The following is a 57,671-nucleotide window of genomic DNA, read 5'->3' as shown; positions in this document are numbered from 1 at the left end:
TAAATAAGCAGGTTTTCAAATGAAACGGTTAATCTTGTTGTTGCTGTTGGTCAGCCAAAGTGTTTTCGCCAATTGCTGGGATAAAGCAGCACATTATTATCACGTCGATCCGTATTTATTATTTGCCATTGCAAAAGTGGAATCAGGTATGAACCCTCATGCGGTGGGCTGGAACCACGACGGTTCGCGGGATGTTGGTTTGATGCAAATTAATAGTTCGAATTTTAGTGAGCTGCAACGCCAGGGAATTGATGAGTACCGTTTAATGGCCGAGCCTTGTACCTCCATTATGGTTGGCGCATCTATTTTATCGAATATGATTAAAGTGTATGGCTATAACTGGGAAGCGGTAGGTGCGTATAACGCAGGGCTGAAAAAAGAAAATTATGTTAAGAGAATGACCTATGCCCGAAAAGTCTGGAATAAATACCGTGAAATAAAACCACGAGTTTCTGTTGCATATTAATTTTTGTTTTTTGAAGGGCACAATGCGGTGTTCTTCAAAAAATGAAAACCCGACAATCCCAGGTTTATTTATTAATGGATTAATACATAAGCCGGGGTTGTTAACACCATTGTTGCTAACAAACAGGATTATTTGAAATGACCAAAAGGACAATACTGAGTGTTCTCGTAGCGGGCGCGTGTATCGCCCCGTTTATGGCTCAGGCAAGCACGTTGCAGGCAACCAGCAGCGAACCCTACACCCTTAAAGCCAGCGATCTGGTGAATAAGGAAAAAGAACTCACCAGTTTCCCGTTGATGGCATCGGTAAAAGACACCATTGCCACCCTGGACAACAGTCTGGTTGAGCAGATTGAGCCCGGTCGCGCGGCGAACCCGGAAAACGTGAAACGCGTTGAAGGTATCGTCAAAGCCAGCGATTGGGAATACCTGTTTCCGATGCGCGCGCAGTCTTACACTTACAGTAACTTCCTGAAAGCGGTTGGTAAATTCCCGGCGCTTTGTAAGACCTATAACGACGGGCGTGATAGTGATGCGATTTGCCGCAAAGAGCTGGCGACCATGTTCGCTCACTTTGCGCAGGAGACCGGCGGTCACGAGAGCTGGCGTCCGGAAGCCGAATGGCGTCAGGCGCTGGTTTATGTCCGTGAAATGGGCTGGAGCGAAGGGCAGAAGGGCGGCTATAACGGCGAATGTGCGCCGGACATCTGGCAGGGTCAGACCTGGCCGTGTGGTAAAGACAAAGATGGTGATTTCGTTAGCTACTTTGGCCGCGGGGCTAAGCAGTTGTCCTATAACTACAACTATGGCCCGTTCTCGGAAGCCATGTTCGGCACTGTCCGCACATTGCTGGACAAACCGGAACTGGTGGCGGACACCTGGTTGAACCTGGCGAGTGCGATCTTCTTCTTCGCCTACCCGCAGCCGCCAAAACCAAGCATGTTGCAGGTTATCGACGGCACCTGGAAACCGAACGATCACGATAAAGCCAACGGTCTGGTACCGGGCTTTGGTGTGACCACCCAGATTATTAACGGTGGCGTGGAGTGCGGCGGCCCGACGGAAATTGCGCAGTCTGAAAACCGTATCAAATACTACAAAGAGTTTGCGAAGTACCTGAAAGTTCAGGTTCCGGCAAATGAAGTGCTGGGCTGCGCCAACATGAAACAGTTCGACGAAGGTGGCTCTGGCGCCCTGAAGATTTACTGGGAACAGGACTGGGGATGGAGCGCGGATACGCCAAGCGGTCAGACCTACTCTTGCCAACTGGTGGGTTATCAGACGCCATTCAGCGCGTTTAAAGAGGGCGACTACAGCAACTGCGTGAAGAAATTCTTTAATGTAAACATCGTCAATGATGATGGTTCTGCAACGACGCCTGACGATGGGCAGGTAACGCCGACACCAACGCCGACGCCAACACCGCCGGACGATGAGACGCCGGCACCAGCACCGACGCCGGATCCTGATGAAACGCCGGCAGAACCGACGACGGTTAACCATGCGCCAGTTGCGCAGATTGCGGGCCCGATCGGCGCAGTCGAAGCGGGGGCGAAAGTGTCCCTGAGTGCGGAAGGTTCTACCGATGAAGACGGTAATAAACTGACCTATACCTGGCACTCCCAGGATGGCCAGACCATCACCGGCGAAGATAAAGCCGTTGTGACCTTCAACGCGCCGGAAGCGACGACGGCGCAGCAGTATGAAGTTAGCCTGACCGTGAGCGACGGTGAACTGAGCAGCACCACGTCTTATCTGTTGAACGTGAAGGCGAAAACCGCGTCCGGCGGCGGCACCTCCGGTACTTATCCGGCATGGGTGGCGAAGAGCAAGTACAAGGCAGGCGATATCGTGAACAACCACGGTAAACTGTTCCAGTGTAAACCGTTCCCGTACAGCGGCTGGTGTAACAATTCCGCGACGTACTATGAACCGGGTGCAGGTCTGGCATGGGCTGATGCCTGGACTGCGCTGTAAAAGCAAAACGGCAACCGAAAGGTTGCCGTTTTTTTTCGCCTAAGGGTGTCGCGCTAACGCGGCAGCTTACCGTGGTCGCGAAGCCAGACGGCGGTACGTTCGATCCCTTCGTCCAGGGTAATGACGGGCTGGTAACCCAGCTCTTCCTGCGCACGGGAGGTATCCAGCGTAAAGTCGAAGTTCAGCTTCGACACGCCGTAGTGCGTTAATTTGGGCTCTTTCGCTGATTTATTGCCAAAGCGTTCCATGCTGCGGGCGATCATATCCAGCATCGGGTAGGGCACGGAGCGAATGCGGCAATCAATATTTAACTCAGCAATGAGTTTCTGCACGATACTGCGCAATGTGCGGTGTTCACCGTTGGTGATGTTATAAACGCGACCCGACGGCAATGAATCACAGGCTTCCTGACTGGCCAGCCACATGGCATGGATGGCGTTTTCGTAATAGGTCATGTCCACCAGTGCGCTGCCCCCGTGCGGCAACAGGATACTGCCGTAATGGTACATCATGTGCGCCAGACGCGGGATAAACACCTTATCGTGGGGGCCGAACAGGCTTTGCGGGCGCAACACGGTAAACCGGGTTTGCGGGTTGGCTTGCGCTAACAGGCTGATTACCTCTTCGCCAGCGGCTTTACTGCGGGCGAATTCATTCGCGAATCGGTGAGGGCGGAAGTCCTCTTTGATGTCGCGATGGTGGTGGTAATCGAAATACAGGGAGGGGGAAGAGATATGAATAAAGTTGCGCACGCCCCAGGCCACGGCCCATTCACCCAGACGACGGGTGGCGCGAACATTGGCCAGATCGAAGGCTTCCTGGGTTCCCCACGGAGAGGTAAAACTGGAGCAATGCCATAGCGTGTCGATACCTGCGAGCATCACCTTGGCCTGCGAAGAGACCAGTTCGGTCAGATCCGCATGCACGAATTCTGCTCCCATCTTCTCCAGCAGCTTGCCCATCGCTTCATTGCGACCGGTGGCTCTGACGCTGATGCCTTTATTGCGCAAAAACTCAACCGCGTTTCGACCTAAGCCGCTGGTGGCGCCGGTAACCAGTACCTTCATATCAATCCACTGTGTTTAATAAAACGTCGTGCGCATTCTTCCGTGAAATACGTCTGTATGCAATGGGAAACATGAAACAATACAGCATGTTTTTATTACTAATCTGTGATTTGTTCTGCAAGTCTGGCAATTTGTTTCGCCATACCGCGAAAAATAAACAGATGCGCGGGGATCATCAGCAGCCAGTAGAAAAGTCCGGGCATTCCGTGCGGGTGCCACCAGGCACGCACATCGATCTGTCGGTGACTGCCTTTGTCTTCGAGCGTAAAACTCAGGCGACCCAGTCCAGGGGCTTTCATGCCAAACAGTAATGTGAGTTGTTTTTCTGGCTCGACGATGATCACTTTCCAGCTATCTACCGTATCGCCCACCTGTAAAAGCTCGCGTGCGGGTCGACCCTTTGCCAGTTTATGCCCGATCACGCGGTCCATCAGCGCCCGGGTCTGCCACAAAATATTGCCGAAGAAGTAACGCTCTTTCCCGCCGAGACGGTTCACCACCTGCCATAACGCTTTCAGACTGGCGGGGGTCTTGACGGTAAAGCCAGCCTGCTTGGCGAAATAACCGTATTCCGGACGCCAGCGGGCAAACGCCAGGGCGTCGTATCCCCAGTCGCTGGAGTTCACCAGCTTTTCCTCTTCTTTCAGCGTGCTGCGAACGGCGTCGTCAAAGGTGATAAGTTGTTGCGGTATCAGTGCGCGCAGTGCGGTGTCATCGGCCAGCAGATCGTGTTTCAGCCCCTGTATCAAGGCTTTTGCTGTGGTGGGCGGCACCGAGGTAATAACGTTTAAAAACCAGACTGAAATCCAGCGGGTCGGAAAAGGGATGGGTATCAACAGTCGGTGTTTGCCGCTGACGGCCATAAAGTGCTCAAACTGCTCCTGATAGCTCAGTACCTGCGGCCCGGCAGCTTCGAGAATGCGATGTTCGCTGGCAGGATGCTCCAGCAGCGCCACCAGATAGTGCAGTAAGTTTTCCAGCGCAATCGGCGTGGTGCGTGAGCGTACCCAGCGCGGCGGCGTCAGCACCGGCAGGTTATAGACCATGTCGCGCATCACTTCGAAGGCGGCAGAACCGGCTCCGACAATAATACCGGCGCGTAATTCGGTGACCGGTACGCCAGAATCACGCAGGGTGTCTGCCGTGAGCTGCCGTGCGCGCAAATGTTCAGATTGCTCATGCACGGGCGCTTGCAACGAACTGAGAAAAATCAGTTGTTTGACCGGGGTATCTCGCAGCGCATCGCGGACGTTCAGCGCCACCTGACGTTCATGGGCGATAAAGTCGCCTTTTTCACCCATGCCGTGAACCAGATAGTAAACCGTATCGACCTCTGCCAGCAGAGGCGCGAGATTATCCGGCCAGTTCAGATCAACTTTATGGCAACTGACATTCGCCAGTTGCTGTTTTTCCAGTCGTTCAATACGACGTGCCGCCGCCAGCACCTGATGTCCCTGTTGGCTGAGTTCCTGCACCAGATGTTGACCAATATAACCACTGGCGCCCAGCACCAAAATTCGTTGCGGCACGTCTGTCTCCTTAGCGATGTAAAAAAGCGCGCCAGTGGGCGACAACGTCGGCAAGCTGCTCACGCGATACGTCCAGATGGGTGACCAGACGTACAATCGGCGAGGCGTTGATCAGCACGTTTCGTTCGCGCATATAGTCGCCTAATGCGGCGGTATTCTCTTCGCCCACGCGGACAAACAGCATGTTGGTGTCGTGGCGCATCACATCCGCCCCGGCTTCGCGCAACTGCTCTGCCATCCAGGCGGCGTTGTCGTGATCGTCCTGTAAACGTGCGACGTTATTTTTCAGTGCATACAGTCCGGCGGCTGCCAGAATTCCGGCCTGGCGCATACCTCCGCCGGTCATCTTACGCCAGCGAGTTGCACGTTTAATGTAGTCATGGCTGCCGACCAGTAAAGAGCCGACCGGCGTTCCCAGACCTTTCGACAGACAGATGGTGAATGAATCGCAATACTGGGTGATCTCTTTGAGCTCGCAGCCATAAGCGACCAGGGCGTTGAAAATACGCGCGCCGTCAACGTGCAGCGCCAGACCGCGTTCGCGGGTGAACGTCCACGCCTCTTTCAGATACTCGCGTGGCAGCACTTTCCCGTTGTGGGTGTTTTCAAGGCTGAGCAAGCGGGTACGGGCAAAATGGATATCGTCCGCTTTGATCTTCGCCGCCACTTTATCCAGCGGCAGCGTACCGTCAGGGGCAGCATCGATAGGCTGAGGCTGAATACTGCCCAGCACCGCAGCACCACCGGCCTCATACAAATAATTATGCGCCCCCTGACCGGCGATATACTCTTCGCCGCGCTCGCAGTGGCTCAGTAGCGCCACCAGATTGGCCTGGGTGCCGGTGGGTAAAAAGAGCGCCGCTTCTTTGCCGGAAAGCCCGGCGGCGTACTGTTGCAACGCATTAACGGTGGGGTCATCTCCATACACGTCGTCCCCGACCGGGGCGGCCATCATCGCTTCAAGCATGGCGCGACTCGGACGGGTAACGGTATCACTGCGTAAATCGATCATGGCACATTCCTGGTGTTTAAATGGCGATGTGCATTGTTTTACCTGAGCCAGTTGGTTTTTGCCAGTTCGATCACTTCGTCGCCGCGTCCGCTGATGATCGCGCGCAGCATGTACAGGCTAAAACCTTTGGCCTGCTCCAGTTTAATTTGCGGTGGAATGGCCAGCTCTTCTTTCGCGACAACCACGTCGACCAGTACCGGGCCGTCAATGGACATCGCCTTTTGCAGGGCTTCATCGACCTCAGCGGCTTTTTCCACGCGAATACCGGGAATACCGCAGGCTTCGGCGATGCGGGCAAAGTGGGTGTCGTGCAGTTCGGTGCCGTCAGTGAGATAGCCGCCGGCTTTCATTTCCATCGCCACAAATCCCAGCACGCTGTTGTTGAAGACGACAATTTTCACCGGCAGTTTCATCTGCACAACAGAGAGAAAATCGCCCATCAGCATACTGAAACCGCCGTCGCCGCACATCGCCACCACCTGACGCCCCGGTGCAGTCGCCTGTGCGCCGAGCGCCTGCGGCATCGCATTGGCCATTGAACCGTGGTTAAACGATCCGAGCAGGCGGCGTTTGCCGTTCATTTTCAGGTAGCGCGCCGCCCAGACGGTGGGCGTGCCGACATCGCAGGTGAAGATGGCGTCATCGGCGGCGAAATGGCTGATTTGCTGCGCCAGATACTGCGGGTGAATGGCGTTGTCGCTCGGTTTTGCCAGGTCGTCCAGCCCTTTACGCGCGTTGCGATAATGCACCAGCGCCTTATCGAGGAATGTGCGATCGGTTTTTTCCTCCACCAGCGGCAACAGTGCGCCGAGCGTCGATTTGATATCGCCAACCAGCGCCATATCGACCTTACTGTGGGCGCCAATGCTGGCGGGGTTGATATCGACCTGAATAATTTTGGCGTCAGCGGGATAGAAGGCGCGATAGGGGAACTGGGTGCCGAGCAGGATCAGCGTGTCGGCATTCATCATGGTATGAAACCCGGAAGAAAATCCGATAAGCCCCGTCATGCCGACATCGTAGGGGTTGTCGTATTCGACATGCTCTTTCCCGCGCAGGGCGTGAACAATGGGGGCTTTGATTTTGGCGGCAAACTCGACCAACTCAGCATGGGCACCTGCGCAACCGCTGCCGCACATCAGCGCAATATTGCTGGAATAGCGTAACAGTTGCGCCAGTTTTTTGAGCTCTTCGGCGGTGGGCGTGACAACGGGCTGCGGCGCGTGATACCAGTGCGTACTGGCGCCCTCTGGCGCAGGTTTCAGGGCAACGTCGCCCGGCAGCACGACTACCGAAACGCCGCGATTCAGCACTGCCTTACGCATCGCAATCGCCAGAACCTGTGGGATCTGTTCCGGGCTGGAAACCAGCTCGCAATAGTGGCTACATTCACGGAACAACTCTTGCGGGTGGGTCTCCTGGAAATAGCCGCTCCCTATTTCGCTGGAGGGGATATGGGCGGCAATGGCCAGCACGGGAACGTGATTGCGATGACAATCGAACAGACCGTTAATCAGGTGCAGGTTGCCCGGCCCGCAGGAACCTGCACATACCGCCAGTTCGCCCGTCAGTTGCGCCTCTGCACCGGCGGCAAAAGCCGCAACCTCCTCATGGCGGGTCGACATCCATTCAATCGTTCCCATGCGATTAAGGCTGTCACTCAGACCGTTCAGTGAGTCGCCCGTCACACCCCAGATACGTTTCACGCCAGCCTGTTCAAGGGTTTTGGCAATAAAAGTAGCAACGGTTTGTTTCATGGTTTTCCATCTCCTTAAATGTGATACCGGTTACAAGTTTAGTCGAAGATGGCGGTTGTGCTTTTTATTTCCCTTTGTTTTGTATGGATTTAATGCGTTGTGCCGTGCTGCGCGAAGCATAAAAAAACGGCCACCGTTTCCGATGACCGTTTCAGTTGTAGGCTGGATAAGGCGTTTACGCCGCCATCCGGCACGTCTTACGCGAGCACTAAATCGCCCTGTGGATGGCAGGAGCACGCCAGCACATAGCCTTCGGCGATCTCTGCATCGGTCAGCGTCATGGTGCTGGTGACCGTGTAGTTACCATCCACCACTTTGGTTTTGCAGCAACCGCATACACCGGCACGGCAGGCGACGGTAAGCGGTATGTTATTGCTTTCCATCGCTTCCAGCAGCGTGGTGCCGACCGGCGCATAAAACGCTTTCGCGGGCTGAAGCTTCGTGAACTTCAGACCGTCGGTTGCGGCTTCGGCGACGGGGGTGAAGAACTTCTCTTTAAAGAAGCGGGTAACGCCGAGCGCTTTCACTTCCTGCTCAACCAGATCCATATACGGCGCTGGACCACAGGTCATCACGGTACGAGACGTCAGGTCAGGAACACGTTGCAGCAGTTCAGTGGTCAGGCGGCCTGACACAAAACCGTCGGTGGCATCGTTTTCAGCGACCAGCGTCACCGGATACTGACGCCACTCCTGCGCAAAAATGACATCCTGCGGCGAGCGCACATTATAGATAATCTGCACATCGGCCTGCGGGCGATACTTTGCCAACCAACGGCGCATCGACATGATCGGCGTCACGCCGCAGCCGGCCGCCAGCATCAGGAATTTCTCTTCGGCTTTATCTTCGCAGGTAAAGTCGCCCATCGCATCGGAGAGCCAGAGGTAGTCGCCGCGTTTGACATCACGGGTTAACCACTGTGAGCCCGCACCGTCATCAATCCGGCGAACGGTCAGCGTAATGTACTCACTGACGCCCGGCGTGGAAGAGAGAGTGTAAGCACGCAGTGTCTCTGCCGAGTTGCGTACGCTGACCAGCGCATACTGCCCGGCGCGGTACGGATAATAGTCGTGGCACAGCAACGAAATCGTCCAGACATCCGGGGTTTCCTGATGAATGTGATGAACCTGCATCCGCCATGGGCACTGATGGGTTGGCATTGTCATGATGTAACTCCTTACGCGCTCAGCAGTTGCTTCATATCTTCTTCAACGGTGGTGACGGAACGCAGACCAAATTTCTCGTTGAGTACGGCCAGCAGGTCCGGGGTGAAGAAACCTGGCGCTGTAGGGCCGGTGACGATGTTTTTCACACCCAGTGACAGCAGGGTCAGCAGGATAACAATCGCTTTCTGTTCGAACCAGGAAAGCACCAGAGACAGCGGCAGATCGTTCACGCCACAGCCCAGTTTTTCCGCCAGCGTGACCGCCAGAATAATGGCTGAGTAAGCGTCATTACACTGACCTGCATCAACCAGACGCGGCAGACCTTCGATATCGCCGAAGTCCAGTTTGTTGAAACGGTATTTGCCGCAGGCCAGGGTCAGGATCAGGCAGTCATCCGGTACGCTGGTGGCGAAATCGGTGAAGTAGTTACGTTCACCACGCGCGCCGTCGCAACCGCCGACCAGGAAGATGTGACGCAGTTTTTCACGGCTCACCAGATCGATAAGCGTATCCGCAGCGCCCAGCAGCGTCTGACGACCGAAACCCACGGTGATCAGGTGTGGGATCTCGCTGTACGGGAAGCCTGCCATCTGCTGCGCCTGTGCGATGACGGGAGCGAAGTTGTCACCTTCGAGATGGCTAACGCCCGGCCAACCGACGATGCTGCGAGTCCAGATACGGTCATCATACGCGCCAACGGTCGGGTCGATGATGCAGTTAGAGGTCATCACGATTGGGCCTGGGAAGCGGGCGAATTCAACCTGCTGGTTCTGCCAGCCGCTGCCGTAGTTACCGATCAGGTGTTTGAATTTACGCAGTTCCGGGTAACCGTGCGCGGGCAGCATTTCGCCGTGGGTATAGACGTTAACGCCGGTGCCTTCGGTTTGTTCCAGCAGGTTGTAGAGATCTTTCAGGTCGTGACCGGAGATCAGAATACATTTGCCTTCGGTAGCTTTAACGTTGACCTGAGTCGGTGTTGGATGGCCGTATTTAGTGGTTTCACCGGTATCCAGAATGCTCATCACTTTGAAGTTCATCTGACCGATTTCCATTGAGCACTCCAGCAGAGCGTTCATATCGGAAGGCCAGGTGCCCAGCCACGCCATGATTTTGTGGTACTGTGCATAGATATCGTTGTCGTACTGACCGAGTACGTGTGCGTGCTCCATGTATGCCGCAGCGCCTTTCAGGCCGTACAGGCAAAGCAGACGCAGGCCGAGAATGTTCTCGCCAATGGTGGCTTTGTCTTTATTTGGGGTAAATTCAGCGGCCTGACGTTGCAGTGCGCCCAGATCGTCGCTCGCCAGTTGCAGGTCAGCCATTGGATTGTTGACGGTGGCGTTGACGTCGATATTCAGGCACTGTGCTTTCAGTGCTTCACGCATCGCGATGGCTTCGCGGGCGTAGCCGACAATGCGGGGTGAATCGAAGTTAACGTTGGTCAGCGTGGAGAAAAACGCACGCGGCGCAAAGTTATCAATCTCGTGGTCAATGATGCCGTATTCACGGGCTTTAACGGCCCATGCAGACAGACCTTGTAGGGAGGCAATCAGCAGATCCTGAAGATCGGAGGTTTCAGCCGTTTTACCGCACATACCCTGCGCGTAAGAGCAGCCGTTTCCTGCCGGAGTACGGATGGTTTGTTCACATTGCACACAAAACATGGTCACACCTTTTAAAGTTATATTTAATATACATCTTTAAGATTATGCCTGTGCGCGAAGGGATAAAAGGGATTTCTGATACAACTTGCAGGGAGATTGATTTAGCGCAATTTTGGCGGTAGAGCGCTACCGCCAGAGAGGTATCAGGCGGAGAAAAACGCCATCAGTATGGGCACCAGCAGACTCAGTATAAAGCCATGAACAATCGCGGCTGGAACCATCTCCAGACCGCCTGTGCGCTGCAGCACGGGCAGGGTAAAATCCATCGACGTGGCGCCGCACAGCCCTAAAGCGGTAGAGCGGCTACGACGGACTAAGCCGGGGATCAACATGATGGCGATAAGTTCGCGCGCAAGATCGTTAAAGAAGGCGGAACTGCCAATGACCGGGCCGAAGGATTCGGTAAGCAGGATCCCCGAAAGAGAATACCAGCCAAACCCCGATGCCATTGCCAGCGCGGTGTTGAGAGGCAGGTCGAGAATAAACGCATTGATCAGACCGCCCACCAGGGAGCTGGCAACCACCACGACGGCGACAATCATTCCCCGGCGATTCAGCACAATTTGTTTCAGGGTCATGCCGCTGTTACGTAATTGAATCCCTACCAGGAACAATAAAAAGATCAGCGTATATTCGCTGGCTTCGGCCGCGTGTTGTAAAAAGGCCAGCCCGCTGAGTCCGAGCGCAAAACCCAGCACCACGACGCCGCATAATTTAAGCGACTCCAGCGCCATGGCAATACGTGACGGCAGTTTTTCCTGCTGGTGGTTGTGCCGCCAGGGTATTGAGCGTTCCAGCCACAGTAATGCAGCAATATTACACAGCAAAATAACGGTAATACTGACGGCAGAGTAATAAAAAATAGAGAACAGATTACTGGCGAGGTTATCCAGAAACGCCAGACTAATACCCATAAAGAAAAGAATGAGATAAACCATCCAGCTCAGCATCCGATTAATCAGGATTAATGCGGCTTTCTGTCGAAGGGGAACGAGGTAGCCCACCATCAGCGGGAGCAGAATGATTAAGAGTCCTGAAAACATGAACAGCTGGGTCCTTTAATGAGAATCTGTTTAGCGCCAGTGACACTACCCAATTCCGGCTGCGCAGTCAAAGAGCAAAATAAAAGCCGGGTAGCTTACGCTTTACCCGGCTTACATTTATTGCAATTTACGGACCTGTCGGTCAGATACGTTAATTGCTATCTGACACCGCTGCGCGTGCACTATCAGTATCCGTGTCGCGTTTTTCCAGCAGCGTGCGGTAGATAAGACCACCGAGGATGCCGCCAATGATTGGCATCACCCAGAACAGCCACAGTTGTTCCAGCGCCCAACCGCCCTGGAAGAGGGCGACAGCGGTGCTACGTGCCGGGTTAACGGACGTATTGGTCACTGGAATACTGATTAAGTGAATCAGGGTCAGCGCAAGACCAATCGCAATCGGCGCAAAACCTGCCGGCGCGTGTTTATCGGTTGCACCGTGAATCACTAATAAGAAACCGGCGGTCAGGACAATTTCAATGACAATCGCGGAAAGCATTGAATAGCCGCCCGGTGAATGTTCACCGTAGCCGTTTGATGCAAATCCACTGGCGGTCGCATCAAAGCCTGCTTTACCGCTGGCAATAAGATAAAGCACTGCCGCTGCAATAATGCCGCCGACGACCTGAGCGATGATATAACCAATAACGTCTTTCGTCGGGAAACGACCGCCAGCCCATAAACCTAATGTGACTGCCGGGTTAAAATGACCACCCGAAATATGACCAACGGCAAATGCCATGGTTAAAACGGTCAGACCAAATGCCAGCGCAACACCGGCAAATCCAATACCTAATTCAGGAAATGCTGCTGCCAGAACGGCACTCCCGCAACCACCAAAAACAAGCCAGAATGTACCAAAACATTCGGCCGCTAATTTTCTGAACATACCCACCTCAATTTAAAAAATTGGCCATGATTTCTCATACCAACCGTATTTATCGTCGTAAACGGGTGACGATAAAATGCTAGAATCGGTATTTTAAAAATTTTGAAAACGAAAGTCATCCTATACCCGTCAAATAAATCTACGAAATTTGATTTAAGGCAATATGCGGTTGTTTCTTCTGCGTATTTTTCATAAGCCCTCCGTGTCATTCATTTTCACTTGAAGGTGATCTAGTTAAAAGTAATATAATTCATCAATTTAACTATTGTATTATTTATATATTATTGCAATGTGACAGAGCGAAGTATTTTGTGTGACTCGTTCATAATTCAATCAGTTACCTGTTGTGAATGTGCGGACATCACATCAACCGTGAGATTTTACCGTTATACTGCGGATAGCTTAATGGAATAGTGACTCTTTTCTGGAGGAAACATGATTCTCGAACGTGTTGAGATTGTGGGTTTTCGCGGGATCAATCGACTGTCGTTGATGCTGGAGCAAAACAACGTACTGATAGGGGAGAACGCCTGGGGTAAATCCAGTTTACTGGACGCACTGACCCTGTTGCTGTCGCCGGAATCCGATCTTTATCATTTTGTCCGCGAAGATTTCTGGTTTCCTCCCGGCGATATCCATGAGCGGGAACACCATCTGCATATCATTCTTACCTTTCGCGAATCGCAACCGGGTCGCCACCGGGTACGTCGTTACCGCCCACTGGCCGATTGCTGGACACCGTGTCGCGACGACTATCACCGCATTTTTTATCGTCTGGAAGGCGAATGCGGCGAAGACGACAGCGTCATGACGTTGCGCAGTTTCCTTGATGGTGACGGACATCCATTACCTGTTGACGATATTAACGACCAGGCACGGCATCTTATTCGCCTGATGCCGGTACTGCGCCTGCGCGATGCGCGTTTTATGCGCCGGATCCGCAACGGTACGGTGCCCGATATGCCCGATGTGGAAGTGACCGCCAGACAACTGGATTTTCTGGCCCGGGAACTGGCGATGCGTCCCCAGAATCTGACCGATGGTCAGATACGCCAGGGGCTGTCGGCGATGGTGCAATTGCTGGAACATTACTTCTCTGAGCAGGGCACCGGACAAGCGCGCTATCGGTTGATGCGTCGGCGTTCGAATAACGAACAGCGAAGCTGGCGGTATCTGGACATCATCAACCGGATGATCGACAAGCCCGGCGGGCGAACCCACCGGGTGATTCTGCTGGGGCTGTTTTCGACGTTATTACAGGCAAAAGGCACCCTGAGGTTAGATAGAGATGCGCGCCCGCTGTTGCTGGTGGAAGACCCGGAAACGCGGTTGCATCCCATTATGTTGTCGGTCGCCTGGCAGTTATTGAATCTGCTGCCGCTGCAACGTGTGGCCACCACCAATTCTGGCGAGCTGTTGTCGCTCACTCCGGTGGAACATGTTGTTCGCCTGGTGCGTGAATCCTCGCGCGTGGCGGCGTGGCGACTGGGGCCCGGCGGGTTGAGTGCGGAAGATGGACGGCGCATTGCGTTTCATATTCGTTTCAACCGCGCCTCTTCTTTATTTGCGCGCTGTTGGTTGCTGGTCGAGGGGGAGACGGAAACCTGGGTAATCAACGAACTGGCGCGTCAATGCGGGCATCACTTTGATGCTGAAGGGATCAAAGTGATTGAGTTTGCCCAGTCCGGGTTAAAACCGCTGGTGAAATTCGCCCGACGTATGGGGATTGAGTGGCATGTGCTGGTCGACGGCGACGAAGCAGGGAAAAAATATGCCGCTACGGTGCGCGGCTTGCTCGATAACGACAGGGAAGCGGAGCGTGAGCATCTCACCGTATTACCTGCGCTGGATATGGAACATTTTATGTACCGGCAGGGATTTTCAGACGTCTTTCACCGGGTGGCGCAGATCCCGGAAAATATTCCGATGAACATGCGCAAGATTATTTCGAAAGCGATCCATCGCTCATCGAAACCGGATCTCGCCATTGAAGTCACCATGGAAGCAGGGCGGCGCGGCGTTGATGCGGTGCCAACCCTGTTCAGAAAGATGTTCTCGCGTGTGCTCTGGCTGGCGCGTGGCCGGGCCGATTAACGACGGAACAAATCTGACATTTGCGCCTGAATAGCGTCCAGCATCTGATAGCGACGACGGTATTCAGCGCGCTTCTTGCTGGCAATTTCCGACATATCCTTGCGCGTGAGCGAACAGGGAATGTGGTAATACCCTTTCTCATCGCACTCACCCCCGCAGGCCGTCCAAAAAGCATTGTAGTCCGCGTGGATGTTGTCCTCTTTGTCGCGATAGCGCAGGCTGCGGTAAATGTGCGTTTCGTTGCTAACAGCAAGAATTTGCTGGACTTGTAAGCGTTCGGCGAATCGGCACACCGCCTCCATGACCAGACGTTTGGGAAATAATCCATGACACGATTTGGTCGCGCTTTGAATGGCTTCATGGGGGAGTTCGCGCTTGCCGCCCTGTAGCCCGCCAATAAACAGGGTTCGTTTCCCCTGATATTCACACAGCGTGAAGGTGATTTCCGCCAGCGTATCGCCGTCACCGTTACGCACGAGCAGGGTACTGTCACCCTCTTTATCAAGCGAGATCATCATGGTCAGTTCAAGGGTGAAGATCTCCCCATTTTTACCTTCCAGTTGCGCCAGTTGTAGCCCGGATGTATTCATATATGTTCTTAATTCTTCGGGCGTCATAAATGTATGCAGCAGGGCGTAATGATAACGTAATGCTTCCAGTAATTGTTTGCGGTCCAGATTTGCCGCAAGGTAGGGGCGATGAAGGCGAACCGGGAGTCGCGGCTGTCGCGTCAGCAAGACGTTAAGATCCGGCCACTGTGAAAGCTCGGCCATCCATTCACGACTCAAGCGGGGCATCAGCAGGGAGCGCAACATAAATTTCCGCCGGAAACTGCGTTGATGCCAGAATTTCCCCGGGCGCCACAGGCCGCGGGTCAGACTGAAAAATAACCCCAGACTCGTGATGGGGCGAGAAGGAGAAAAAGCATTTTCGGTGAGCTGCGACATATTCAACCATCCAATAAAAAAGGTGTCGCATCGATTTCATCATCAGCAAACTTAACCAAATATCAATAACTCTGTTACTCTCATTGCCTTTCAATACTTGTTTATTATTGGTTGATGTTGGCTCAATCACTCTGGCGCAATAGACGGGGAATTCAGGATTTTTATGAACATCAAGGGAAAACTTAAAAAGCGGTATCTGCTGGCGATAGGGGTCATTATCGTGGGGCTGATTGCTGCCTGGAGAACACTGAATGCGCCGCTGCCTAATTATCAGACGCTGATCGTTCGTCCCGGCGATCTTCAGCAAAGTGTACTTGCCACCGGCAAACTGGATGCGTTGCGTAAAGTCGATGTCGGGGCGCAGGTCAGCGGGCAGTTGAAGACGCTGTCGGTGGCCATTGGCGATAAAGTCAAAAAAGACCAGTTACTCGGCGTTATCGATCCCGAACAGGCGCAAAACCAGATTAGAGAAGTCGAAGCCACGTTGATGGAACTGCACGCCCAGCGACTTCAGGCGCAAGCTGAATGGAAACTGGCGCGCGTGACGCTCTCCCGTCAACAGCAACTGGCAAAAACGCAGGCTGTTTCGCAGCAGGATCTGGACACTGCCGCCACAGAGATGGCCGTTAAGCAGGCGCAAATCGGCACCATAGACGCGCAAATTAAGCGCAATCAGGCGTCTCTGGATACCGCGAAAACCAACCTGGATTACACCCGTATTGTGGCGCCGATGGCAGGGGAAGTGACGCAAATCACCACCCTGCAAGGACAAACCGTGATCGCTGCCCAACAGGCACCGAACATCCTGACGCTGGCGGATATGAGCACAATGCTTGTGAAAGCGCAGGTGTCAGAAGCGGATGTCATTCATTTGAAACCGGGGCAAAAGGCCTGGTTCACTGTGCTTGGCGATCCTCAGACGCGTTACGAAGGCGCGCTGAAAGACGTTCTGCCGACGCCTGAAAAAGTCAACGATGCCATTTTCTACTATGCCCGTTTTGAAGTGCCTAATCCGAATGGCATTTTGCGTCTCGACATGACGGCTCAGGTTCATATTCAGCTCACTGACATTAAAAATGTCCTGACCATTCCACTCTCTGCGCTGGGCGACCCGATTGGAAACAATCGCTATAAAGTCACCCTGCTGCGCAACGGAGAAACCCGTGAACGGGAAGTGTCGATTGGTTCGCGTAATGATACCGATGTGGAGATCGTCAAAGGCCTGGAAGAGGGTGATGAAGTCGTTACCGGTGAGGGCAAACCGGGAGCGGCGCAATGACGGCATTGCTTGAACTGAACGATATTCGCCGTAGCTATCCGTCAGGTGAGGAGCAGGTGGAGGTGCTTAAAGGCATCTCGCTGCACATTCAGGCGGGTGAAATGGTGGCGATTGTCGGCGCTTCAGGTTCGGGTAAATCCACACTGATGAATATTCTGGGGTGCCTGGATAAACCCACCAGCGGCACCTATCGGGTGGCAGGACGGGATGTTTCTACCCTCGACGCAGACGCGCTGGCGCAGTTGCGGCGTGAGCACTTTGGCTTTATTTTCCAGCGTTATCATCTGCTTTCACATTTGACGGCGACGCAAAACGTCGAGGTACCGGCGGTGTATGCCGGCACCGAACGTAAACAGCGACTGGCGCGCGCGCAGGATCTCCTGCAACGGCTGGGGCTGGGCGATCGTCTGGATTACCCGCCATCCCAGCTTTCTGGCGGGCAACAGCAGCGCGTCAGCATTGCCCGTGCGCTGATGAACGGCGGGCAGGTTATCCTGGCAGATGAGCCTACGGGGGCACTGGACAGCCGTTCTGGCGAAGAGGTGATGGCAATCCTGCATCAACTGCGCGATCGCGGTCATACGGTCATTATCGTCACCCACGATCCGCAGGTCGCGGCACAGGCTGAACGGGTGATTGAAATCCGCGATGGCGAGATCGTGCGTAACCCGCCGCCGAAAAAAACGGCCAGCGGAGAGAATAGTGTCGGATCTGCCGTTAAGACCGGCTCCGGCTGGAATCAGTTTATCAGCGGTTTTCGCGAAGCGCTGACCATGGCGTGGCTGGCCATGGCGGCTAATAAAATGCGCACGTTGCTCACGATGCTGGGGATTATCATCGGTATCGCATCGGTGGTGTCGATTGTGGTGGTGGGTGACGCGGCAAAGCAACTGGTGCTGGCGGATATCCGTTCCATCGGAACCAATACTATTGATATCTATCCCGGCAAAGATTTTGGCGATGACGACCCGCAGTATCAGCAGGCGCTGAAATACGACGATTTGACGGCGATCCAAAAACAACCCTGGGTCAGTTCCGCGACGCCTGCGGTTTCGCAGAATCTGCGCTTACGTTACGCAAATATCGATGTGGCGGCCAGCGCCAATGGCGTCAGCGGGGATTATTTTAACGTTTACGGGATGAGTTTCAGCGAAGGAAATACCTTTAATCGTGAACAGCTAAACGGGCGGGCGCAGGTGGTAGTACTGGACAAAAACACCCGACGCCAGCTCTTTCCGAACAAAACTACGGTGGTGGGCGAAGTCATTCTGGTCGGCAATATGCCTGCCACGGTGATTGGCGTAGCGGAAGAGAAACAGTCGATGTTTGGCAGCAGTAAAATCCTCAGAGTCTGGCTGCCGTATAGCACGATGTCAGGGCGGGTGATGGGGCAATCGTGGCTGAATTCGATTACGGTTCGTGTGAAAGAAGGTTTTGACAGTGCGCAGGCGGAACAACAGCTCACCCGTTTGCTGACGTTACGCCACGGTAAAAAGGATTTCTTTGCCTGGAATATGGACGGCGTCCTGAAAACGGCTGAAAAGACCACCCGTACTCTGCAACTGTTTCTGACCCTGGTGGCGGTGATCTCGCTGGTTGTCGGCGGGATAGGCGTCATGAACATTATGCTGGTTTCGGTAACGGAGCGTACGCGGGAGATCGGTATCCGTATGGCGGTAGGCGCACGCGCCAGCGACGTGCTACAGCAGTTCTTAATTGAAGCGGTTTTGGTGTGTCTGGTGGGCGGAGCCTTAGGTATTGGCCTGTCGATGTTGATCGCCTTTACGCTGCAACTGTTTTTACCCGGCTGGGAAATCGGTTTCTCGCCGATAGCCCTGATTACCGCTTTTTTGTGTTCAACATTTACCGGGATTTTATTCGGTTGGTTACCGGCGCGAAACGCCGCCCGACTGGATCCTGTCGATGCGCTCGCCAGAGAATAATGTGTTGTATTCCTTCAAAAATAAAAATGCCAGCCCTGGGGGCTGGCATTTTGACTGCAGGATGTACACAATGAGACAGAAGAGCTATGCGACAGCTTCTGCTTCAATGATAGGCACGATGACACTGGCGTGATTGCCTTTTGGCCCCTGGTGAACATCAAACTGGACTGATTGTCCGGCTTTTAGCGTTCTGTAGCCATCCATCTGGATGGTAGAGTAATGGGCGAAAATATCTTCGCCGCCGCCTTCAGGGCAAATGAAACCAAACCCTTTGGCATTGTTGAACCACTTAACAGTACCCGTTTCCATGCTTCGACATCCTTCGTAAATCTTATATAAGTAAGATGGAATGAACCGGTGGTCGAGCGGAGGCTGTTCAAAACCTCGCCAACTCTCGAGAGTACAATTTAGAGAAATCAGGCGAGCCGTCAAGCATTTGGCGGGGGGGGTAGGGTAAAAATGAATCAAAATTTTGAAGCAGTTAACGCTATTGCCGGGGAATGTGACAGATGTCGCGGATGACAGTGATAGATGATAGTTATCTATTAATTGAGGTAAATTACTTGTGCGCATACGCTCTTGTCAGCGGCAGAGTAACTGCCAGTAACCGTAACTGAAGATGACGACTGACAATGGGTAAGACGAAAGACTGGCTGGACTTTGACCAGCTTGCGGAAGATCAAGTGCGTGACGCGCTAAAACCGCCATCTATGTATAAAGTGATATTAGTCAATGATGATTACACTCCGATGGAGTTTGTTATTGACGTGTTACAAAAATTCTTTTCTTATGATGTAGAACGTGCAACTCAATTGATGCTCGCCGTTCACTACCAGGGTAAGGCCATTTGCGGAGTCTTTACCGCCGAGGTTGCAGAAACCAAAGTGGCGATGGTGAACAGGTATGCGAGGGAGAACGAGCATCCATTGCTGTGTACGCTGGAAAAAGCCTGAATGCAGGCATAAAAATTGGGGGAGGTGCCTATGCTCAATCAAGAACTGGAACTCAGTTTAAACATGGCTTTCGCCAGAGCGCGCGAGCACCGTCATGAGTTTATGACCGTCGAGCACTTGTTACTGGCGTTGCTCAGTAACCCATCAGCCCGCGAAGCGCTGGAAGCGTGTTCCGTGGATCTGGTTGCGCTCCGTCAGGAACTCGAAGCCTTCATTGAACAAACCACACCCGTTCTGCCTGCCAGCGAAGAAGAACGCGACACGCAGCCGACGTTGAGTTTTCAGCGTGTGCTGCAACGCGCCGTCTTCCACGTTCAGTCCTCCGGTCGTAGTGAAGTTACCGGCGCTAACGTACTGGTTGCTATTTTCAGCGAACAGGAATCACAAGCGGCCTATCTGCTGCGTAAGCACGAAGTCAGCCGTCTTGATGTGGTGAACTTTATTTCTCACGGGACGCGTAAAGATGAGCCGAGTCAGTCTTCTGACTCAGGCAACCAACCGAATAACGAAGAGCAGGCTGGCGGGGAGGAACGTATGGAGAATTTTACGACTAACCTTAACCAGCTTGCGCGCGTGGGGGGGATCGATCCGCTGATTGGCCGTGAGAAAGAGCTGGAGCGTGCCATTCAGGTTCTGTGCCGCCGTCGTAAGAATAACCCGCTGCTGGTGGGTGAATCCGGTGTCGGTAAAACGGCGATTGCGGAAGGGCTCGCCTGGCGTATTGTCCAGGGCGATGTGCCGGAAGTGATGGCGGATTGCACCCTCTACTCACTGGATATTGGCTCGCTGCTGGCAGGAACCAAATATCGCGGTGACTTTGAAAAACGCTTTAAAGCGCTGCTGAAACAGCTGGAGCAGGACACCAACAGTATCCTGTTCATCGATGAGATCCACACCATTATTGGCGCCGGAGCGGCATCGGGCGGCCAGGTGGATGCGGCAAATCTGATCAAACCGTTGCTCTCCAGCGGCAAGATCCGCGTGATCGGTTCTACGACCTATCAGGAATTCAGCAATATTTTCGAGAAAGACCGTGCTCTGGCGCGTCGCTTCCAGAAAATCGATATTACTGAGCCGTCGGTGGAAGAAACCGTGCAGATTATTAACGGTCTGAAACCGAAGTACGAAGCGCACCATGATGTTCGCTATACCGCGAAAGCGGTGCGGGCGGCGGTAGAACTGGCGGTGAAATATATCAATGACCGTCATCTGCCGGATAAAGCGATTGACGTGATCGACGAAGCGGGGGCGCGTGCGCGTCTGATGCCGATCAGCAAGCGCAAGAAAACCGTCAACGTGGCGGATATTGAATCCGTGGTAGCGCGAATTGCGCGTATCCCTGAGAAGAGCGTCTCGCAGAGCGATCGCGACACGCTGAGAAATCTCGGCGACCGTCTGAAAATGCTGGTCTTTGGTCAGGATAAAGCCATTGAGGCGCTGACTGAAGCCATCAAGATGAGTCGCGCAGGACTGGGACATGAGCATAAACCTGTCGGTTCCTTCCTGTTCGCAGGGCCAACCGGCGTGGGTAAAACAGAGGTCACGGTACAACTCTCCAAAGCGCTGGGGATTGAACTGCTGCGTTTTGATATGTCCGAGTATATGGAACGTCACACCGTCAGCCGTTTGATCGGTGCGCCTCCGGGATATGTTGGGTTTGATCAGGGCGGTTTACTGACGGATGCGGTCATTAAACACCCGCACGCCGTGTTGCTGCTGGATGAAATCGAGAAGGCGCACCCGGATGTCTTTAACCTGCTGTTGCAGGTGATGGATAACGGTACGCTGACCGATAATAACGGCCGCAAAGCGGATTTCCGCAATGTGGTGCTGGTGATGACCACTAACGCTGGCGTGCGTGAAACTGAACGTAAATCCATTGGCCTCATTCATCAGGATAACAGTACGGATGCGATGGGTGAGATCAAGAAAGTCTTTACGCCGGAATTCCGTAACCGTCTCGACAACATTATTTGGTTCGATCACTTGTCTACCGAGGTGATTCATCAGGTTGTTGATAAGTTTATTGTCGAGTTGCAGGTTCAACTGGATCAGAAAGGCGTCTCCCTGGAAGTTAGCCAGGAAGCGCGTGACTGGCTGGCTGAGAAGGGCTACGACCGGGCAATGGGCGCGCGTCCAATGACTCGCGTGGTGCAGGACAACCTGAAAAAACCGCTGGCTAACGAGTTGCTGTTTGGCTCGCTGGTGGACGGTGGGCAGGTAACTGTTGCCCTCGATAAAGAGAAGAATGAGCTGACGTATGGTTTCCAGAGTGCGCAAAAGCACAAGCCAGAAGCCGCGCATTAATTTCTTATCATCTGATAAACCGGGCCACAGTGAACTGAGCCCGGTTTTTTTTGCCTTTTGTATGTCGGATGGCGGCATACGCCTTATCCGAACTACGATGCGTGCTTATTTTTAGGCCGGATTAGGTGCCTGCATCGCCATACGGGAATAATTGCGGGCAGCGGTGCTGCTGGCATATGCAACATGCGAAAAAAAAAGCCCGTACTTACGTACGAGCTCTTTCTTAAATATGGCGGTGAGGGGGGGATTGACTCGCTTTGCTCGCCCTACGGGCAGCCCACTCACTGTGTTCGTGGTCTGTCCAACTGGCTGCGCCAGTTGTCGAACCCCGGTCGGGGCTTCTCATCCCCCCGGCGTGTGCGACATGCGAAAAAAAAGCCCGTACTTACGTACGAGCTCTTTCTTAAATATGGCGGTGAGGGGGGGATTCGAACCCCCGATACGTTGCCGTATACACACTTTCCAGGCGTGCTCCTTCAGCCACTCGGACACCTCACCATATTGTATTGCTGCCTGACCGCGTGGGGGGGCAACGGGGCGCTACTATAGGGAGTTGCGCTAAAACGGTCAAGCAGTATTTACGCTTTCACTCTCATTTGGTTACGCAATATACATCTTCCTGTCCTAAGCGGTGAATTGGTATGGATCTCCGGGATCAGCGTTGCCATTTTAGCCAGCGCGGCAGCGCGTGCGCGCAGTCCTGGCATTGGCATATCACCTACGGTCTGAAATAGACCGTTCTGGTTATCGATCAACAGCATCACGGAATCATTCACATCGATAACCGGACACAAACCCTTAAAATTAGCAGGACTGGACAGGGTATTCTCCTCAATGTTTTCAGATTTGGCCAAAACGACCAGCGTTAAAATCGCGAACAGCCTCAGCGATTTCTTGCTTTGTGTTCATCACAAAGGGGCCATAACCGACAATCGGTTCATTTAACGGTTCCCCCGCCAGCAACAGAACGGTAGCGTCACTGCTGGCACCGAGATGGAAGGCTTCTTGCTGCTGGCTCAGTACCGCCATCTGCGCTTCATTGACTGGCGTGGCGCCGTTTACCGTAATGCTGCCTTTCAGGACAATCAGCGCGGTGCTCCAGCCTGCGGGCTGAGAAAGCGTGATGTCGCAGCCTTGCTGTAAACGCATATCCCAGACATTCAGCGGCGAGAAGGTGTGTGCCGGGCCTTTTGTTCCCAGAAAGTCGCCAGCGATTACCCGCGCCGTGCCTGCCTCGCCAGGTAACGCCACGGTGGGAATTAAGGCACTGCTGATACTCTGGTAGCCCGCAGCAGTCATTTTGTCTTTGGCGGGCAGATTTACCCACAATTGCACCATCTCCAGCTCTCCCCCGCGTTCAGTAAATGCAGGAGAGTGAAATTCTTCGTGCAGAATGCCCGCGCCTGCCGTCATCCACTGCACGTCGCCTGGGCCGATGATGCCGCCGCGACCGGTTGAATCGCGATGCTCAACTTCACCGCTGTAAACGAGGGTGACCGTTTCGAACCCACGGTGAGGATGCTCACCAACGCCGCGTTTTTCAGTGCCCGGCGCGAAGGTGTGGGGGCCTGCGTAATCCAGCAGCAGGAACGGGCTCAACGCTTGCGCATGGGACTGGTAAGAGAACAGCGAACGAACCGGGAATCCATCGCCAACCCAGTGCGGGCGCGGTGCGGTGTAGACGCCTGTTACGTGTTTCATCTTTATCTCCTCAATGGCGTAGTGGTGTTTCCAATAAGCTTATATTCATGACAATAAGGTGTATAGTGGCTAAAATGGCATAGACTGTTCTAAAATTGGGACAATGAAATTGAAACCGGATCTCAATGATTTTGCGTGGTTTGTTCATGTCGTCGAGGAGGGGGGATTTGCTGCGGCAGGTCGCACGCTCGATGAACCTAAGTCAAAACTCAGTCGACGTATCGCGCAACTTGAGGATCGTCTGGGCGTCAGGCTGATTCAGCGTACGACACGGCAGTTCAATGTGACTGAAGTCGGGCAGACGTTTTATGAGCATTGCAAAGCGATGCTGGTTGAGGCACAGGCGGCGCAAGATGCTATCGCTGCGCTACAGGTGGAGCCGCGCGGCGTGGTGAAGCTGACTTGCCCTGTCACGTTGTTGCACGCGCATATCGGCCCGATGCTGGCAAAATTTTTGGCGCGCTATCCCGATGTTGCACTGCAACTGGAAGCGACCAATCGTCGTGTTGATGTGGTGGGTGAGGGGATTGATATTGCGATTCGCGTCAGGCCGCGTCCTTTTGAGGATAGCGATCTGGTGATGCGCGTCTTATCCGATCGCGGACATCGCCTGTTTGCCAGTCCGGCATTGATCGCCCGGATGGGGCCTCTTTCTTCTCCCGCTGAGCTCAACAACTGGCCGGGTCTGAGTCTCGCCGCCGGAAAACATATACACCGTTGGGAATTATTTGGCGCTGAAGGGGCGAGGGCCGAAGTGCATTTTACGCCGCGTTTGATTACCACCGATATGCTGGCGTTACGTGAGGCGGCTGTCGCGGGCGTTGGCGTTGTACAGTTACCGGTATTGATGGTCAAAGAGCAACTGGCTGCGGGTGAGCTGGTCGCGTTGCTGGATGGCTGGGAGCCGAAAAGGGAAGTCATCCACGCGGTATTTCCTTCTCGACGTGGATTGCTGCCTTCCGTACGTGCATTAGTCGATTTCTTAACGGAAGAATATGCACGGATGGTAGAAGATTAACGCCTGACATTGCGCCCACAAAAAAGGCCGGATAAACCGACCTTTTATTATCTTTACGCCATTCGGGCGTGAAAACAATCAGCGACTACGGAAGACAATGCGGCCTTTGCTCAGGTCGTACGGGGTCAGCTCAACAGTCACTTTGTCGCCCGTCAGGATGCGGATATAGTTTTTACGCATTTTACCGGAGATGTGTGCAGTAACCACGTGACCGTTTTCTAACTCTACGCGGAACATGGTATTAGGTAACGTTTCAAGAACGGTACCCTGCATTTCAATATTGTCTTCTTTGGCCATCTAATCCTCTGGGGTATCACTACCGTAATTTGAACCGGCAAGATAATGCCGAAGTTCTTTTAATAAGTAAAGATTTGCGCGTTTAAAACACAGCAAATCAGGTTTGGCGCATTACTCCGATCACACACGGCGAAGCCGCACTTAAAGCGCAACGTATAAGGGAGCGATGAGATAAACGATGGGCGTTACCTGACGCGAACTGTTCCTTAACGGCGGCGGGGTAATGGGCATAACCTGCTCAGCGGCACAATTATAACACCCCAACAAAAAATGTGCCGAAAACATTCACTCCTCAGGTGAAAATAACGTGCGAGGCACCCAAAAAAGGGCTGGGAGCCGCTGCGGGCGCATTATGCTGAGGTGTTCAAGGTACTCACGGCGGGCTATTTCCACCGCCCCCAGTGACGCGGTATGGGTATTTAACACCTGGCAGTCGATCAGTTTTCCCCCCTGACGGCGAAATTCAGCACAAAAAACAAACAGTGCTGTTTTGGAGGCATTTTCCTGGCGGCTGAACATCGACTCACCGCAAAAAAGGGTGCCTTGCGATACGCCGTACATTCCGCCCACTAATTCATTGTGGCGCCATACTTCAATGGAGTGCGCATGGCCCAATTCATGCAAACGATGATAAGCCTCTACCACATCGCGCGTTATCCATGTTCCTTCCTCGCGATCGTTGGCACAGCCTTCAATGACCTGGTCAAAAGCATAGTTCAGCGTCACCCGATAGGGCGAGTGTTTGTGAAAGCGCTTCATACTACGACTGAGATGAAAATGCTCTGGCCATAAAACAGCGCGAGGATCGGGCGACCACCAGAGAATCGGATCGCCAGGCGAAAACCACGGAAATATGCCCCGCTGGTACGCCATTAATAAGCGGGCGGGGCTAAGATCGCCCCCAAGGGCTAATAACCCATTGGGCTCGCGCAAAGCGCCTTCCGGGGAAGGGAAGGCTATTGAGTGGCGAGAAAGCTGAACCAGGCGCATGACAGCATAACTCCAGTACGCAAGTCGGATCGTTCAATAATAGCTTACAGACGTTGCTTAAACTGGTAATAACGACCCTGCCTGGCTAACAGATCTGCGTGATTACCTTGCTCAATAATTTGCCCGTTGTCCATCACTATTATTTGATCAAAACGCGACAGCCCGCGCAGGCGGTGTGTGACCATTAACAACGTTTTGTTTCGCATAACATCAGCAAGCAATTCAAGCATTTGGCTTTCAGTTGTGGCGTCTAAACCCTCGGTCGGTTCATCCAGCAACATCAGCGGGGCGTCGTGCAATAATGCGCGGGCGATAGCCAGACGGCGAAGTTCACCGCCGGATAACTGACGACCTCCTTCACCTAACCAGCTATTAAGCCCGCCATCGTCGAGTAATTTCTCCAGACCGACACGGCACAGCATTTCTGACAGCGCTTCGTCGCTGGTGCCAGGCGCCGCCAACAGAAGGTTGTCACGCAGCGTGGCGCTGAACAGATGTACGCGCTGCGGTACGACGCTAATGGTGGCGCGTAGCGTCGTTTCGTTAAGCGTTGAAATCGGCTGATTGTTGATGAGGATCTCGCCCTGCTGCGGATCCCACGCTCGGGTCAGTAACTGCAATAGCGTCGATTTGCCGCAGCCCGTACGCCCAAGAATGGCAATATGCTCGCCCGAATTCGCGTGCAATGAGAGGGAGTCCAGTGCTTTTTGCGATTGCTCAGGATAGCTGAACGAAATATCACGCATCGTCAGCGTTACCTGCTCTGGCACCGCTGAATCCGTATCCGGAAATTCCACCTCGGGTTTCTGTTCGGTGAGATCGGTAATACGCAGCGCGGAGGAGATAACCTGACCAAGATGCTGGAACGCGCCTGTCACGGGGGCCAGTGCCTCAAATGCCGCCAGTGCGCAAAAGACGAAGAGTGCAATAAGCGCGCCGGGTTTGTCGTTGCCACCCACGCCGCCGGAGGCCATCCACAGCATTAACATGACCGCCATCGCGCCAATCAACAGCATGACGGCCTGAGACAGCGCGGTCAGCTCAGACTGATGGCGTTGCGCTTCATGCCACTGCAATTCTGTGCTTTCCATCTGCGCCCGGTAGCGATCGCTGGCGCCAAAGATTGTCAATTCCGCTTGTCCTTGCAGCCAGGCGGTGAGCTGCTGGCGATACTGTCCACGCAGGTGGGTCAGGCTGTGTCCGGTACTCTTCCCCGCGCGGTAAAACAGCGGAGGCAGAATGAACAACGTCAGCAGCATAACCCCCCCCAGCGTTATCGCGAGGGTGACATCGAGAAAACTCAGGCCCAGGGTGACGACCATAATCACCACAAAGGCGCCCACGATTGGAGAGATGACGCGCAAATAGAGATGATCGAGCGTATCGACGTCGGCAACCACGCGGTTAAGCAATTCCCCCTGGCGATAACGGGCAAGCCCGGCCGGAGAGAGCGGCAACAGTTTGCTGAAGGTATAAATTCGCAGATGCTGCAGGACGCGAAACGTCGCGTCGTGGCTCACTAACCGTTCAAAATAGCGACCCGCAGTCCGGGTAATCGCTGCACCACGTACGCCTGCGGCAGGCAGCATATAGTTAAAACTGTATATACCGGTAACACCCACGACGGCGGAAGCGGAGAGGAACCAGCCGGAGAGTGTCAACAACCCAATGCTGGCCAGCAGCGTGACGATCGCCAGCACGATCCCGAGCGTTAACATCCATTTATGGCGCTTGTAGAGCGCTAAATAGGGGAGCAAGGCGCGCATTCAGATGTCCTCCTGACGGTGAGCCAATAACGTGGCAAACGGCCCGTTGGCGGTACTGAGTTGGGTATAGTGACCCTGTTCGACAATGTGCCCGTCCTGCATTACCCAAATGGCATCCCAGTCGGCCAGATCTTCGAGTTGGTGGGTGACCATCAAGGTGGTCTGGCGCCGGGATGCGGCGTTCAATGCCTGCATAACGCGCTGTTCGCTGTGCGCGTCCAGGCTGGCTGCTGGCTCATCAAGCAACAGCAGTTTGCACGGGTTCAACAACGCGCGGGCAACCGCTACGCGCTGCGCCTGACCGACGGACAGTCGGCCAGCCTGATCGCCTGTCGGCGTGTCCAGGCCTTGCGGCAGCATCGGCAGAAACTCACTGACCCAGGCGTTGTCGAGCGCGGCTTTGAGCTCTTGCTCAGTAGCATTCGGACGCGCTAACAACACATTTTCCCGTAATGTTGCCGCAGGCAGTTGCGGATTTTGCCCGACCCAGGAAAGCTGCTTACGCCAGGAGTCGGGAGACAAATCGCGCAGTTCGATGTCGTTAACACGCAATGATCCCTGGTAGGAAAGAAAACCGGACAGTGCATTCAGCAGAGAACTTTTCCCTGAACCACTGCGCCCGACCAGCACCGCGCGGTGGCCTGCTGGCAGTGAGAAATTCAACGGGCCGGCGAGTATTTTACCCTCCGGGGAGGTGATAATGAGATCCCTGGCCTCAATCGAGACAGGGTCTTTCGTCGCCAGCTCAATATCGCCACGTTCCGGGTGGGCGAGGGGCGTTTCCATAAACGTTTTCAGGCTGTCAGCGGCACCCACCGCCTGGGCTTTGGCGTGATAAAACGTGCCAAGGTCGCGTAAAGGCTGAAAGAACTCAGGGGCAAGAATCAGCGCCAGGAAACCGGCGGCAAGCGTGACGCTGGTGCCATAGTGCCCGAAGTTAAGTTCGCCAAGATAAGAAAAACCGAAGTAGACGGCGACCAGCGCGATGGAAAGCGAGGTAAAGAATTCCAGGACGCCCGAAGATAAAAAGGCGAGGCGCAAGACCTCCATGGTGCGTTGGCGAAAATCCTGCGAGGCGGCGCGAATGCTTTCGGTTTCTGCTTCCCCACGCCCAAAAATGCGTAATGTTTCCATACCGCGCAGGCGATCGAGAAAATGACCGCTCAGACGTGCAAGCGCCTGGAAATTACGCCGGTTGGCATCTGCGGCCCCCATGCCAACCATCGCCATAAATAACGGAATCAGCGGCGCTGTTCCGAGCAGGATCAGCGCGGCAGCCCAGTTGGTCGGAAAAATGGCAGCGACGATCAGCAATGGCACGCAGACGGCAAGCGCCATTTGTGGAAGATAGCGCGCATAGTAATCGTGCATATCGTCAATCTGTTCAAGTATCAGCGTTGCCCAGCTTCCCGCAGGCTTTCCCTGAATCCACGCCGGCCCTGCCTGTTGCAGACGATCCAACACCTGGCGACGTATTTCGAAGCGAATATGCTGTCCGGCATGAAAACCGACCCGTTCACGCAGCCAGACGACCCAGGCGCGGAGGATAAAAATCAGTGCCAGCACGATAAAAGGGAGGAGGAGGGCTTCACGAGGAATGTTCTCCATAATCATATGCTGCAGAATACGCGCCATGATCCAGGCTTGAGCGACAATCAGTAAGCCGCTGACAAATCCCAACAGACGAGAAATGTTCAGCCAGCGCTGAGAGAGGACGCTTTGCTGTTTTAACCAGCGAGTTAACTCTTTTTGACGGGTTTTATTCATTGCACGCTTAGCAGGTGAGTTATCAGAATTTTAGGCAGGGCAATGTTACAACGGGGCAAAAATAAAGGCGACTTATAGTCGCCTTTTTTACTTTTGTTTATGATTTGTAAACTTATTTACAGGCGTCGGCTAACCCATCGAGATAACGCTCTGCATCCAGCGCCGCCATGCAACCTGTTCCCGCAGACGTAATTGCCTGGCGGTAAATGTGATCCATCACGTCGCCAGCCGCAAAGACGCCTGGAATGCTGGTTTGCGTGGCATTACCATGAATGCCTGACTGCACTTTGATGTAGCCATTTTCCAGCTCTAGCTGACCGTCGAAAATAGCGGTGTTCGGGCTGTGGCCGATGGCAACGAACAGACCCGCAACGTCCAGCGATTCAATGTTGTCGGTGTTATGCGTATCGCGCAGACGCAGGCCAGTAACGCCCATCTGATCGCCAGTCACTTCTTCAAGCGTACGGTGGGTATGCAGCACGATATTGCCGTTTTCGACTTTATCCATCAGACGTTTGATCAGGATTTTTTCTGCACGGAAACTGTCGCGACGGTGAATCAGATGGACTTCAGACGCGATATTCGCCAGGTACAACGCTTCTTCAACGGCCGTGTTGCCGCCGCCAATGACCGCGACTTTTTGATTGCGATAGAAGAAACCGTCACAGGTGGCGCAGGCGGAAACGCCACGTCCCTTGAACGCTTCTTCTGATGGCAAACCGAGATAGCGAGCGGAAGCCCCGGTGGCAATGATCAGCGCATCACAGGTGTATTCGCCATTGTCGCCAGTCAGACGGAACGGACGGTTCTGCAAGTCCACCTTATTGATATGATCGAAAATTATCTCGGTATCAAATTTTGTCGCATGTTCATGCATGCGCTCCATCAACAGCGGCCCCGTCAGGTCGTTTGGATCGCCCGGCCAGTTTTCCACTTCGGTCGTGGTGGTCAGTTGACCGCCTTTTTCCATACCGGTTACCAGTACCGGTTGCAGGTTTGCACGCGCAGCGTAGACCGCAGCGGTATATCCCGCTGGCCCTGAACCAAGAATAAGCAGTTTACTGTGTTTGGTCGTGCCCATGAGATCCCCATAGTTGTTGGCAGGCAATGGGCAGGATTGTAGGGAATTTGGTGACGTAAAAAAAGAGTATAGCGATTTTGTTAACAATTTGTGTAATAGCAGGAACCAATGAGAGGCCACGAAGAGGGCGCGACTATAATGATTTCTACTTAAAATAGGGGCGTTATAAGGTGATAAAATGACGATTAACGAACGCTCCCAATGAATAATTGGCATGTTGTACTAAAAATCGATGTTTTGCTTTGACAATCCCCTGCTGTTTTGCGAAAACATTCATTGAAGAAGAAAACAGTGATATGTGTGTGATGCATAACCATGCATGTAAATACCATGTTTACCGGCTAGCGAAATCTACGCATGGTGTGGACAGACGCCATTCGTGATATCGATAGCGGCCATCAGGCAACGGTCTTCTCACAATAGACCCGGCATTGCGCGCCGTTAATCCCTCTGGGTTTCGGTCTATTGTGATGGGCATAGGCTCTAAACAGTGATGTGCAAAGAGTCAGGCAGGAGTAGGGAAGGAATACAGAGAGACAATAATAATGGTAGATAGCAAGAAGCGCCCTGGCAAAGATCTCGACCGCATCGATCGCAACATTCTTAATGAGTTGCAAAAGGATGGCCGTATTTCGAACGTCGAGCTTTCTAAACGAGTTGGACTTTCACCGACACCCTGCCTTGAGCGTGTTCGTCGGCTGGAAAGACAGGGGTTTATTCAGGGCTATACGGCACTGTTAAACCCGCATTATCTGGATGCATCACTTCTGGTTTTTGTTGAGATTACTCTGAATCGTGGTGCGCCGGATGTGTTTGAGCAATTTAACACCGCAGTACAAAAACTTGAAGAAATTCAAGAGTGTCATTTAGTTTCCGGTGACTTCGACTACCTGTTGAAAACACGCGTGCCGGATATGTCTGCCTATCGTAAGCTGCTGGGGGAAACCCTGCTGCGTCTGCCTGGCGTGAATGACACACGTACCTATGTGGTGATGGAAGAAGTAAAACAGAGCAATCGTCTGGTAATTAAGACGCGCTAACACGGAACAGGTGCAAAATCGACGCAGTTTGATTACACTCCTGTTAATCCATACAGCAACAGTGCCGGGGCAACCCGGTGCTGTTGTCCGTTTTAGCATCGGGCAGGAAAAGCCTGAAACCTGGAGAGCCTTTTTTGAGCCAGGAATACACTGAAGACAAAGAAGTCACATTGACAAAATTAAGCAGCGGGCGCCGACTACTGGAAGCGTTGCTGATCCTTATTGCCCTTTTTGCCGTCTGGTTGATGGCTGCCTTACTGAGCTTTAATCCCTCAGATCCCAGTTGGTCGCAGACGGCATGGCACGAACCTATCCATAATCTGGGCGGTATGCCGGGAGCCTGGCTGGCTGACACCTTGTTCTTCATTTTCGGCGTAATGGCTTACACCATCCCGGTCATTATGGTGGGGGGATGCTGGTTTGCCTGGCGACATCAGGCCAGCGACGAATATATCGATTATTTTGCCGTGTCGTTGCGCGTGATTGGCGTGCTGGCGCTCATTCTGACCTCCTGCGGTCTTGCGGCCATTAATGCTGATGACATCTGGTATTTTGCCTCTGGCGGCGTGATCGGCAGTCTGCTGAGCACGACGCTTCAACCTGTGCTGCACAGCAGTGGGGGAACCATCGCGCTATTGTGCATCTGGGCCGCCGGTCTGACGCTGTTTACGGGGTGGTCATGGGTCAGCATTGCCGAAAAATTAGGCGGCTGGCTGCTCAATCTTCTGACATTCGCCAGCAATCGTACCCGTCGTGATGATACGTGGGTCGATGATGAAGAATATGAAGATGACGACGAGTTTGCCGGTGAACCTGACGGCGTAAAACGAGAGTCCCGACGCGCGCGTATTCTCCGGGGCGCATTGGCTCGACGCAAACGTCTGGCAGAAAAGTTTACCAATCCACGCGGTCGTCATACCGATGCGGCGCTGTTTTCCGGCAAACGCATGGATGATGAAGAGGAAATTGAATACAGCGCGCGTGGCGTACCTGCCGATCCTAACGACGTGCTGTTCTCCGGGCATCGTGCGACTCAGCCTGAGTATGATGAATATGATCCGTTGCTCAATGGTCATTCGGTCACCGAGCCGGTAGCAGCCGCCGCCGTAGCGACAGCCGCTACGCAAGCCTGGGCTGCGCCTGCCGATCCCGCGTTACAAACTCCGTCGATTGCTGGCGCCGAACCTGTGCCTGTTGCACCTGAGATGCAATGGCAACCTGTACCAGGGCCGGAACATACCGACCCCGTTATCGCTCCGGCACCGGAAGGGTATCCGCAACCGTCGCAATATGGTCAACCTCAGGTTCCTGCTCATGAACCCTGGCAGCAACCCGCACCAGTTGAACCTCAGTCGCACTATTATGCGCCCCCGGTTGCGGAACCTGGCTACGAACAGCCTGTAGCGCCGCAACCGCAAACGCCATGGCAGCCACAAGAAGCCGTTGCGGAGCAAAGCTGGCAACCTGAACCGGTTTACCCACAAGAGCCGGTGCATTCCTCTGAGCCTGTTCAGCAACCGGAACCCATTGCCGTAGAGCCAGAGCCAGAGATTGAAGAATCTAAACCTGCGCGCCCACCGCTTTACTATTTTGAAGAAGTGGAAGAGAAGCGCGCGCGTGAGCGTGAGCAACTTGCGGCGTGGTATCAGCCGATTCCTGAACCCGTGAACGAACCTGAGCCGGTGAAGTATTCTTCACCTGTGACGGCGGCTATACCGCCAGTGGAATCCATTGCCGCGGCGGCGCCATTAGCGGCAGGCGTGAAAGATGCGACGTTGGCGGCAGGGGCAGCAGTCGCTGCGGCTGCACCGGTGTTTAGTCTCGCGGGGGATGGTGCGCCGCGTCCGCAGGTTAAAGAAGGTATTGGGCCGCAGTTACCGCGACCAAATCGTGTGCGTGTTCCGACGCGCCGTGAACTGGCATCGTATGGCATCAAATTACCGTCTCAACGAATGGCGGAAGAGAAAGCGCGCGAGGCGGAGCGTCTCGATTCTGATACGCAGTACTCTGAAGATGAAATCGAAGCGATGCAGCAAGATGAACTGGCTCGCCAGTTTGCGCAATCGCAGCAGCATCGTTATGGCGAAGAGTATCAGCACGATGGTTCTCAACCGGAAGACGAAGATACCCGCGCTGAGGCCGAGCTGGCGCGCCAGTTTGCCTCTTCACAGCAACAGCGTTATTCCGGCGAGCAACCGTCAGGCGCGAATCCATTCTCGCTGGATGATTTTGAATTCTCACCGATGAAAACATTGGTGGATGAGGGGCCGCATGAGCCGTTGTTTACGCCAGGTGTGATGCCGGAGTCTGCGCCTGTTCAACAACCGCAATACCAGCAGCCACAGCAGCCTGTTGCGCAGCCGCCGCAGTATCAGCAGCCGCATCAATCTGTTGCGCAGCCGCCGCAGTATCAGCAGCCACAGCAGCCTGTTGCACAACCGCCGCAATATCAGCAGCCACAACAGCCTGTTGCACAGCCGCCGCAATACCAGCAGCCACAGCAGCCTGTTGCACAGCCGCCGCAATATCAGCAGCCACAGCAGCCTGTTGCACAGTCGCCGCAGTATCAGCAGCCGCAGCAGCCTGCTCCGCAGCCAAAGGAAAGCCTGATTCACCCGCTGCTGATGCGTAACGGTGACGGTCGCCCGGCGCTTAAACCGACCACGCCGCTGCCGTCATTAGATCTGCTGACGCCGCCGCCAACGGAAATTGAGCCGGTGGATACCTTCGCGCTTGAGCAAATGGCTCGCCTGGTCGAAGCGCGGCTGGCAGATTTCCGTATTAAAGCAGACGTTGTGAACTACTCACCGGGCCCGGTTATCACCCGCTTCGAGCTGAACCTGGCTCCGGGCGTGAAAGCGGCGCGTATTTCCAACCTGTCGCGCGATTTGGCCCGTTCGCTGTCTACCGTCGCGGTGCGCGTAGTGGAAGTGATTCCAGGTAAACCTTACGTAGGTCTGGAATTGCCGAACAAAAAACGTCAGACCGTTTATCTGCGTGAAGTGCTTGATTGCGCACGCTTTCGTGATAACCCGTCGCCGCTCTCCGTGGTGTTGGGTAAAGACATTGCCGGTGATCCCGTCGTGGCTGACCTGGCGAAAATGCCGCACCTCTTGGTTGCCGGTACTACTGGTTCCGGTAAATCGGTCGGCGTGAACGCCATGATCCTCAGCATGCTCTACAAAGCACAGCCTGAAGACGTTCGCTTTATCATGATCGACCCGAAAATGCTGGAGCTCTCGGTTTATGAAGGTATACCGCATCTGTTAACGGAAGTGGTTACCGACATGAAAGACGCCGCCAACGCCCTGCGCTGGAGCGTCAACGAGATGGAACGCCGCTACAAGCTGATGTCAGCGTTGGGCGTGCGTAACCTGGCGGGCTACAACGAGAAGATTGCCGAGGCGAAACGCATGGGCCGTCCGATTCCAGACCCGTACTGGAAACCGGGCGACAGCATGGATGCCACGCATCCGGTACTGGAAAAACTGCCGTATATCGTTGTGCTGGTAGATGAATTTGCTGACCTGATGATGACCGTCGGCAAAAAAGTGGAAGAGCTGATCGCACGACTGGCGCAGAAAGCGCGTGCGGCGGGTATCCACCTGGTGCTGGCTACGCAGCGTCCGTCGGTTGATGTTATTACCGGCCTGATTAAAGCGAACATACCAACGCGTATTGCGTTTACGGTGTCGAGCAAGATCGACTCTCGTACCATTCTCGACCAGGGCGGTGCGGAATCGCTGCTCGGGATGGGGGATATGCTTTACTCCGCCCCGAACTCCAGCACACCTGTGCGTGTTCACGGCGCGTTCGTTCGCGATGAAGAAGTTCACGCCGTCGTGCAGGACTGGAAAGCGCGTGGTCGTCCACAGTACGTCGACGGCATCACCTCCGATAGCGAAAGCGAAGGCGGCGGTGGCGGCTTAGACGGTGGCGAAGAGCTGGATCCTTTATTCGATCAGGCCGTCAATTTTGTGACCCAAAAACGTAAAGCGTCGATCTCCGGCGTACAGCGCCAGTTCCGCATTGGCTATAACCGTGCGGCGCGCATCATCGAGCAGATGGAGGCGCAGGGGATCGTCAGCGAACAAGGTCATAACGGCAATCGTGAAGTGTTGGCTCCGCCTCCCTTTGATTGATTGCAAAGATCGGTAAATAAATAAGAATTCAGTCTTTTCTTCTTTCCTCATGCTGATTTTTGGCCTGGAATGGATAGCAGAGGGATCTCCCCATCGGGAGTGACGTATTTTGAGGAATAACAATGAAAAAAATCGCAATCACCTGTGCATTACTCTCAAGCTTTGTCGTGAGCAGCGTATGGGCCGATGCCGCCAGCGATCTGAAAAGTCGTCTGGATAAAGTCAGCAGCTTCCACGCCAGTTTCACTCAGAAAGTGACCGACGGTAGCGGTGCAGCGGTTCAGGAAGGCCAGGGGGATTTATGGGTTAAGCGCCCAAATCTGTTTAACTGGCATATGACGCAGCCCGACGAGAGTATTCTGGTGTCTGACGGTAAAACTCTCTGGTTCTTTAACCCCTTTGTCGAGCAGGCAACGGCGACGTGGTTGAAGGATGCGACAGGCAATACGCCGTTTATGCTGATTGCCCGCAACCAGTCCAGCGACTGGCAGCAATACAACATTAAGCAAAACGGTGATGACTTCGTCCTGACGCCGAAAACCAGCAATGGGAACCTGAAGCAGTTCACCATCAATGTCGGTCGTGACGGCACCATTCATCAGTTTAGTGCGGTAGAGCAAGATGGTCAGCGCAGCAAATATCAGCTGAAGTCTCAGCAGAATGGCGCTGTAGAAGCATCGAAATTTACCTTTACCCCTCCGCAAGGCGTAACGGTAGACGACCAACGTAAGTAGAGGCCTGTGAGTGAGCAATCTGTCGCTCGATTTTTCTGATAATACCTTTCAGCCACTGGCCGCACGTATGCGGCCAGAAAATTTAGCGCAGTATATTGGTCAGCAGCATCTGCTGGCTGCGGGTAAGCCATTACCTCGCGCCATTGAGGCGGGTCATCTGCACTCAATGATCCTGTGGGGGCCGCCTGGCACCGGGAAAACCACCCTTGCTGAAGTGATCGCCCGTTATGCCAACGCCGATGTCGAACGTATTTCGGCTGTTACCTCTGGCGTGAAAGAGATCCGCGAAGCCATTGAACGTGCTCGTCAGAACCGAAACGCGGGCCGTCGTACTATCCTGTTTGTCGACGAAGTTCACCGCTTCAATAAAAGCCAGCAGGATGCGTTTCTGCCGCATATTGAAGACGGCACCATCACCTTTATCGGCGCCACGACTGAAAACCCTTCCTTTGAGCTGAACTCCGCGTTGCTGTCGCGAGCGCGCGTCTATTTGTTGAAATCGCTGACCACCGACGACATTGAGCAGGTACTGAGCCAGGCGATGGAAGACAAAGCCCGTGGCTATGGCGGTCAGGATATCGTCCTGCCGGATGAAACACGCCGGGCAATAGCCGAACTGGTTAACGGCGATGCGCGTCGTGCGTTAAATACGCTTGAAATGATGGCCGATATGGCCGAAGTGGATGATTCCGGCAAGCGCACGCTTAAGACGGAACTGTTGACGGAAATCGCCGGGGAACGCAGCGCGCGCTTTGATAACAAAGGCGACCGCTTTTACGACCTCATCTCCGCATTGCATAAGTCCGTTCGCGGCAGTGCCCCGGATGCGGCGCTCTACTGGTACGCCCGGATCATTACCGCCGGTGGCGATCCGCTGTACGTTGCGCGTCGTCTTCTGGCTATTGCGTCTGAAGATGTGGGTAATGCCGATCCACGCGCTATGCAGGTCGCTATCTCCGCCTGGGACTGCTTCACCCGCGTTGGCCCGGCAGAAGGTGAACGTGCGATTGCGCAGGCGATTGTTTACCTGGCCTGCGCGCCAAAAAGCAATGCTGTTTATACCGCGTTCAAAGCCGCGATGGCCGATGCGCGTGAACGCCCGGATTTCGACGTGCCGGTTCACCTGCGTAATGCACCGACCAAACTGATGAAAGAAATGGGTTATGGGCAGGAGTATCGCTATGCCCATGACGAGCCCAACGCGTACGCCGCAGGTGAAGAGTATTTCCCGGCTGAAATGGCACAAACGCGGTATTACCATCCCACTAAACGGGGTCTTGAAGGTAAGATTGGCGAAAAGCTCGCCTGGCTCGCTGAACAGGATCAAAATAGCCGCACAAAACGCTACCGCTAGCGAAGGCGTTGCGGTAATGTTGGCAATGTATCTTTGCAACCGCAGGCTGCGGTTGCATTCCCTTTTTTAATTCGATAAGCACAGGATAAGCATGCTCGATCCCAATCTGCTGCGTACCGAGCCAGACGCAGTCGCAGAAAAACTGGCACGCCGGGGCTTTAAGCTGGATGTAGATAAACTTCGCGCTCTTGAAGAGCGTCGTAAAGTACTGCAGGTCGAAACCGAAAACCTGCAGGCAGAGCGCAACTCGCGATCGAAATCCATTGGCCAGGCGAAAGCGCGCGGGGAAGATATCGAGCCATTACGCCTGGAAGTGAACAAACTCGGTGAGCAGCTTGATGCCGCGAAATCTGAGCTGGATGTGCTGCTGGCGGAAATCCGCGATATCGCGCTGACCATCCCGAACATCCCTCACGATGACGTACCGGTCGGTAAAGACGAAAACGACAACGTTGAAGTCAGCCGCTGGGGCACCCCGCGTGAATTCGATTTCGACGTTCGCGACCACGTTACCCTGGGCGAAATGCACAGCGGTCTCGATTTCGCCGCGGCGGTTAAACTGACCGGCTCTCGCTTTGTGGTGATGAAAGGTCAGATCGCCCGTATGCACCGCGCACTGTCGCAGTTCATGCTGGATCTGCACACCGAACAGCACGGCTACAGCGAAAACTATGTACCGTATCTGGTGAACCACGATACGTTGTACGGTACAGGTCAGTTACCGAAATTTGCCGGTGACCTGTTCCATACCCGTCCGCTGGAAGAAGAATCCGACAGCAGCAACTATGCGCTGATCCCAACCGCAGAAGTGCCGCTGACCAACCTGGTACGCGATGAAATCATCGACGAAGACGACCTGCCGATCAAAATGACCGCGCATACGCCGTGCTTCCGTTCTGAAGCGGGTTCTTATGGTCGCGACACGCGCGGTCTGATCCGTATGCACCAGTTCGACAAAGTTGAAATGGTACAGGTCGTTCGTCCGGAAGATTCGATGGACGCGCTGGAAGAGATGACCGGCCATGCTGAGAAAGTGCTTCAGTTGCTGGGTCTGCCGTATCGCAAAATTGTTCTGTGTACCGGTGACATGGGCTTCGGCGCATGTAAGACCTACGATCTGGAAGTGTGGATCCCGGCTCAGAATACCTATCGCGAGATCTCTTCCTGCTCTAACGTCTGGGATTTCCAGGCTCGCCGTATGCAGGCGCGTTGCCGCAACAAGTCTGACAAAAAGACCCGTCTGGTTCATACACTGAACGGTTCTGGTCTGGCGGTTGGTCGTACGCTGGTGGCGGTAATGGAAAACTATCAGCAGGCAGATGGCCGCATCGCGGTGCCGGAAGTATTACGTCCGTATATGAACGGACTGGAATTTATCGGCTAATACTGCTTTCTTTGAGTTAAAAAAGCGCCTCAGGGCGCTTTTTTTATGCCCGTTTGATACCGAACAATAATCCATACTCCCTTAGGGGTAATACTGGCTTCGTATGAAACTCAGCAGATTTCGCTGAATTTCATCACACTCATTATATATAAATATATATAGCGATAATATCGATATATAAATAACTACACAACGAAGTATTGCCTTTGTTATGTGAGCAGCAGAGTGAGCCATTATGAAAACTAAGATCCCCGATGCCGTACTGGCAACTGAGGTGAGTCGTCGCGGTTTGGTAAAAACGACGGCGATAGGCGGACTGGCAATAGCCAGTAGCGCGTTCACCCTGCCATTTACCCGAATCGCGAATGCCGCTGAAGCAATCAGCCCGGCCCAGTCCAGCGAAAAAGTGGTCTGGAGCGCCTGTACGGTAAACTGTGGTAGCCGCTGTCCACTGCGCATGCATGTGGTGGATGGAGAAATCAAGTACGTTGAAACCGATAATACCGGTGATGATGATTACGAAGGATTGCATCAGGTACGCGCCTGCCTGCGTGGACGCTCTATGCGTCGACGTGTCTACAATCCTGACCGCCTGAAATATCCGATGAAACGTGTAGGTCAGCGCGGAGAAGGCAAATTCGAGCGTATTAGCTGGGATGAAGCCTACGAGATCATCGCGACCAATATGCAACGTTTGATCAAAGACTATGGCAACGAGTCTATCTACCTGAACTACGGCACCGGTACGCTCGGCGGTACGATGACGCGTTCATGGCCGCCAGGCAAAACGCTGGTTGCGCGTCTGATGAACTGCTGCGGTGGGTATCTGAACCATTATGGGGATTATTCTTCTGCGCAAATTGCGGCCGGACTGAATTACACCTACGGCGGCTGGGCGGATGGCAATAGCCCTTCTGATATTGAGAACAGTAAACTGGTCGTACTGTTTGGTAATAACCCTGGCGAAACCCGCATGAGCGGGGGCGGGGTAACGTATTACCTCGAACAGGCACGTCAGAAATCAAATGCACGAATGATAATCGTCGACCCGCGCTACACCGATACCGGGGCAGGGCGAGAGGATGAATGGATCCCGATTCGTCCGGGTACCGATGCGGCGCTGGTTAATGCGCTGGCGTACGTACTGATTACAGAAGACATGGTCGATCAGCCGTTCCTCGACAAATACTGTGTGGGTTACGACGAAAAAACCTTACCTGCCAGCGCGCCGAAAAATGGTCACTACAAGGCGTATATTCTGGGGCAAGGTAAAGACGGTATTGCGAAAACGCCTGAATGGGCCGCGCAAATTACCGGTATTCCGGCTGAACGAATTGTGAAACTGGCCCGTGAAATCGGCAGCGCTAAACCGGCCTATATTTCGCAAGGCTGGGGGCCGCAGCGCCATGCGAATGGTGAAATTGCGACGCGCGCTATTTCCATGCTGGCGATACTGACCGGCAACGTCGGCATTAACGGCGGCAACACCGGGGCACGCGAAGGCTCTTATGACGTTCCGTTTGAACGTATGCCGACGCTGGAGAACCCGGTAGAAACCAGTATTTCGATGTTCATGTGGACGGATGCGATTGAACGCGGCCCGGAAATGACCGCGCTGCGCGACGGTGTGCGTGGTAAAGACAAGCTTGATGTGCCGATCAAAATGATCTGGAACTACGCGGGCAACTGTCTTATCAACCAGCACTCGGAAATCAACCGCACACATGAAATTCTCCAGGATGACAAGAAGTGCGAAATGATTGTCGTCATCGACTGCCATATGACCTCTTCAGCGAAATATGCCGATATTTTGCTGCCTGACTGCACGGCATCTGAACAGATGGACTTTGCGCTGGATGCCTCCTGCGGGAATATGTCGTATGTGATTTTCACCGATGAAGCCATCAAGCCCCGTTTTGAATGTAAGACTATCTATCAGATGACCAGCGAGCTGGCAAAACGTCTGGGGGTAGAGCAGCAGTTTACGGAAGGGCGTACCCAGGAAGGGTGGATGCGCTATTTGTATGAGCAGTCGCGCAAAGCCATGCCAGAGCTTCCGTCATTTGAAGAGTTTCGCAAGCAAGGGATCTTTAAACAGCGCGATCCTGAGGGGCATCACGTGGCGTACAAAGCGTTCCGTGAAGACCCACAGGCCAATCCACTGACGACACCGTCCGGTAAAATCGAGATCTACTCGCAGGCGCTGGCAGAGATTGCGGCGAGCTGGGAATTGCCTGAAGGTGATGTGATCGATCCGCTGCCGATCTATGCGCCGGGTTTTGAAAGCTACAACGATCCGTTGACCAAAGACTATCCGTTGCAGTTGACGGGCTTCCACTACAAGTCTCGCGTGCACTCAACTTACGGCAACGTGGATGTGCTGAAAGCGTCCTGTCGTCAGGAAATGTGGATTAACCCGATGGATGCGCAAAAACGTGGCATCAAGAACGGAGACAAGGTTCGTATCTTCAATGGCCGTGGTGAGCTTCATATCGAAGCCAAAGTCACGCCGCGTATGATGCCTGGCGTTGTCGCGCTGGGGGAAGGAGCCTGGTATGACCCGGATGCGAAACGCGTGGATCAGGGCGGATGCATTAACGTTCTGACAACACAGCGCCCATCGCCTCTTGCGAAGGGAAATCCGTCACATACCAACCTCGTTCAGGTTGAAAAGGTCTAAGGAGTAACCGATGACAACCCAGTATGGATTTTTTATTGATTCCAGCCGTTGCACCGGTTGCAAAACCTGCGAACTGGCCTGCAAAGACTACAAAGATTTAACCCCGGACGTCAGTTTCCGCCGTATTTACGAGTATGCCGGCGGCGACTGGCAGGAAGATAACGGCGTATGGCATCAGAATGTCTTTGCCTATTACCTCTCCATCGCCTGCAACCACTGTGAAGATCCGGCCTGTACCAAGGTCTGCCCAAGCGGTGCGATGCATAAACGTGAAGACGGTTTTGTGGTGGTAGACGAAGATGTCTGCATCGGTTGCCGTTATTGCCATATGGCCTGCCCGTACGGCGCGCCGCAATACAATGCCGCCAAAGGTCATATGACCAAGTGCGATGGTTGTCACGACCGCGTTGCTGACGGTAAAAAACCGATCTGCGTGGAATCCTGCCCGCTGCGTGCGCTGGACTTCGGCCCGATTGAAGAGTTGCGTAAAAAACATGGCGAACTGGCCGCAGTCGCACCGTTACCGGGCGCGCATTTCACGAAGCCCAGTATTGTGATTAAACCTAACGCCAATAGCCGTCCGACCGGTGATACCACCGGTTATCTGGCAAATCCGAAGGAGGTGTAAGATGGGAAGTGGATGGCATGAATGGCCGCTAATGATCTTCACGGTCTTTGGACAATGTGTGGCTGGCGGTTTTATCGTAATGGCATTAGCGCTGATGAAAGGGGATCTGCGTGCTGAATCTCAGCAGCGGGTCATTGCCTGTATGTTTGGCCTGTGGGTGCTGATGGGGATCGGTTTTATTGCCTCTATGCTCCATCTGGGCTCACCGATGCGCGCCTTTAACTCGCTTAATCGTGTGGGATCTTCAGCGCTCAGTAATGAAATTGCCAGCGGCTCTCTCTTCTTTGCCATTGGTGGGATTGGCTGGTTGCTGGCACTGCTCAGGAAACTCTCTCCCGCACTGCGTAATCTGTGGCTGGTTGTGACGATGGTGCTGGGCGTTGTCTTTGTCTGGATGATGGTGCGTGTGTATAACACCATCGACACCATACCGACCTGGTACAGCGTGTGGACTCCGTTAGGCTTCTTCCTGACGCTGTTCATGGGTGGCCCGTTATTGGGTTATCTGCTGCTGCGCCTGGCGGGTGTGGACGGATGGGCAATGCGACTGTTACCGGTGATTTCTGTACTGGCGCTGGTTGTCAGTGCCATGATGTCCGTGATGCAGGGCGCTGAGCTGGCGACTCTCCATAGCTCAATTCAGCAGGCATCTGCGCTGGTGCCGGATTACGGTTCATTAATGGCCTGGCGTATTGTGCTGCTGGCTGTCGCGCTGTGCTGCTGGATCCTGCCGCAACTCAAAGGGTATCAGCCCGCAGTACCGCTGCTGTCAGTCGCGTTTATCCTGCTGTTGGTGGGGGAGTTGATTGGTCGCGGTGTGTTCTACGGCTTACACATGACAGTTGGTATGGCGGTCGCGAGCTAAGCTAAGCATACAGAGTGTCAATCATCTGAGCCGGGGCTTTTGCCCCGGTTTTTCTTTTTTAACGGCCAGGAGTCTGACGAACGAAAAATAGGACATTTTCAATCATGAAATTTTTCGACTGAACGAAACGGGGTGATTTTGTTTTAGATCAATTAAAACAACAACCTGAGATTTGTTGCTTTCTATCCATTCATGTTAAGAATCAGTATTTCAAATCGATAGTCCTGAAACCCCGTCGTGCCGCTAATTTCGCCGATTGACAATGTTTTTTGCGGTGGCATGATGCGCATGAAATTTGAACTTCCTCACGGTTTTTATCCATGTCCACCTATACCCGGCCTGTCATGCTGTTGCTGTGTGGCTTGCTTTTATTGACTCTGGCGATAGCGGTATTAAACACGCTCGTCCCGCTATGGCTCGCCCAGGAAGATCTGCCGACCTGGCAGGTCGGCATTGTCAGTTCGTCCTATTTTACCGGGAACCTGGTAGGGACATTACTCACCGGGTTTTTAATTAAACACCTTGGGTTTAATCGCAGCTATTACATTGCGTCGCTGATTTTTGCCGTCGGTTGTGTCGGGCTGGGCGTGATGGTGGGATTCTGGAGCTGGATGACCTGGCGCTTTATCGCGGGTGTCGGTTGCGCCATGATTTGGGTCGTTGTCGAAAGTGCGCTGATGTGTAGCGGCACGTCGAGAAACCGTGGTCGGTTACTTGCGGCCTATATGATGGTCTATTACGTGGGGACGTTTCTTGGTCAGGTGCTGGTCAGTAAAGTGCCGACGGATCTGATGAACGTGCTGCCCTGGGTAACCGGTATGATTCTGGCGGGGATTCTGCCGCTGCTCTTTACCCGTATTTTGAATCAGCAGTCTGAAGGCCAAAGCACGACGCCGATTGTCTCTATGCTTAAGCTGCGCCAGGCGCGGTTGGGCGTGAATGGCTGCATTATTTCCGGAATTGTGCTGGGTTCACTGTACGGTCTGATGCCGCTGTATCTCAAGCACCAGGGGATCAGTAACGCCAGCATTGGCTTCTGGATGGCGGTATTAGTGAGCGCCGGTATTCTGGGACAATGGCCGATAGGCCGTCTGGCGGACAAATTTGGTCGACTACTGGTTTTACGTGTCCAGGTCTTTGTGGTGATCCTCGGCAGTCTTGCCATGATGATGCAGGCTGCGATGGCACCAGCGTTGTTTATTCTGGGTGCCGCCGGTTTTACGCTTTACCCGGTGGCGATGGCATGGGCATGTGAAAAGGTCGGACAGCACCAGCTTGTCGCGATGAACCAGGCGTTATTGCTGAGCTACACGGTAGGCAGTTTGTTGGGGCCCTCATTTACGGCCATGCTGATGCAAAATTATTCAGATAATTTGCTGTTTATTATGATTGCCAGCGTATCGTTTATTTATCTGCTGATGTTACTGCGCAAGGCTGGCGAGCATCCAACCCCTGTGGCACATGCCTGACGTAAAAAAGCCTGTTAAAAACAGGCTTTTTTTATGCTGTCATATCTAAGAGTTTTACGTATTGTTTACTTCCTGAGAGAAACGATAATTCAGGCAGGTACTTCTTTTAAAAGGCAGTAATCATGTCAACTCGTCGTTTTCTCACTACCGCGTTGGCGGTGATGTTGTCTTTAACATTCGCTTCTGCTCCGGTTCTCGCCGATCCTGGCAATGGTAACGGGAATGGCGGCGGTAAAAGCAACAGCGGCAACCATGGTAATGGAAATTCCGGTAACCATGGAAATAAACAAAATAATGAGAGCAAGTCAAAGGCGGATAAAAAGAACGTCGATGATGATGTCTCTATTCGGATTAATTACGATCGCGCACGGTCACTGGCGCTTAATTACGGTTTAACCGGATATAAAGCGCTGCCACCCGGCATTGCCAAAAACTATGCCCGTGGTAAGCCTCTGCCTCCGGGGATAGCAAAGAAAATGGTGCCTTCTTCAATGCTGGGGCAGTTACCGTCTTATCCGGGTTATGAATGGCGTATTGTCGGTGAGGATCTGGTGTTAATTGCACTGAGCACCGCGATTGTCACCTCGGTGATAAACGGCGTCTTTAAATAAGCATAAAACATGACGTGTCAGGCACTTTTCCTGACTCCTGGCTTGTCTTTCACGCAACCGGTTGTGGTGGAAGGGGAGTGCAGCAAAGCGCATAAGCAGCGTATTTTTTCAGTTGTGCGCGCGGCAAATACGCTGTTGGAAAATTTTATGTCGTTAAGAGCTTACTCCAACGGTGCCAGCGTTTGTGGGACGGTGTACTGTTTCCCGTCATAGCGCAGAGTCCAGTTGGCCTTACTCAGTGTATCTTTCGCAGTGCATTCACCGTTAGCGTCAATAAAGGCTGTGGATGCCACACTTTTTTCGCTGACACGGATATCGGCGTAACCCTTATGGGAAGAGGGGGCGATAGCAAGAGTACGTTTGATATCGTTAAACTCTCCCGCACAGTTTCCGTCCCATTCGCCGCTGTTAGCCGCCAGCGCTACCCCCGCTAATACCCGGCGTAGTTGGTCATTTTCAATGACGTACAACGACAGCGCATCTTCACCTATCGGATTAACGCGTGAGCTGCCGCTACGGGTAATGTGCAGACCAAAGGCGGTTTGGCCGGGAGCCACTTTCCAGCGTGCGGTATCCAGTGCGATACCCGTAATGCGGATTGCATCATCACTCATTCGATCTGGCAGGTGTAATCGTTGTTTAACGTCCAGTGTGTCTGAGTTGAGCACCAGTAGCTCCAGATCGCCATTGTGTTCATCGACGTTTTTCTCCTGGAACATCAGGGGGACAGCGGCAAGCGTCAATTCAGGCTGGGCAGGCCAGACGCGACAAATCGCGCTTTGGGGTGAGTTGCCCGTGATATCGATAACCTGATTATCACGGGTGATTATCGTCCCTTCCGCTGCCGGTTTCGCATCCGGCCACGCGTGCTGCACAATGGCGTTAATATCGCAACGGTTAGCGGCATTCACGCCCAGGCTGGACAGCAGTAAAATCCCTGAAATAAGTAAGCGCATAATTATCTCCTTTAACGGCCTGACAGGTAGAAGCGGGCTGCAACCTGAACGCTGTCGGTGAAATCAACGATCATCGGCAAAGGCCCAGGGCGATTCTTTTTGGCGATTTATGGGAAGGGGGAAACACTCTGTTGCGTGGATATCGCGTTGGCTGTATGGATTGCATTCATTACAGCGCGCAACGGTATTATCGTAGAAGAACGCGACGGTTTCTTGAGTATTATCATCGTTATACAAGCAAAAAAGCTCCGACCCGGGATTAGCCCGGGCCGGAGCTTCATGGCGTGTAAAAAGAAGCGCGAACATTCCATATCGCAAAACGCCATCCATGCTTTGCTTCCTTAGTACATTAATCAATACATCACTTTATGACCATACTGCTCGAGAATGCCTTTTACACGATCCATGGTCTCTTTCTTCGGCGGATGGACGCCATCAAGTTTGTACTCTTCACCCATCGCCACCCATTTGTGTTTGCCCAACTCGTGATACGGCAGCAGTTCAATTTTCTCGACGTTGCCCATATCACGGGTAAACTCGCCCAGGCGATGTGCAGAGTCATCATCATCAGACCAACCCGGTACGACGACGTAGCGGATCCACACGTTAATATTTTTCGTGGACAGGTAGCGGGCAAATTCCAGCGTGCGATGGTTAGAAACGCCCACCAGGTTCTGGTGGATCTCGTCATTCATTTGCTTCAGGTCAAGCATGACGAGGTCAGTCACTTCCAGCAGTTCATCGATCACCGGATCGTAACGACGGACAAAGCCGTTTGTGTCGAGGCAGGTGTGAATGCCTTCTTTTCTACAGGCGCGGAACCAGTCGCGAACGAACTCCGCCTGCAGAATGGCCTCACCGCCGGAAGCGGTAACGCCGCCGCCGGAGGCGTTCATAAAGTGACGATAGGTGACAACTTCTTTCATCAACTCTTCAACAGTCACTTCTTTACCGCCGTGCGTATCCCACGTATCACGGTTATGGCAGTACAGGCAGCGCATCAGGCAGCCCTGGAAAAAGGTAATAAAACGGATACCTGGGCCGTCAACGGTGCCACAGGATTCAAAGGAGTGAATGCGACCAATAACTGACATTGCGGTGTTTCTCCAGATGTGGCCCATCCGGGGCCGTGTGAGTGCACAGTTGTTCACTGTGTCGAGTCTGTTTTGGCAGTCATCCATTAAGTATAGATAGCTGACGAAACAGGCTGCGGGTAGGGGGACTACCTGTTAAAAAGGCCCCACTTACGTGGAGCCTTTATTGTACGCTTTTTCAGTCAGACAGGGAATTACATGGTCTGAGTGAAGGTACGGGTAATAACGTCCTGCTGCTGTTCTTTAGTCAGGGAGTTAAAACGTACTGCGTAGCCAGATACACGGATGGTCAGCTGCGGATATTTTTCCGGATGTTCCATCGCGTCCAGCAGCATTTCACGGTTCATGACGTTCACGTTCAGGTGCTGACCGCCTTCAATGGAAGACTCGTGATGGAAGTAACCATCCATCAGGCCTGCCAGGTTGGTCTTACGAACTTCGTCGTCTTTACCCAGTGCGTTCGGAACGATAGAGAAGGTGTAAGAGATACCATCTTTAGCGTAAGCAAACGGCAGTTTTGCAACGGAGGTCAGAGAGGCAACAGCACCTTTCTGGTCACGGCCGTGCATTGGGTTAGCACCCGGTCCGAACGGCGCGCCAGCACGACGACCATCTGGGGTGTTACCAGTTTTCTTACCATACACAACGTTAGAGGTGATGGTCAGAACAGACTGAGTCGGGATAGCGTTACGGTAAGTATTCAGTTTCTGAATTTTCTTCATGAAACGTTCTACCAGGTCAACCGCCATGTCATCAACGCGAGAGTCGTTGTTACCAAACTGCGGGTATTCGCCTTCGATTTCGAAGTCAACAGCCAGGCCGTCTTCGTCACGAATCGGTTTAACTTTCGCATATTTGATTGCAGACAGGGAGTCAGCAGCAACGGACAGACCAGCGATACCACACGCCATGGTGCGGATAACGTCACGGTCGTGCAACGCCATCAGAGAGGCTTCGTAGCTGTACTTGTCGTGCATGTAGTGGATAACGTTCAGCGCGGTGACATACTGCTTAGCCAGCCAGTCCATGAAGTGATCCATGCGGTCCATGACTTCGTCGAAGTTCAGAACGTCGCCTTTGATCGGTTCAGATTTCGGACCCACCTGGATTTTCAGTTTTTCATCAACGCCGCCGTTGATTGCGTACAGCATGGTTTTCGCCAGGTTTGCACGCGCACCGAAGAACTGCATTTGTTTACCAACAACCATCGGGCTTACGCAGCAAGCGATAGCGTAATCGTCGTTGTTGAAGTCCGGACGCATCAGGTCATCGTTCTCGTACTGCAGAGAAGAGGTGTCGATGGACACTTTAGCGGCGAATTTCTTGAAGTTCAGAGGCAGTTTTTCAGACCACAGAACGGTGATGTTCGGCTCCGGAGAAGGCCCCATGGTGTACAGGGTGTTCAGGAAGCGGAAGCTGTTTTTGGTTACCAGAGTACGGCCGTCAACGCCCATACCACCGATAGATTCAGTTGCCCAAATCGGGTCACCGGAGAACAGTTCATCATATTCAGGAGTACGCAGGAAACGAACCATACGCAGTTTCATGACCAGGTGGTCAATCATTTCCTGAGCGTCTTGCTCTGTGATTTTGCCTGCTTTGATATCACGTTCGATGTAAGCATCCAGGAAGGTGGATACGCGACCGAAGGACATTGCTGCACCGTTCTGAGACTTAACAGCGGCCAGGTAGCCGAAGTAGGTCCACTGGATAGCTTCCTGAGCGTTGGTAGCCGGACCAGAGATATCGCAACCGTATTTAGCTGCCATTTCTTTGATCTGACCCAGCGCGCGGTGCTGTTCAGCGATTTCTTCACGCAGACGGATAGTCGCTTCCAGGTTTACGCCGTTTTCCAGATCGGACTGCAGAGAGACGAACTGAGCGTATTTGTCTTTCATCAGGTAGTCGATACCGTACAGCGCAACGCGACGGTAGTCACCGATGATACGGCCACGGCCATACGCATCTGGCAGACCAGTCAGAACGCCAGACTTACGGCAGTTCAGAATGTCTTTGGTGTAAACATCGAATACGCCCTGGTTATGGGTTTTGCGGTATTCGGTGAAGATTTTTTTCAGCATCGGGTCCAGTTCGCGATCGTACGCTTTGCAGGAACCTTCAACCATTTTGATGCCGCCAAACGGGATAATCGCACGTTTCAGCGGAGCTTCAGTCTGCAGACCAACAATTTTCTCGAGCGCTTTGTTGATGTAACCCGCGTCGTGAGAAGTGATGGTGGATGCAACGGAGGTGTCAAAGTCAACAGGCGCGTGAGTGCGGTTTTCCTGTTTAACGCCTTCCATCACGCTGTCCCACAGAGCTGTGGTCGCATCAGTCGCGCCAGCCAGGAAGGACTCGTCACCCTCATACGGAGTGTAGTTTTTCTGAATGAAGTCACGGACGTTTACTTCATTCTGCCAGTCACCTTTGGTAAAACCTTCCCAGGCTGTGGCTAACTTTTCATTAAGCTCGGACATGTAACACCTACCTTCTTAAGTGGATTTTTTATTTACTGCGTATAACCAACATCAAAGGACTAATGATGATCGTTGCCACGCAGGTAAATGACCCAGTATGTCAACCCGACCAACAAACCGCCGCCGATAATGTTACCGATCGTAACCGGAATCAGGTTATCGGTGATGAAATTCATCACGGTCAGGTGAGTAAAATTCTCCGGAGCGGAACCGACAGCGGCCCAAAATTCCGGTGTTGCGAAGTCGCGGATTACAATACCCAAAGGGATCATAAACATGTTTGCGATACTGTGCTCAAAACCGCTGGCCACAAACATGGCGACCGGTAATACCATGATGAACGCTTTGTCCATCAGGCTGCGACCTGAGTAGCTCATCCACACGGCCAGGCAAACCATCAGGTTAGCAAGAATACCGAGGCAGACAGCTTCAACAAAAGTATGGTGCATTTTATGGTCAGCGGTTTGCAGAACGTTGAGTCCCCATGCGCCATTGGCGGTCATATACTCGCCAGATAGCCACATAAGTAAGACGAACAGCAAGGCGCCGATCAGGTTGCCAACATAAACGTTAAGCCAATTTTTTGCCAGTTGACCCCAGGTGATACGGCCGCTGGCCTTGGCGACGACAATCAGTACCGTTGAAGTAAAGAGGTCTGCGCCGCAGATAACACAAAGAATCAGCCCCAGAGAGAAGCAGATACCCCCCACCAGTTTAGCCATACCGAACGGCATCGTTCCGGTACCGGTTGTGGCGGTAATATAGAAAACAAAGGCGATTGAGATGAATACACCGGCAGTAATCGCCAGATAGAATGTCTTCAGCGGATGTTTCGTTGCTTTATAGACACCTGCTTCTTCGGCCACTTTGGCCATTGCAGCAGGGAGTAAAAGATCAAAAGGGTTGTCAGCTTTCACACTAACTCTCTCTTTATTAAGTCGGCGACGAGATACTAACAAAGCATTATAGATGAGAATTTGATATAGATCATATCTCACCTGGCTTATAGGCCTTCAAGTCGCATGGTTTTTGCACGATTGCGATGTAATTGATTGATTTATAAAATAAAAATAAATTTTAAAAGTTATAATGTGAGTTGAATTTTTTCTCTGAACCTCTGAAAATGCAGTTAATTAAAATGGAGTAATTGACATCTATTGCAACACTTACGCATTATTTTATGTAATATCAACTACCAATATTTAACCTTGTTATTACATTTATTTTTGGTTAGGCAAAAATAAGTAAAACGGGGCACTAAAAGCGCCCCGTAATATAGCTCAACCGAGTGTTCAAGCCTACTTAGCGTAAGCTATTCGGTTTTATTTTGACCACCAGAGGGCTTTTGCACGTTGCAGCTTCTCATAGGCCTTCAACAGAGACTGGTGCGATGGGAACGCCAGTAAGTCGCCGTCAACCGCCTGTAACCCATAAAACGCTGCTTCGCCGCTCAATGCCGCGCTTGCCGCTTCAACGGCTTCTGCGCCATACATGCGAACAAAAGCATTCAGATATTGCAGAGGTTCACGATCCTCTTCCTGCGCCAGCAGCAGTAATGTCTGCAGGCAACGGTAGTAGTTCGCACGTTCAGCGCTGAAGACAGAGGCGTTAAACTCCATCGTCCACTCAGTCCAGATCAGCGCCTGCTCAAGGTCGCCACCAGCCAGCGCCAGCATCGCTTTTAGCTCGCCAATACGCAGCGTAGACCAGCCGTTATCCGGCCCGGTTGCCAGTCCCAACAGTTCGCGTACGCGGGTAAAGTCGTCAAAACCTTCTTCATCGAGTTGTTCGATAAGATTCAGGTAGGTTTCTTTTTCCCACTCGCTGCCCGGCAGAGCAAGGATCGTTTCGCGCAGGTGGCTACCCATGCTGTTGTTGGCTAACCACAGATCTTCGGCCGGGTAGATGTCAGACATGCCCGGCACAATGATACGGCAGGCATAAACGCCCAGGTGCTCATAATCGGCGATGTACACTTCTTTATCTTCAGCATCGAAGATAGCCATCAGGGTGGCGAATTCTTCTTCCGTGGTGCCGGAGAAATTCCAGTCAACGAACGGGTAATCGGCGTTCTGCTTAAACAGATCCCAGGAGATCAGACCGCTGGAATCGATAAAGTGGGTTTCAAGGTTGGTGTGTTCAGCCACTTCTTCGTCATCAAAGGTTGGCGGGGTAAACACATCAAGATCTTTCAGACCGCGGCCCTGCAACAGTTCAGTGACCGTACGCTCCAGCGCCACGCCGAAGTCCGGGTGCGCACCGAAAGAGGCGAAGCAGGTACCGTTGGCCGGGTTAAACAGAACCACGCAGATAACCGGGTACTGACCGCCTAATGAACCGTCATAAGCGAAAATCGGGAAACCTTCGGCTTCCAGTTTAGCGATGGATTCGACCACGGCCGGATAGCGCGCCAGCACATCGGCTGGGATTTCCGGCAGGCTGATGCTTTCCGCGATAATGCGATTTTTCACATAACGTTCAAAAACTTCAGACAGCCCCTGAACGCGCGCTTCATTCGGCGTATTACCGGCAGACATCCCGTTAGAAACATACAGGTTGCCGATAATATTCATCGGAATATACACGGTCTGGTTATCAGACTGGCGGGTAAACGGCAGACCGCAGACGCCGCGCTCTTCGTTACCGGACTGCAGGTCAATCAGCATACTTCCGGTGAGTTCGTTATCCGGATCGTAGAACGCACGCAGACGCGCATCCAGCAGACCTTCAGGAACGTCGTCATCTTCGGTTAGCGGGAACCATTTTTCGTTCGGGTAATGGACGAACGGGCCATTGGCGATGGTGTCACCGAGCCAGAAATCAGCAAAGAAATAGTTCGTGGACAGACGCTCAAAATATTCGCCCAGCGCGGAGGCCAGTGCCGCTTTTTTTGTCGCGCCTTTACCGTTGGTGAAGCACAGCGCGCACTCTTTGTCGCGAATGTGCACAGACCAGACGTTTGGCACCGGATTCAGCCAGGAGGCCTCTTCAATATGGAAACCAAGGTCGAGCAGTTTTTGCTGGAAGCGAGCGATGGAATCTTCCAGAGCAGCGTCTTTGCCAGGGATAAATGTTTGCGTCATGAAAATCACTTTTGTCGTACGGAAAGCGCGCAATCATACGGGTTTTCCAGGCATGGCGCTATCGCCGCCGGGCCTTCGGCGTAAATAAAAGTATTGACTATGCTTTTACAAAACTCACCCGCGCAAGGGCACAAAAATGAAGGCGTTCGATTGGCAACGTATGGCGCTGGATAACGTGCCGCTGGAGTTTCTGGGGGAAGTGGCGCTGCGAAGCTTCTATACCTTTGTTCTGGTGTTTCTTTTTCTGAAGATGACCGGACGCCGAGGCGTACGGCAGATGTCGCTCTTTGAAGTGTTGATCATTTTGACGCTGGGATCGGCCGCCGGAGATGTCGCGTTTTATGATGATGTTCCGTTGCTCCCGGTGTTGGTCGTTTTTCTCTCGCTGGCCTTGCTTTATCGGCTGGTCATGTGGCTGATGGCGCACAGCGAGAAACTGGAAGATATGCTGGAAGGCAAACCGGTGGTTATCATTGAAGACGGTCAACTGGCCTGGTCGAAGCTCGGGCGGGCGAATATGACCGAGTTTGAGTTCTTTATGGAGCTGCGTCTAAACGGTGTTGAACAACTGGGGCAGGTGAAACTCGCTATCCTGGAAACCAATGGACAAATTAGCGTCTATTTTTTTGCCGACGAAGAGGTGAAGTCTGGACTCAGCATTCTGCCTAAACAATGTACGCAGCGGTTTAACGTTGTTCCCGAGGCGGGGGACTACGCCTGTGTGCGTTGCAGCGAAGTGATAGCGATGAAAGCCGGCGATCATCAATTATGTCCTCGCTGTGAAAATCCAGAATGGTCGAAGGCCAGTCAGGCAAAACGGATCGTCTGACAGCAAAAATATCGGTTTTAACCCGCTAAACCGATAGATTCTGTTGTGTGATGCAACGCGCATTTTTGCGCCGGTCAGTTTTACCCATTGCGGCGCGTGTCACTGAATGATAAAACCGATATCCACAGCAATAACATATATCCAATGTCTGTCGTTCTGCTGTTCGCAACTGACGGGATGTTGAGTTGAAAACAATACAACGTGGTGAGGGGAAATGGCTCAGGTCTTCAATTTTAGTTCAGGTCCGGCAATGCTACCGGCAGACGTGCTTAAACTGGCGCAACAGGATCTCTGTGACTGGCAGGGTCTTGGCACATCAGTAATGGAAATTAGCCACCGCGGCAAAGAGTTCATCCAGGTTGCAGAGGAAGCAGAGAAAGATTTTCGCGATCTCCTCCGCGTCCCCTCTAACTACAAAGTCTTGTTCTGTCATGGCGGTGGCCGTGGTCAGTTTGCCGCTGTTCCGCTCAATATTCTGGGCGATAAAACCACGGCGGATTACGTTGATGCCGGATACTGGGCTGCCAGCGCCATTAAAGAAGCCAAAAAATACTGCACGCCCAATGTGATTGACGCCAACGTCACCGTTGACGGTCTGCGTGCGGTTAAGCCCATGAGCGAATGGCAACTTTCTGATAATGCCGCCTACTTGCACTACTGCCCGAACGAAACCATCGACGGCATCGCAATCAATGAAACGCCGAATTTTGCCTCTGATGTGGTCGTAACCGCCGATTTCTCTTCGACGATTCTCTCTACGCCACTGGATATTTCCCGTTACGGGGTGATTTATGCCGGTGCGCAGAAAAATATCGGTCCTGCGGGTCTGACGATTGTGATCGTGCGTGAAGATTTGCTGGGCAAAGCGCATACCTCCTGTCCGTCTATCCTTGATTACAGCGTGCTGAACGAGAACGATTCTATGTTCAACACCCCGCCGACATTCGCCTGGTATCTCTCTGGTCTGGTCTTCAAATGGCTGAAAGAGCAGGGCGGTGTGGCCGCGATGGATAAAATCAATCAGCAAAAAGCGGAACTGCTGTATGGCGTGATTGATAACAGTGATTTCTATCGTAACGATGTGGCGAAATCTAACCGCTCCCGCATGAACGTACCGTTCCAGTTGGCGGATAGCGCGCTGGATAAACTCTTCCTTGAAGAATCATTTGCAGCAGGGCTGCATGCGCTGAAGGGCCACCGTGTGGTGGGAGGAATGCGCGCCTCTATCTATAACGCTATGCCGCTTGAAGGCGTTAAAGCGCTGACCGATTTCATGATTGATTTCGAACGTCGCCGCGGCTAATTGGCTGTACTTTTTCATCCCCACAGCGTGTCTGTGGGGTTTTTATTTCCGTTTTTGAGAGTTGAGTTTCATGGAATCCCTGACGTTACAACCCATCGCGCGGGTCGATGGCACCATTAATCTGCCTGGCTCCAAAAGTGTGTCAAACCGCGCGTTGTTACTGGCAGCATTAGCACGCGGCACCACTGTTCTGACTAACCTGCTGGACAGCGATGACGTTCGCCATATGCTTAATGCGCTGAGTGCGCTGGGGATTGATTATACCCTGTCTGCCGATCGTACCCGTTGTGAGATCCACGGCAACAGTGGCGCGTTACAGGCTGAAGGCTCGCTGGAACTGTTTCTCGGCAATGCGGGAACCGCCATGCGCCCACTGGCGGCAGCGTTGTGCCTGGGGACGAACGATATCGTGCTGACGGGTGAACCGCGCATGAAAGAACGTCCGATTGGACACCTCGTGGATGCCTTACGTCAGGGCGGGGCGAATATTGAGTACCTGGAGCAGGAAAACTATCCGCCGTTACGTCTTCGCGGTGGATTTACCGGTGGGCAGGTTGACGTTGACGGCAGTGTTTCCAGCCAGTTTCTCACCGCATTGTTGATGACCGCGCCGCTGGCGCCGCAAGATTCGACGATTGTTATCAAAGGTGAACTGGTATCGAAGCCGTATATCGATATCACGCTGAATCTGATGAAAACGTTTGGCGTTGAGATTGAGAACCAGAATTACCAGCGTTTTGTCGTCAAGGGAGGGCAGCAGTATCAGTCTCCGGGCGCGTATCTTGTCGAAGGCGATGCCTCCTCTGCTTCCTATTTCCTCGCAGCCGGTGCCATTAAAGGCGGTACGGTGAAAGTGACCGGTATTGGCCGTAACAGTATGCAGGGCGATATTCGTTTTGCCGATGTGCTGGAAAAAATGGGTGCGACGGTAACCTGGGGCGACGATTATATTGCCTGTACCCACGGTGAATTAAATGCCATTGATATGGACATGAACCATATTCCTGATGCGGCAATGACTATTGCAACCGCGGCATTGTTTGCGAAAGGCACAACGACGCTGCGTAACATCTATAACTGGCGGGTGAAAGAGACCGATCGCTTATTTGCCATGGCGACCGAGCTGCGTAAAGTGGGCGCTGAAGTAGAAGAAGGGCACGATTTCATTCGCATCACGCCGCCCGCGCAATTACAGTTTGCCGAGATTGGAACGTACAACGATCATCGCATGGCGATGTGTTTCTCGCTGGTGGCGTTATCCGACACGCCAGTCACGATTCTCGATCCTAAATGTACCGCTAAAACCTTCCCGGATTACTTCGAACAGTTAGCGCGAATCAGTACGCTTGCGTAATCTGCATGATGAGTGATGAACGCCGACCCTGAGTCGGCGTTTTTTTTCGGACTTTTTGGCCGTGTGCAACAATGCTAATCTCCGCGTGATTTTGTAACTCATTAATATTTATATAAATAATGTTTAATCAACGGATGATTCACATGAAAAATGCAAAAATACTGCTGGCACTCGCCGTTTCCGCCGCGCTGCTGAGCGGTTGTCAAAATACACACGGTATCGACACCAATCTGGCGGTCAGTTCTGGGTTGTCTGCTTACAAAGCGGCGACGCTGACGGACGCCGATGCCAAAACGATCGCGAACCAGGGGTGCCAGGAACTGGATAGCCAAAATAAAATGGCCAGTTCGTCCAGCAACTACAGCAAACGCTTAGCCAAAATCGCCAAAGCGCTGGGTAATAACATCAACGGTACACCGGTTAATTATAAGGTTTACATGACCAGAGATGTTAACGCCTGGGCGATGGCAAACGGCTGCGTACGCGTCTATAGCGGTCTGATGGACATGATGAACGACAATGAGATTGAAGGCGTTCTCGGCCATGAACTGGGTCACGTCGCGCTGGGACACTCGCTGGCAGAAATGAAAGCGTCTTACGCTGTCGTTGCCGCACGCGACGCTATCTCCGCCACCAGCGGCGTAGCGGCTCAGCTTTCTCAATCTCAGCTTGGTGATATCGCAGAAGGGGCGATCAATGCCAAATACTCGCGTGATAAAGAGTCGGAAGCGGATGATTTCTCGTACGATCTGATGAAAAAACGCGGTATCAGCACCCAGGGGCTGGTTGGCAGCTTTGATAAGCTGGCAGCGATGGATGCGGCGCATACTAAATCGATGTTCGATTCCCATCCGCCATCAACCGAACGTGCGCAGCATATTCGCGACCGTATCACTGCGGATAAAAAGTAAAAGTTTGTCATCTCCCGGGCTGAGACTCTCTCAGCCCGCTATAAT

43 protein-coding genes, 1 tRNA gene and 1 pseudogene are annotated in these 57,671 nt (G+C 53.1%); 22 read left to right on the top strand and 23 right to left on the bottom strand.

Annotation, left to right across the window (positions count from 1 at the left end):
* The first annotated feature begins 19 nt into the window (after positions 1 to 19).
* Positions 20 to 466 (top strand): type III secretion system invasion protein IagB, encoded by a 447-nt coding sequence (gene iagB / locus ACO7SM_RS14290; protein WP_490468092.1) that lies wholly within the window; start codon positions 20 to 22, stop codon positions 464 to 466.
* A gap of 137 nt (positions 467 to 603) precedes the next feature.
* Entirely contained in the window at positions 604 to 2,442 is a 1,839-nt protein-coding gene (locus ACO7SM_RS14285) for a chitinase (protein ID WP_490468091.1), read from the top strand.
* 53 nt (positions 2,443 to 2,495) lie between these two features.
* Here ACO7SM_RS14285 and ACO7SM_RS14280 read toward each other — a convergent pair whose 3' ends face one another.
* From ACO7SM_RS14280 to aqpZ, 8 genes are all read right to left on the bottom strand, one after another.
* Positions 2,496 to 3,509, bottom strand: a complete 1,014-nt coding sequence (locus ACO7SM_RS14280) for a 3-beta-hydroxysteroid dehydrogenase (protein ID WP_490468090.1) — start codon at positions 3,507 to 3,509, stop codon at positions 2,496 to 2,498.
* A gap of 98 nt (positions 3,510 to 3,607) precedes the next feature.
* Positions 3,608 to 5,038, bottom strand: a complete 1,431-nt coding sequence (locus ACO7SM_RS14275) for an SDR family oxidoreductase (RefSeq protein ID WP_490468089.1) — start codon at positions 5,036 to 5,038, stop codon at positions 3,608 to 3,610.
* Between the two features lie 10 nt (positions 5,039 to 5,048).
* Positions 5,049 to 6,050, bottom strand: coding sequence for a low-specificity L-threonine aldolase (ltaE, locus tag ACO7SM_RS14270; RefSeq protein WP_490468088.1), 1,002 nt, complete (start codon positions 6,048 to 6,050; stop codon positions 5,049 to 5,051).
* Positions 6,051 to 6,088: 38 nt separating this feature from the next.
* The gene (poxB, locus tag ACO7SM_RS14265) at positions 6,089 to 7,807 is read right to left on the bottom strand and encodes a ubiquinone-dependent pyruvate dehydrogenase (protein WP_490468087.1); all 1,719 of its coding nucleotides are present in this window, start codon (positions 7,805 to 7,807) and stop codon (positions 6,089 to 6,091) included.
* Positions 7,808 to 8,004: 197 nt separating this feature from the next.
* A complete protein-coding gene (gene hcr / locus ACO7SM_RS14260) occupies positions 8,005 to 8,973 on the bottom strand; it encodes an NADH oxidoreductase (protein WP_490468086.1) in 969 nt (322 codons plus the stop codon).
* 11 nt (positions 8,974 to 8,984) lie between these two features.
* Positions 8,985 to 10,637, bottom strand: a complete 1,653-nt coding sequence (hcp, locus tag ACO7SM_RS14255; protein ID WP_490468085.1) for a hydroxylamine reductase — start codon at positions 10,635 to 10,637, stop codon at positions 8,985 to 8,987.
* 143 nt (positions 10,638 to 10,780) lie between these two features.
* The gene (locus tag ACO7SM_RS14250) at positions 10,781 to 11,680 is read right to left on the bottom strand and encodes a LysO family transporter (protein WP_490468084.1); all 900 of its coding nucleotides are present in this window, start codon (positions 11,678 to 11,680) and stop codon (positions 10,781 to 10,783) included.
* 151 nt (positions 11,681 to 11,831) lie between these two features.
* Positions 11,832 to 12,569 (bottom strand): aquaporin Z, encoded by a 738-nt coding sequence (gene aqpZ, locus ACO7SM_RS14245; protein WP_490468083.1) that lies wholly within the window; start codon positions 12,567 to 12,569, stop codon positions 11,832 to 11,834.
* Positions 12,570 to 13,004: 435 nt separating this feature from the next.
* Between aqpZ and ACO7SM_RS14240 the strand changes: the two genes are divergently transcribed.
* The gene (locus tag ACO7SM_RS14240) at positions 13,005 to 14,663 is read left to right on the top strand and encodes an ATP-dependent endonuclease (protein WP_490468082.1); all 1,659 of its coding nucleotides are present in this window, start codon (positions 13,005 to 13,007) and stop codon (positions 14,661 to 14,663) included.
* Here the strand turns inward: ACO7SM_RS14240 and ACO7SM_RS14235 are convergent.
* Entirely contained in the window at positions 14,660 to 15,610 is a 951-nt protein-coding gene (locus ACO7SM_RS14235; RefSeq protein WP_490468081.1) for a VirK/YbjX family protein, read from the bottom strand. The genes ACO7SM_RS14240 and ACO7SM_RS14235 overlap by 4 nt on opposite strands.
* Positions 15,611 to 15,773: 163 nt before the next feature.
* Here ACO7SM_RS14235 and macA point away from each other — a divergent pair, with 163 nt between their 5' ends.
* Positions 15,774 to 16,889, top strand: coding sequence for a macrolide transporter subunit MacA (macA, locus tag ACO7SM_RS14230; protein WP_490468080.1), 1,116 nt, complete (start codon positions 15,774 to 15,776; stop codon positions 16,887 to 16,889).
* Positions 16,886 to 18,832: a macrolide ABC transporter ATP-binding protein/permease MacB gene (macB, locus tag ACO7SM_RS14225; RefSeq protein ID WP_490468079.1), complete on the top strand. Its 1,947-nt coding sequence runs from the start codon at positions 16,886 to 16,888 to the stop codon at positions 18,830 to 18,832. Before macA ends, macB begins: the two co-directional genes overlap by 4 nt.
* 84 nt (positions 18,833 to 18,916) lie before the next feature.
* On the opposite strand, the gene cspD is transcribed toward macB, so the two are convergent.
* Positions 18,917 to 19,141 carry a cold shock-like protein CspD gene (gene cspD, locus ACO7SM_RS14220; protein ID WP_162379603.1) on the bottom strand — a complete coding sequence of 75 codons (225 nt, stop codon included), beginning with the start codon at positions 19,139 to 19,141 and terminating at the stop codon, positions 18,917 to 18,919.
* A 323-nt stretch (positions 19,142 to 19,464) separates the two neighbouring features.
* On the opposite strand from cspD, the gene clpS reads away from it, so the two are divergent.
* Complete coding sequence (gene clpS / locus ACO7SM_RS14215; RefSeq protein ID WP_192611741.1) at positions 19,465 to 19,785, top strand: ATP-dependent Clp protease adapter ClpS; 321 nt, start codon at positions 19,465 to 19,467, stop codon at positions 19,783 to 19,785.
* 30 nt (positions 19,786 to 19,815) lie between these two features.
* Positions 19,816 to 22,092, top strand: a complete 2,277-nt coding sequence (gene clpA, locus ACO7SM_RS14210; RefSeq protein ID WP_490468078.1) for an ATP-dependent Clp protease ATP-binding subunit ClpA — start codon at positions 19,816 to 19,818, stop codon at positions 22,090 to 22,092.
* Between the two features lie 410 nt (positions 22,093 to 22,502).
* Here the strand turns inward: clpA and ACO7SM_RS14205 are convergent.
* From ACO7SM_RS14205 to ACO7SM_RS14195, 3 genes and pseudogenes are all read right to left on the bottom strand, one after another.
* Positions 22,503 to 22,590: transfer RNA gene (locus tag ACO7SM_RS14205), tRNA-Ser, on the bottom strand.
* A 131-nt stretch (positions 22,591 to 22,721) separates the two neighbouring features.
* Positions 22,722 to 22,913 (bottom strand): annotated as a pseudogene (locus ACO7SM_RS14200) (hydrolase); the annotation flags it as partial.
* Positions 22,914 to 22,932: 19 nt separating this feature from the next.
* The gene (locus ACO7SM_RS14195) at positions 22,933 to 23,793 is read right to left on the bottom strand and encodes a pirin family protein (protein ID WP_490468077.1); all 861 of its coding nucleotides are present in this window, start codon (positions 23,791 to 23,793) and stop codon (positions 22,933 to 22,935) included.
* A 103-nt stretch (positions 23,794 to 23,896) separates the two neighbouring features.
* On the opposite strand from ACO7SM_RS14195, the gene ACO7SM_RS14190 reads away from it, so the two are divergent.
* Positions 23,897 to 24,811 carry a LysR family transcriptional regulator gene (locus ACO7SM_RS14190; RefSeq protein WP_490468076.1) on the top strand — a complete coding sequence of 305 codons (915 nt, stop codon included), beginning with the start codon at positions 23,897 to 23,899 and terminating at the stop codon, positions 24,809 to 24,811.
* A gap of 78 nt (positions 24,812 to 24,889) precedes the next feature.
* Here ACO7SM_RS14190 and infA read toward each other — a convergent pair whose 3' ends face one another.
* The 5 genes from infA to trxB all read right to left on the bottom strand — a co-directional run bounded on the left by infA (position 24,890) and on the right by trxB (position 30,712).
* Positions 24,890 to 25,108, bottom strand: coding sequence for a translation initiation factor IF-1 (gene infA / locus ACO7SM_RS14185; RefSeq protein ID WP_001040187.1), 219 nt, complete (start codon positions 25,106 to 25,108; stop codon positions 24,890 to 24,892).
* Between the two features lie 285 nt (positions 25,109 to 25,393).
* The gene (aat, locus tag ACO7SM_RS14180; RefSeq protein WP_490468075.1) at positions 25,394 to 26,098 is read right to left on the bottom strand and encodes a leucyl/phenylalanyl-tRNA--protein transferase; all 705 of its coding nucleotides are present in this window, start codon (positions 26,096 to 26,098) and stop codon (positions 25,394 to 25,396) included.
* A 44-nt stretch (positions 26,099 to 26,142) separates the two neighbouring features.
* Complete coding sequence (gene cydC / locus ACO7SM_RS14175; protein WP_490468074.1) at positions 26,143 to 27,864, bottom strand: heme ABC transporter ATP-binding protein/permease CydC; 1,722 nt, start codon at positions 27,862 to 27,864, stop codon at positions 26,143 to 26,145.
* Entirely contained in the window at positions 27,865 to 29,631 is a 1,767-nt protein-coding gene (gene cydD / locus ACO7SM_RS14170) for a heme ABC transporter permease/ATP-binding protein CydD (RefSeq protein ID WP_490468073.1), read from the bottom strand.
* Between the two features lie 112 nt (positions 29,632 to 29,743).
* Positions 29,744 to 30,712, bottom strand: coding sequence for a thioredoxin-disulfide reductase (trxB, locus tag ACO7SM_RS14165; protein WP_490468072.1), 969 nt, complete (start codon positions 30,710 to 30,712; stop codon positions 29,744 to 29,746).
* Between the two features lie 545 nt (positions 30,713 to 31,257).
* On the opposite strand from trxB, the gene lrp reads away from it, so the two are divergent.
* The 10 genes from lrp to ACO7SM_RS14115 all read left to right on the top strand — a co-directional run bounded on the left by lrp (position 31,258) and on the right by ACO7SM_RS14115 (position 45,619).
* Entirely contained in the window at positions 31,258 to 31,752 is a 495-nt protein-coding gene (gene lrp / locus ACO7SM_RS14160; protein WP_000228473.1) for a leucine-responsive transcriptional regulator Lrp, read from the top strand.
* A gap of 134 nt (positions 31,753 to 31,886) precedes the next feature.
* Entirely contained in the window at positions 31,887 to 35,894 is a 4,008-nt protein-coding gene (gene ftsK / locus ACO7SM_RS14155) for a DNA translocase FtsK (RefSeq protein ID WP_490468071.1), read from the top strand.
* Between the two features lie 122 nt (positions 35,895 to 36,016).
* Positions 36,017 to 36,628: an outer membrane lipoprotein periplasmic chaperone LolA gene (lolA, locus tag ACO7SM_RS14150; RefSeq protein ID WP_490468070.1), complete on the top strand. Its 612-nt coding sequence runs from the start codon at positions 36,017 to 36,019 to the stop codon at positions 36,626 to 36,628.
* Positions 36,629 to 36,638: 10 nt separating this feature from the next.
* Positions 36,639 to 37,982 (top strand): replication-associated recombination protein RarA, encoded by a 1,344-nt coding sequence (gene rarA / locus ACO7SM_RS14145; RefSeq protein ID WP_490468069.1) that lies wholly within the window; start codon positions 36,639 to 36,641, stop codon positions 37,980 to 37,982.
* A gap of 91 nt (positions 37,983 to 38,073) precedes the next feature.
* Positions 38,074 to 39,366, top strand: coding sequence for a serine--tRNA ligase (serS, locus tag ACO7SM_RS14140; RefSeq protein ID WP_490468068.1), 1,293 nt, complete (start codon positions 38,074 to 38,076; stop codon positions 39,364 to 39,366).
* Between the two features lie 235 nt (positions 39,367 to 39,601).
* A complete protein-coding gene (gene dmsA, locus ACO7SM_RS14135) occupies positions 39,602 to 42,046 on the top strand; it encodes a dimethylsulfoxide reductase subunit A (protein WP_490468067.1) in 2,445 nt (814 codons plus the stop codon).
* A 10-nt stretch (positions 42,047 to 42,056) separates the two neighbouring features.
* Positions 42,057 to 42,674, top strand: a complete 618-nt coding sequence (gene dmsB, locus ACO7SM_RS14130; protein ID WP_490468066.1) for a dimethylsulfoxide reductase iron-sulfur subunit DmsB — start codon at positions 42,057 to 42,059, stop codon at positions 42,672 to 42,674.
* A 1-nt stretch (position 42,675) separates the two neighbouring features.
* A complete protein-coding gene (locus ACO7SM_RS14125) occupies positions 42,676 to 43,539 on the top strand; it encodes a dimethyl sulfoxide reductase anchor subunit family protein (protein ID WP_490468065.1) in 864 nt (287 codons plus the stop codon).
* 320 nt (positions 43,540 to 43,859) lie between these two features.
* Positions 43,860 to 45,008, top strand: coding sequence for an MFS transporter (locus ACO7SM_RS14120; protein WP_490468064.1), 1,149 nt, complete (start codon positions 43,860 to 43,862; stop codon positions 45,006 to 45,008).
* A gap of 122 nt (positions 45,009 to 45,130) precedes the next feature.
* Positions 45,131 to 45,619, top strand: coding sequence for an anti-virulence regulator CigR family protein (locus tag ACO7SM_RS14115; protein WP_490468063.1), 489 nt, complete (start codon positions 45,131 to 45,133; stop codon positions 45,617 to 45,619).
* A 161-nt stretch (positions 45,620 to 45,780) separates the two neighbouring features.
* Here ACO7SM_RS14115 and ACO7SM_RS14110 read toward each other — a convergent pair whose 3' ends face one another.
* The 5 genes from ACO7SM_RS14110 to ycaO form a co-directional block, all read right to left on the bottom strand.
* Positions 45,781 to 46,575: a PA3715 family protein gene (locus ACO7SM_RS14110; RefSeq protein WP_490468062.1), complete on the bottom strand. Its 795-nt coding sequence runs from the start codon at positions 46,573 to 46,575 to the stop codon at positions 45,781 to 45,783.
* 353 nt (positions 46,576 to 46,928) lie between these two features.
* Positions 46,929 to 47,669, bottom strand: coding sequence for a pyruvate formate lyase 1-activating protein (gene pflA, locus ACO7SM_RS14105; protein ID WP_203358291.1), 741 nt, complete (start codon positions 47,667 to 47,669; stop codon positions 46,929 to 46,931).
* 194 nt (positions 47,670 to 47,863) lie between these two features.
* Positions 47,864 to 50,146, bottom strand: a complete 2,283-nt coding sequence (pflB, locus tag ACO7SM_RS14100) for a formate C-acetyltransferase (RefSeq protein ID WP_490468061.1) — start codon at positions 50,144 to 50,146, stop codon at positions 47,864 to 47,866.
* 59 nt (positions 50,147 to 50,205) lie between these two features.
* Complete coding sequence (gene focA / locus ACO7SM_RS14095) at positions 50,206 to 51,063, bottom strand: formate transporter FocA (protein WP_203358289.1); 858 nt, start codon at positions 51,061 to 51,063, stop codon at positions 50,206 to 50,208.
* Positions 51,064 to 51,468: 405 nt separating this feature from the next.
* Positions 51,469 to 53,229: a 30S ribosomal protein S12 methylthiotransferase accessory factor YcaO gene (gene ycaO, locus ACO7SM_RS14090; protein WP_490468060.1), complete on the bottom strand. Its 1,761-nt coding sequence runs from the start codon at positions 53,227 to 53,229 to the stop codon at positions 51,469 to 51,471.
* A 136-nt stretch (positions 53,230 to 53,365) separates the two neighbouring features.
* On the opposite strand from ycaO, the gene ACO7SM_RS14085 reads away from it, so the two are divergent.
* From ACO7SM_RS14085 to loiP, 4 genes are all read left to right on the top strand, one after another.
* Positions 53,366 to 54,058, top strand: a complete 693-nt coding sequence (locus ACO7SM_RS14085) for a DUF421 domain-containing protein (protein ID WP_490468059.1) — start codon at positions 53,366 to 53,368, stop codon at positions 54,056 to 54,058.
* Positions 54,059 to 54,272: 214 nt separating this feature from the next.
* The gene (gene serC, locus ACO7SM_RS14080) at positions 54,273 to 55,361 is read left to right on the top strand and encodes a 3-phosphoserine/phosphohydroxythreonine transaminase (RefSeq protein ID WP_490468058.1); all 1,089 of its coding nucleotides are present in this window, start codon (positions 54,273 to 54,275) and stop codon (positions 55,359 to 55,361) included.
* Positions 55,362 to 55,431: 70 nt separating this feature from the next.
* Positions 55,432 to 56,715: a 3-phosphoshikimate 1-carboxyvinyltransferase gene (aroA, locus tag ACO7SM_RS14075; protein ID WP_490468057.1), complete on the top strand. Its 1,284-nt coding sequence runs from the start codon at positions 55,432 to 55,434 to the stop codon at positions 56,713 to 56,715.
* A gap of 143 nt (positions 56,716 to 56,858) precedes the next feature.
* Positions 56,859 to 57,626 (top strand): metalloprotease LoiP, encoded by a 768-nt coding sequence (gene loiP / locus ACO7SM_RS14070; protein WP_490468056.1) that lies wholly within the window; start codon positions 56,859 to 56,861, stop codon positions 57,624 to 57,626.
* Positions 57,627 to 57,671: the final 45 nt, after the last annotated feature.

It is taken from the genome of Citrobacter sp. LJND-P06 (genome assembly GCF_058188415.1).
The sequence above is the reverse complement of the archived record's forward strand: the minus strand, read 5'-3'. Positions and strand labels throughout refer to the sequence as shown.

Coding starts and splice junctions, on each gene's coding strand:
- cspD (WP_162379603.1), bottom strand. CDS start 19,141: ATGGAAACGGGTACTGTTAAGTGGTTCAACAATGCCAAAGGGTTTGGT.
- ACO7SM_RS14240 (WP_490468082.1), top strand. CDS start 13,005: ATGATTCTCGAACGTGTTGAGATTGTGGGTTTTCGCGGGATCAATCGA.
- aroA (WP_490468057.1), top strand. CDS start 55,432: ATGGAATCCCTGACGTTACAACCCATCGCGCGGGTCGATGGCACCATT.
- iagB (WP_490468092.1), top strand. CDS start 20: ATGAAACGGTTAATCTTGTTGTTGCTGTTGGTCAGCCAAAGTGTTTTC.
- macA (WP_490468080.1), top strand. CDS start 15,774: ATGAACATCAAGGGAAAACTTAAAAAGCGGTATCTGCTGGCGATAGGG.
- lrp (WP_000228473.1), top strand. CDS start 31,258: ATGGTAGATAGCAAGAAGCGCCCTGGCAAAGATCTCGACCGCATCGAT.
- ltaE (WP_490468088.1), bottom strand. CDS start 6,050: ATGATCGATTTACGCAGTGATACCGTTACCCGTCCGAGTCGCGCCATG.
- ACO7SM_RS14085 (WP_490468059.1), top strand. CDS start 53,366: ATGAAGGCGTTCGATTGGCAACGTATGGCGCTGGATAACGTGCCGCTG.
- ACO7SM_RS14235 (WP_490468081.1), bottom strand. CDS start 15,610: ATGTCGCAGCTCACCGAAAATGCTTTTTCTCCTTCTCGCCCCATCACG.
- ACO7SM_RS14125 (WP_490468065.1), top strand. CDS start 42,676: ATGGGAAGTGGATGGCATGAATGGCCGCTAATGATCTTCACGGTCTTT.
- serS (WP_490468068.1), top strand. CDS start 38,074: ATGCTCGATCCCAATCTGCTGCGTACCGAGCCAGACGCAGTCGCAGAA.
- trxB (WP_490468072.1), bottom strand. CDS start 30,712: ATGGGCACGACCAAACACAGTAAACTGCTTATTCTTGGTTCAGGGCCA.
- ACO7SM_RS14280 (WP_490468090.1), bottom strand. CDS start 3,509: ATGAAGGTACTGGTTACCGGCGCCACCAGCGGCTTAGGTCGAAACGCG.
- lolA (WP_490468070.1), top strand. CDS start 36,017: ATGAAAAAAATCGCAATCACCTGTGCATTACTCTCAAGCTTTGTCGTG.
- macB (WP_490468079.1), top strand. CDS start 16,886: ATGACGGCATTGCTTGAACTGAACGATATTCGCCGTAGCTATCCGTCA.
- ACO7SM_RS14110 (WP_490468062.1), bottom strand. CDS start 46,575: ATGCGCTTACTTATTTCAGGGATTTTACTGCTGTCCAGCCTGGGCGTG.
- ACO7SM_RS14285 (WP_490468091.1), top strand. CDS start 604: ATGACCAAAAGGACAATACTGAGTGTTCTCGTAGCGGGCGCGTGTATC.
- ACO7SM_RS14195 (WP_490468077.1), bottom strand. CDS start 23,793: ATGAAACACGTAACAGGCGTCTACACCGCACCGCGCCCGCACTGGGTT.
- loiP (WP_490468056.1), top strand. CDS start 56,859: ATGAAAAATGCAAAAATACTGCTGGCACTCGCCGTTTCCGCCGCGCTG.
- clpS (WP_192611741.1), top strand. CDS start 19,465: ATGGGTAAGACGAAAGACTGGCTGGACTTTGACCAGCTTGCGGAAGAT.
- ACO7SM_RS14250 (WP_490468084.1), bottom strand. CDS start 11,680: ATGTTTTCAGGACTCTTAATCATTCTGCTCCCGCTGATGGTGGGCTAC.
- pflB (WP_490468061.1), bottom strand. CDS start 50,146: ATGTCCGAGCTTAATGAAAAGTTAGCCACAGCCTGGGAAGGTTTTACC.
- hcp (WP_490468085.1), bottom strand. CDS start 10,637: ATGTTTTGTGTGCAATGTGAACAAACCATCCGTACTCCGGCAGGAAAC.
- ycaO (WP_490468060.1), bottom strand. CDS start 53,229: ATGACGCAAACATTTATCCCTGGCAAAGACGCTGCTCTGGAAGATTCC.
- hcr (WP_490468086.1), bottom strand. CDS start 8,973: ATGACAATGCCAACCCATCAGTGCCCATGGCGGATGCAGGTTCATCAC.
- cydD (WP_490468073.1), bottom strand. CDS start 29,631: ATGAATAAAACCCGTCAAAAAGAGTTAACTCGCTGGTTAAAACAGCAA.
- clpA (WP_490468078.1), top strand. CDS start 19,816: ATGCTCAATCAAGAACTGGAACTCAGTTTAAACATGGCTTTCGCCAGA.
- cydC (WP_490468074.1), bottom strand. CDS start 27,864: ATGCGCGCCTTGCTCCCCTATTTAGCGCTCTACAAGCGCCATAAATGG.
- poxB (WP_490468087.1), bottom strand. CDS start 7,807: ATGAAACAAACCGTTGCTACTTTTATTGCCAAAACCCTTGAACAGGCT.
- dmsB (WP_490468066.1), top strand. CDS start 42,057: ATGACAACCCAGTATGGATTTTTTATTGATTCCAGCCGTTGCACCGGT.
- ACO7SM_RS14190 (WP_490468076.1), top strand. CDS start 23,897: ATGAAATTGAAACCGGATCTCAATGATTTTGCGTGGTTTGTTCATGTC.
- aat (WP_490468075.1), bottom strand. CDS start 26,098: ATGCGCCTGGTTCAGCTTTCTCGCCACTCAATAGCCTTCCCTTCCCCG.
- pflA (WP_203358291.1), bottom strand. CDS start 47,669: ATGTCAGTTATTGGTCGCATTCACTCCTTTGAATCCTGTGGCACCGTT.
- ACO7SM_RS14120 (WP_490468064.1), top strand. CDS start 43,860: ATGTCCACCTATACCCGGCCTGTCATGCTGTTGCTGTGTGGCTTGCTT.
- ACO7SM_RS14115 (WP_490468063.1), top strand. CDS start 45,131: ATGTCAACTCGTCGTTTTCTCACTACCGCGTTGGCGGTGATGTTGTCT.
- aqpZ (WP_490468083.1), bottom strand. CDS start 12,569: ATGTTCAGAAAATTAGCGGCCGAATGTTTTGGTACATTCTGGCTTGTT.
- serC (WP_490468058.1), top strand. CDS start 54,273: ATGGCTCAGGTCTTCAATTTTAGTTCAGGTCCGGCAATGCTACCGGCA.
- infA (WP_001040187.1), bottom strand. CDS start 25,108: ATGGCCAAAGAAGACAATATTGAAATGCAGGGTACCGTTCTTGAAACG.
- dmsA (WP_490468067.1), top strand. CDS start 39,602: ATGAAAACTAAGATCCCCGATGCCGTACTGGCAACTGAGGTGAGTCGT.